Raw genomic sequence first — 57,671 nt, 5'->3', positions numbered from 1 at the left:
CCTTATCCAAGTTTTTCAAGGAAAACCAATTGACTCAGGTAGCAGCACTTTTGTTATTGCTACTGCTGCTAGCAATGGCAGGGGTTCCCGGATACCTGACAGGACATTGGCAATGGAAACAGCCGCCCGCTGTTACTACCCTCCACGAATTAAAACAGATCCGCAAAACTGGGTTAATTCTTCCTGGTTGGCAAACCATTGAACAAGCAGAACAGCAAATTGGCGAACATAATTGGTCTTTGCAGGTAATCAAAAAAGAAGGTTCCGAATCTCAAGCAATCCTGCTTTTGTTACCGCAAAATGGGCCTATGGATCAACCAGAGGTAGAGTGGACAGACGTTAACGGCTGGGGAAGGTCACGCTGGGGAAAGTGGGATGTAGCTCAATCTCGTTCTGCGGAATTTACTGTGAAACCATCTGCAAAGTTGGCTTCTAATGTCGAAACTAAAGTAGAAGCTAGGTTCTTTCGCGCCTCCACACCACAGCAAACCTTCGCTGTTTTGCAATGGTATGCGATGCCAGACGGCGGAAATCCATCACCTTTTCACTGGTTCTTGGCGGATCAACTGGCACAGTGGCGCAAGCAACGTATTCCTTGGGTTGGCGTGAGCATTCTGATTCCAATGGAACCTTTGGGGCAGGTAGAAACATCTTGGTCTTTAGCTCAGTCTATTGGAGAAACAGTACAAGCTGCATTAATAGCAGGCCCTTTGTAGAGTCTGTTATCGATGCCCTTGTGCAGAGATTCATCAAAAGTATCTCTATAAATTGTGTTCAGGCTGAAACTCACCTAAAAGAAAGATGTTGACAATATGAAATTGGAAATTAAATTTAGCAAAGTTATTCTCTTTCTCTTGGTAAATACTTGTAGATAAAAGAGATATCTAAGACATTTTTAGAGTAAAATAACCACTCGGCGCTACTAATTTTCTATATAAATATTTTCTGCACCGATGTTCATAGATCCCAGTTATTATTATATGCGTGGATTCAGCGCCTTGTGTTTTGTCAGTCTTCAAGTAGGAGTTTTCTTAACAACACCTATCCAACTTGTTGTTGCCCAGCCTTTTCCATCTCAAGGACAATCACCAGGGCAATTCCCCTCCCCTGTGCCAGGTACTGAGGTTGTACCTCCAGGTGCAAATGAAGAAATTTCTCCGCAACTCAGCCGCTACCTCTTGGGGCCAGGAGATGCAATTGGTGTTGTGCTTCAGCGTCCTCCTGGCCCATACCGCTTAGGCATAGGAGATGGAATTAGCGTTTCGGTTCAGCGCTTTCCAGATTTGAGCTTTCAAGCTTTAATCAACCCAGAAGGTAATATTGCAGTGCCGTTATTGGGAACAGTTTCTTTACAAGGTTTAACTTTGGAAGAAGCTCAAGAAAAAATTCGCTTGGGTTTAAATCGTTATGTAGTCGATCCAATAATAGTTTTAGCCTTAGCAACGCAGCGTCAAGACCTCAGTTTTCAAGCTGTAATTAGTCCAGAAGGCAACATCATCGTGCCGCAAGTGGGAACGGTGTCATTAAAAGGTTTAACCTTGGAAGAAGCTCAAGAAAAAATTCGCCTGGGCTTGAGTCGCTTTTTCCCAGATTCAATTGTGGTAGTATCCTTGGCAGGAACGCGACCAGTTCAAGTTACTATTAGCGGGGAAATATTTCGACCAGGAATTTATCCAGTTAATTCACCAACACCCCGTGTTACCGATGCTTTGCTAATATCTGGTGGTTCAACGTTGAATGCAGACCTGCGACAGGTGCAAGTACGCCGGAAGTTAATCGATGGTTCTGTGATTTCACAAACTATTGACTTATATGCAGCACTGCAAAATGGCGGTTCAATCCCGAATTTCCGCTTACAAGACGGAGATGCGGTACTCGTGCCCCGTCGTGAAGTCGGTAATGAGGATGGTTATGACCGCAATTTAGTAGCACGTTCATCCTTGGCCACTCCACAGATTAGAGTCCGAGTTTTAAACTACGCTGCGGGTGGTCTTTCTATTCAAGCACTGCCTAACGGCAGTACATTTGTAGATGCTTTGGGAGGAGTAAATCTAGACACTGCTAATTTGAGAGATATCGCTCTGGTTCGTTTTGATTCGGAACGAGGCAGAGCTATTACCCAAAAACTTGATGCTAAAAAAGCTTTAGGCGGTGATGCGTCTCAAAATGTGGCACTTCAAGATAACGATGTTATTGTTGTTGGTCGAAACCTAATTGGTAGAATTACTAATTTCCTGACCACTATTACCCAACCTTTCTTCAATGTTCAATCCTTTCTCCGGTTTTTTGATAATGTCGGTGGTAGATGAAATTAGTAACATTAAAAGAAGGATACAAGCTGAAAATAGTTTGGAGTCTAGAAAGCCACACCTTTAACTTATCTTTGAATTCATTAATGGAAAAATCTTAAAGATATCAACCGATATATACAGTAGGAAGTTGATAGCGTCCTTGTATCAAAGCCACTATCTTTAGTTTGGTGCTTCCTAAATTTTGAATTTTGCATTTTAAATTTTGAATTGGAGCGAAGCGACCATGACCCCACCAATTGTTAAACGCTATCTTATTGCTTTTGATAAATATAAGTGGATTGGACTAGCTAGTTTTGGTTTAGTTGTTGCCGGGTCAACTGTAGTAGCTATGCAACCAGAGCCACCTACTAGCTATATAGCATCTGGGGCACTTAGTTATAGTGGCCCGCCAGTTTCTTTCTCTACAACTGGTAATGAAATCCAACAGCAAGGAAAGGAACTGAATGAGGATGTTTTACTATCAAACCAGATAATTGCAGGCGTCGCAGAGAAAGTTGGTGTCAAACCGAAACAACTCGGTGCAAGTGTTGCCCTTTCTCTACCTAAAAAAAATGCTAAAAGTGGAGAATTAGAATCTCCTTTCTTTGAACTGAAATATGTAGATACTGACGCTAAACGAGCCATACAGGTATTGACAGAATTGATGCAAGCAATGGTCAAGGTGAGTAGTGACATCAATACTGGGCGATTACAAGCAATTATTCAAAAGATTAACGATCGCACACCACAAGCTAAACGGGAATTGCAAATTGCTGAAAAGAAGCTGGAACAGTACGATCGCGTAGAGCGAACAGCAATATTAGCAGCTGAGAATGGTAGCTTGTTAAGTGGCATTACTTCTAGCCAAAATCTACAACGGCAAATTCAATTAACTATTTCTGGGGTTGATGGTCAAGTTCGCAGTTTACAAAATAAGTTAGGCTTAACAGTCGGACAAGCTTATGTTTCTTCTGCTTTGAGTGCCGATCCAATTATTGGTAACTTACGAGCGCAAATTTATCAAAGTGAATCGCAAATCGCTGTACTCAGAAAAGATTTGCGGCCGGAACACCCAACGATGGTGCAGTTAATGCGTCAGAAACAAGCTGCTGAGGAATTACTACAACAACGTGCTGCTGAGGTGTTAGGTGGTGATGGGACGGCGGCTCCGCTTCAGGGTAGCGTTGCAGGTATTCGCACTCAAAGCAGCTTAGATCCAACACGCCAGCAATTGGCAAACCAAATGGTGGCTTTACAAACCCAACGAGAGACACTGCAACAACAACTAGCTCAAGAAATCCAACAAGAAGCGCGACTACGACGAGAGTATTCTCTGATACCCAATAAGCAATTAGAGCGATCGCGTTTAGAACAGGAGGTTGGACTCAAAAAAGCCATCTATGACCAAATGCAGGCGAAGCTAACCGATGCGAAAACCGCAGAGGCAGAAACTACTAGCAGCCTCAGCATTGCCAGACGCCCCGCAGTCACTCTCGATCCCAAACCACCAAAGAGTGTGCCTATTACCCTTGCTGTGGGCGGTTTCTTAGGTGTGTTGGTTGGTGGCGGGGTGATATTTTTGTTAGGAGCGCTGGAAGGGACTTTCAAAACCAGGGAGGATATCCGCGAGAGCCTCAAGCAACGAGAAGTGGTACTGTTGGGAGAATTGCCTTTAATGCCAGTTGATGATTTGGAGCCAGATGCTGTGCCGGTGGTATTTTCCCAAGATTCTCCTTATTTAGAATTTTATGAGAAATTCCGTAGTAATATGCGCCGGATTGGTGGTAAAAACTTAAAGGTAGTATTGATTACTAGCACCAGTAGCCTAGAGGGTAAAACGGCAAGTGCTTATAATTTGGGTATCGCTTCCGCCCGTGCTGGTAAAAGAACCTTAATTATCGAAACAGATTTGCGATCGCCTTCCCGTTGTACATCGTTGAAAGTAATTCCTGACCCTGAAGCCACTATTGAACCCCTACGTTATTACGCTAATTTGAGTGAATGTATTCGTTTAGTTCCTGATGTAGCAAATTTATACATTCTTCCCAGTCCTGGGCCAGTACGGCAATCCGCTGCTATTCTTGAATCCAGCGAAATGCGGCGGCTCATAGAAGATGTCCGCGAACGTTTTGATTTAGTTATTTTAGATACTAGTCCTCTCAGCATATCAAACGATCCTTTGTTAATTCAACCTTACAGCGATGGGATCGTATTAGTGGCGCGACCACATTATACACAAGAGAATATGCTAGCTGAAGCTATCGATCAATTGGTTGAATCTGAACTGGGGTTATTGGGAGCAATTATCAATGGTGCTGATATCATCGTTTCTGTACCTGAAGAAGTTGCAAAATCATCAACATTTACATCCGAAGTAGAAGAATCTGAAGAAGTTTCAGCGAGTGCTAACAAAAACTAATAGTTTTCAAATGTGGAAATTCTAACCCAGAGGATACGCAGAAGATTAATATCATGTCCAGTCAAAGACTTATCATTTATACCGCAGTTATTGCTGGGGGCAGGGGGAAAGAGGCTTTTGCGATTTTTGCACAGATCCGGTAATTATAAGTGATTAACCGGACTTGATATAAGAGGTAACAATTTTTTCGCTACGAGTTTTAGGAAATGCTGTATTTAGTCGCGCCGAAACAAGCCAAATATAGGAGCGAGAATTACCCCAAACACAAAACCACCGATGTGGGCCCAGTAGGCAACTCCACCAGTTTGCACGGTCATATTAGCGGCTGTTTGTAGAGTAGCAAGACCGGATATCACATTTTGCACAACGAAAAGTCCAATTATGACTAGTGCTGGAACTCTGATTGTGGTGATGAAAATCCCCAAAAATATTAAAGTCATGACTTGAGCGTGGGGAAAGCGGATAATGTACGCACCCAAAACTCCAGAAATTGCACCACTTGCTCCCAAGGAAGGAATCTCAGAATTCATCCCAATAAACCATTGGCACAAGGCAGCTAAAGCACCACACGCTAAATAAAAAATCAGATATTTGGCATGACCTAATCGATCTTCAATATTGTTGCCAAAAACCCAGAGAAACACCATATTCGAGATTAAGTGCCACCAACCGCCGTGTAAGAATTGTGACGTAAATAATGTTATCGACTCTCCACTTAAATTGGTGGTTAACTGTTGAGGCACTACCGCATACTCACCTAAAAACTGACTCAATTGTGCATGTGACAGGCTCACCTCGTGAATAAAAACTAAAATATTCATGCCAATTAACCCGTAGGTGAAATACGGGGTGATTCGCGTCGGATTTTCATCGTAGAGGGGAAACACAGGTGTTTTTCCTAAATTATTGACTAACTGCAATATAGCTTGTAAGGCTAGCGAAGGTTAAACAATTTCACCTATGAAATTAATCAGTATAATTGAGGGTAACAAAGATACTATGAAAAATTACTTGTACCAAGATTCTTCCTGAGATTTATCGCTAAATAAACCCAACAGTGGGCCGAGAATTGCCCCAAAGATAAACCCGCCTGCATGGGCCCAGTAGGCAATACCGCCATTTTCCATACCGATGTTGGTACGTGTTTCGAGGCTGGCAAGCCCGTAGAAGGCTTGTTCGAGAAACCAGAATCCTAAAAAGAAATATGCCGGGACACGGAAAGTTGGGAAGAAAAATCCTAAAGGTACTACGCCAAGAACTTCGGCGTTGGGAAAGCGGAGAATGTATGCACCCAGAATGCCTGCGATCGCACCACTCGCACCCAAAGAAGGAATGCTAGAATCTTGAGCGAAGAACCACTGGGTCAAGGATGCCAAAACACCGCAAGATAAATAAAACAGTAAATATTTAGCGTGACCTAACTTATCTTCAACGTTGTTACCAAAAATCCAAAGAAACAACATATTCCCAGCTAAGTGCAAGAAACCACCGTGCAAAAATTGGGAAGTAATCAAAGTTGCCCACTCTGGAACTGGTTGATGTACAGAGATGCCGCCAAAGCTTAAAGTCAGTTCTCGTGGAACTACAGCAGCAAGGTGTAAAAATCCATTTAATGCTTGTGGAGGAAGACTTGCTTCATAAAGAAAAGCGAGAACGTTAGCAGCAATCAATCCATAAGTTACATAAGGCGTGATTTTGGTCGGATTGTTATCTCTAATGGGAACCACAAGCGTTTTTTCCTGATTTTAAGACATCAATTCTACAGTACGGAATTTTATAAGTAGTTTCTTCTACCTCGTGGATGGATTTCAATTTGATATTTGAGATTTATTGTAGGATTTACCCGAAAGCAATAATTGTCATGCCATAATTTTCCAGTTAGGAAGAAAGCAGCTTGACTACAGTGCTGATTTTGTTCATCTAAGATGTTCCATAGGATGGTATATTCTAGGCTTGGCTACTCATGTTTTTTTCAAATTCTCTAGAAAATCAACTCCAGCGTTGGAACGAAACTATCCGCAATCAGCCGAAAAATCCTAATGCTTACATTCGCCGAGGCATGGTTAACTTTCAACTAGCCAAGATTGATGAATCTATTCAAGATTTTGACATGGCAGAGCAATTGGATGCCCGTATCAAACCCTACCTCTGGCAACGGGGATTATCGTATTATTATGCAGAAAGATTTGCTGAGGGCGCTGAACAATTTGAAATAGATTTGACAGTGAATGCTCAAGATGTAGAAGAAACGGTATGGCGATATCTCTGCATAGCTCGTTCGTTAGGTGTTGAAGAGGCGCGTAATTCTTTATTAAGTGTGAAAAATGACCCTCGGCGTATTATGGAGCGCGTATATGATTTGTATGCGGGAAATTGTACACCAGATGATGTGTTAACTGTTGGTCAATCAGAAGGGATAAAGGGAAATTTTTACAGTCATCTTTACTTGGGATTATATTACGAAGTTGAGAATAATGTTGATGTGGCTCAGGAATATATAGTTAAAGCTGTTGATAATTACAAAATTGATGATTATATGTGGTATCTAGCGCAGGTACACAAAAAATTGCGAGGCTGGATATAGTCGAGTATTAATGTCCTAAAGGATGCCTTTTTGAGCTTGGGGTATTATTGATATAAATTATTCACAATTATAGAAAATAAAAACCATTTGGAGTTGTCTTGCTGTTACTTGCCAAAACTCAGCCCCCAATTCTCTATGTACGCACAATCTACGACCATCCTCGTTATGTTGATAGACTTTTTAGAGACTGGTATGATATTACGCAACTTCCTAAAGACGGCTTAAAAGTTACAGTCAATTTTAACTATTGCAAATTTCTGGCACACATTGGTGTTGCGTTTTCGGGGACGCTAGTTAATATTGCCTTTCGATGTGATGAGTCCTACTACTGTCTAGCTTCTGAAGTTCCTCAACTCAGGAAGCGAATATTCTAGAGAGCGGGAGATGGAGAAATGGTATACAAAATTTACGATATTGTTGGAGAATATGCCATCACTGCTGATGGCGGACAGAAACTATATGACCAGATTCATCCACTTTTGCTAGCTGGCGAACCTGTAGAGTTGGATTTCACAGGCGTGAAAGTTTTTGCGTCTCCATTTGTGAACTTCGCCCTTGGTCAATTGTTGAAGGACATTCCAGCAGAGAAACTGAACCAGCTAGTTGAATTCACTTCTCTCAACGCTGATGGGTATGATGTTCTCGAACATGTAATGGCTAATGCCAAACGATATTACTCTGATGAAAAATATCGGACTGCTGTGGATACAGCGATCGCAAATATAGCTGTAACTCCTTGAGATATGGCGATTAACCTCAAGATCCAAGCTGATGTCATCAACATCAAAACTGATACTTCACAGCAAGGTTCAAACTGCACTTGGCGGTACAAATAGGCATTTTCAATAATTATGCTGCATAGTTGTACACAGGAACTTCAGTGAAGCGATCCGGCTCTTGCCCACTGAGGATAATTTGCTGCAAATGCTCTACAGTTGATGGAGAAAAAAATTGTTCTCCTGTTTCTTCATTCACGCGAGCAGGTACGTTCTCAATCATGAAGACCTTTCCATTTAGCTCTAACGTGTAAGTTACCTTTTTTTCAACTAGCGTTTCTTGCTCATGAGTCATTGTCACGATTTCTCCTTTGTGTAAAGTCTTCATCCCATCTCTGCGGGTCAGGTTCATACAGAGTAATAATTCTAACCAATGAACGAGAGGGATAACTACATTGAACGTGAATGGGTCTTCGAGCTTGAGTCAAACCACTAATGAGACAGCTTGGACCGTACTTATCATTTGGATAGTCTTCAATAACCTGTCCATTGGCAATCACCTTTCTGATTTCTTGAACCTGAACTTGCCGCAAGATCGATTGATCAACGGTGTGCTTGGAAAACTCAAATTGTTCCTCAGCAACTTTTTGACGGATTTCTTCGATAAGTGAGGTCATATAACTATTTTTTCATATCCGTCTGGCTCAGTATTGATGTTCTCCTCAGTGTATTTTATATTGCTACACATCTGTTACTTCGGTTTCAAACTGCACTTGGCGGTACAAATGGGCGATCGCTATTTCTACATTCACCGATTCCAGTCGCAATATATCGCCCAAACCATACTCCGACAACACCCATTTTCCCTGTTCGTTGCGCCGAAACACTTCCACACCCGGTTGAGCTACTTGTACTAAGACATATTCTTGCAAGGTTGCAGATTGGCGATATTTAGCAAACTTTTTTCCCCTATCGGCTGCTTCTGTTGAAGGTGATAACACTTCGATAATTAAACAGGGAAATTGTACCAATTGTGGATCGGTATCTCGCTCATCGCAAGTTACCACCACATCTGGATAAAAATACTTTTGCCCCGGTTCTACCTGCACCTTCACATCTACAATGTATACTTCACAGGAGCGCTCGGCTAGGGCATCATCTAAGAGCTTAAAGAAATTTGCAGAAATCCGATTATGGTTGCGTGTAGCACCACTCATCATCACAACTTCGCCATCCCAATACTCGTAGCGTTCCTCTTGGGTGGGTTCCCAAATCAGATATTCTTCTGCACTCATCAAAATGCGATCCGGTAAAGCAACCATCGGCGCGATCTGTTAATGATTCACTTTATTTAGGATAGCGAAAAAAGGGCATTCTCTTTATTGCTACCTTGACCAAGCACTAACGTGCTAGCATTTTATCTTGCAGATGATTAATGCGATCGCAATGAACGAATAGTTAACCACATTACGGGATGAAGATTCGCCTTGCACCTCGATAACTATCAATATTAAGCACAATTTCAATCAGACTTTCAACACACTGACCTCGATATTCAGAGTCGTTTAGCAGTCGATCGGCATTGCAAATCATGATTACGGGTAACGATGCTAAGGTATTTTCTTCACGTATGACTTGTTCGAGCGAATCTTTCCCTTTCATGCTGCGATTAGCTCTAAGCAAAATCATCTGATTTTCCTGAGCTAATCGCCAAACAACCCTGTCATCACTGTTGATCGATAAATCCATTTCTGCAAATGTGATAAGCTGACTTTTTCCCTGAACATCAATTAAGAAAGTTAGGAAAAAACAAAAATGGCAACTATCTACGGCACCACAGGTTCTGACACAAGAAATGGAACTTCGGGAAATGACACATTATATGGATGGGCTAGGGGTGGCAATGCTAATAGCCCGTCTTGGTAATGACACCCTGAATGGCAGCTTTGGTGACGATATCTTAAATGGTGGTACTGGTGATGACAGCCTTTTAGGTGGTGCTGGCAATGATAGACTGATTGGCAATAATGGCAACGACGTGCTGACTGGCGGCACCCGTAATGACACCTTAGAAGGTGGGGCAGGTGCTGACAGCCTTTTGGGTGGCGCTGGCAATGATAGCCTGATTGGCAATGATGGCGATGACGTGTTACAAGGTAATGTCAGTGATGACATTCTAGTTGGAGGCTTGGGCAGGGACATACTTGCAGGCGAAGACGGTAATGACGCCCTAGTTGGAGGCTTGGGCAAGGACATACTTACAGGCGGAGACGGTGCCGATAGATTTTACTTTAATTCCCCAGATGAAGGAATTGATACCATCACTGACTTCAATAACGTAACTGATAATGATCAGATTTGGATTTCCGCCGAAGGTTTCGGAATAGATATAGACTCTCTCGATGCGGTTACGACCAACTACAGAACAGGCGCACTGTTCGTTGAAGACACTCAGATTGCGACAGTTTCCTCTATTTTCAGCACATTCTCGATTTTTAGTCGTACCATCAACATTTTCTAGAAACCGTGTGTTAAGTCAACCACAACCGAGAGATTGAACATGTTGAGGCAAACTTCGTCGGATTGCCCCAACATACTGTGATGTACGCCTTCTATGAGCATAAGATTCACGTTAACTCCCAGCATTTTATCCCGCAGATGTTTAATGCGATCAAGCTAACGGTTGGCTGCTGGCGCTACAACCTCTGAAGCAACTCGTCATACTCTGCATGTGCGCCAATCCAGAACCAGTAAATGTGATCATCCTGCAACAAACCAAGAACGCGGTAGTCTAAACTAACACGAGCCGAATAGATTGGTTGGCGCTGGCTAACTCGTTTGAACTGAAGACTATTGTGGTAAGGATCTGAACGCCAAAGGGCATAGGCTTTGGCAGCTTGTTCTTGAACTGATGCAGGAAGTTCATCAAGTTTCTTACGAAATACCTTCGTAACACTTGACTTCATTGCTCAGAGGGAAAAACGTCAGCTAGAGGAGTGATGTCGTCAGCAGCAATTTCTTGCCGTACCATATCAGCTAGCCGATCCCACTGAGCATCTGTTGTAGATTCAAACTGAGCTTTCCATCTTTGCTCATCCTCTATCTCAGCAAGGAGACGAGCAGCGATCGCATCCTGTTCAGCAACAGGTAGACTTTTTAGTTGGGCGATCGCACGCTCAAGTAACTCAGTCATGGCTACCACACTCTAAAAATGTAAATGGCATCTTATCCATTATCACTTCTTCGTAGCAAGTTGAGCGCTTTGTCATCCAAGGGATAACTTTTCTGCGTGGGTTATTGCTAATTCGTGAGTATAAGATTCACGTTAACGTCCTAGCATTTTATCTCGCAGATGTTTAATGCAATGTGCAAGCGGTTTGTTATGCCGCCGCGATCGCCGCAATATGCCACAATAGCAGGTAAAACAGTAAGAGTAGTTCTCACTAGCCATCATCCCCTATGCAAGTCAAAGATATGACCATCGAAGAACTCAAGCTTCTGATTCAAGAAACTGTTGCCGAAACGATTCAATCTCTAATGGTTGATCCTGATGAAGGCAAACAAATAAAGCTACAAGTGAAACAGCAACTACTCGACTCTCTACAACGTACTCAATCTGGAGAACGTGGAATCCCTGCTGAGGAAGTAGCACAAAACCTGGGATTGTCCTGGTAATGAGCTACAAGATCGAATTTAAATCAGAGGCGATTATCGGGTTTGAAGCTCTCACCTCAACTATTCAAGAGCGCATCCTGCGTAAAATTCGCTGGTTGTCTGAGAACTTTGAGGACTTAACCCCTCAACCTTTGAGTGCTGATTTAAGCGGTTTGTTCAAACTCAGAATTGGGGACTACCGGATTATTTATTCCTTTGATACTGAAGCACAACTTATCACAATTCATAAAGTTGGGCATCGTCGTGATATTTACAATTAACAATCGGTCATCAGTGTCTTTTCAATCACACTCCAATTGAGGACTCAGTAGATTCACGTTAATGTCCTAGCATTTTATCTCGCAGATGTTTAATGCGATCGCGCAATTTTGCTGCCTCTTCAAATTCTAGTTTCTTTGCCGCCTCTTTCATCTGTGTTTCTAACAGAGTAATCAACCCTGGAATCTGTTCTAATGGCAGTTCATCTATATGTTCATCTACAACTTTCAAGTCAGTTGCATTTAACCGCCGAGATACATCTAAAAAAGCCAAAATCGCATTACTTGATTTTTTTACAATTGGTTGTGGTGTAATCCCATGCAGTCGATTATGTGCTGTTTGAATACCACGCCGTCTATCTGTTTCATCAATAGCTTTAATCATGCTACCTGTCAGATTATCGGCATACAAAATCGCCTGTCCCTGGATGTGACGCGCGGCTCTACCAATAGTTTGAATTAAGGAACGCTCGGTTCGCAAAAAACCTTCTTTATCTGCATCCATAATCGCCACTAGGGAAACTTCAGGTAAATCCAAACCTTCCCGCAGCAAGTTCACACCTACTAATACATCAAATTTCCCCTCGCGCAAGTTCTGCAAAATTTCAATGCGCTCAATAGAAGTAATCTCGGAATGTAAATACCGTACCCTTATACTGTGGTCTTGCAAATATTCGGTTAAATCTTCCGCCATCCGCTTAGTTAATGTGGTAATTAACACTCGTTCATGGCGATCGGCTCTATCTTTAATTTCTCCCAACAAATCATCAATTTGTCCTTCTGTGGGACGCACAGAAATTTCTGGATCAACCACCCCAGTTGGTCGAATCACTTGCTCAACTATATGGTCTTCAGAAACTTCTAATTCCCAATTTCCCGGAGTTGCTGAAACAAAAATACACTGATTCACCTTTTGCCAGAATTCTTCTGCTTTCAAAGGCCGATTATCAGCAGCGCTAGGAAGACGAAATCCATGTTCAATTAAAACTTTTTTTCTAGCTTGGTCGCCGTTATACATGCCGCGAATTTGTGGCACTGTAACGTGAGATTCGTCTATAACTAGTAGCCAATCTTTGGGAAAATAATCAATTAAACATTCTGGTGCTTCTCCAGCTTGTCTTCCTGCTAAGTGACGGGAATAATTCTCAACGCCGTTGCAATAACCTACTTCGCGCAGCATTTCTAGGTCATAACGTGTACGTTGATCTATGCGTTGCGCTTCTAATAGTTTCCCAGCTTGTTCTAAGTCTAGTTTTTGTTGTTTTAATTCGGCTGCGATGTCATCACAAGCTACTTCTAACCGTTCTTCTGGGGTGACAAAGTGACGTGCGGGGTAAACATTCACCGCTTCCAAACTCTTGAGAATTTCACCTGTCACCGGGTCAATGTAGCGAATCGCGTCAATTTCATCACCAAAGAATTCGACACGAATAATTCGGTCTTCATAAGCTGGGCCAATTTCTAAGACATCACCACGGACGCGAAATTTTCCCCGACCCATTTCTATGTCGTTGCGGCTATATTGAACATTTGCCAAATCCCGTAAAATTTGGCGTTGATTTACTTCCATACCTATCTGAAGGGGGATGGCAGCTTTCAAATATTCTGCTGGCATTCCCAAACCGTAGATGCAACTGATGGAAGCAACGACAATCACATCACGGCGTTCAAAAAGCGATCGCGTCGCTGAATGCCGCAACATATCAATTTCATCATTAATCGCCGCCGTTTTTTCAATATAAGTATCGGTGACGGGAATATACGCTTCTGGCTGATAATAATCGTAGTAGCTGACGAAATACTCGACTGCGTTATTGGGGAAGAAATCCCGCAACTCGTTACAAAGCTGTGCAGCCAGGGTTTTGTTATGCGCCAATACTAAAGTAGGCTTGCCAATTTTTTCAATAACTGCTGCTACCGAAAATGTCTTACCAGTTCCAGTGGCTCCTAGTAAAGTTTGGTAACGATTGCCTGATTGGATGCTAGCAGTTAGTTGTGCGATCGCTTGTGGTTGATCGCCTGTGGGACTAAAGGGAGCTTGAAGACAAAATTCTGTCATACAGTTTTGCTGTAAATACCCTATTTCATGGTGACGATTCCGCCTTGTATCTATTGTAGCTAACTTCTTAAATCAAATAAATAGTAATAATTATTTACAAAAATTATTGCTTTATATTTACTTATGTATTAGTTTTAAAGATTCTTATATCTATATGAGGTTTTTTAAGGTTAAACTCTAAGGTATATGGGAAAAAATTTCATCTTTCCTTAATTATTGTAAAATTCAGTTAACAAACTAGAGGTGTTCGTTTATGACTATTAGCAACGCTGGCAAAGCAACCAGTTCTCGGCAGAAGTATGCCAAGTCTACAGAGGAAGTTGAAAATCAACAAGACCAGAGCTTGAATGCAGATAAAGTCGAAGAAGTTACTGAACTGCCAGTGGGAGCTACCGGAACACTTGCCATTTCTGGAATTCGTCCCATAGGCGCTAGCGACTTAGAAGTTGCTGAACACCTCTCAATTGCTGGGGTGCGTCCCGTTAGCACCAGTACGTTAGAAGTAGTTGAAACCTATAATGCAATGGGTATTCGTCCAATTGGCGCTAATACATTCCAAGTCGTTGAAAGTATCAATCTCTCTGGAATTCGTCCAGTTGCCTCAAGTTCATTGGCAATTACAGAAAGTTATTCCACCTTCGGGAATCGTCCGATAGCACCAAATGAGATTGACAATTCTGAAAGCCTGATGGGTTTTTTAGATTAAACAAAAAACATCCCCATAACTTTATTAACCCATTTTCTATACGAAACTGGGTTTTTTTATTTAAAAAGTAAAAATTACCATCTGTGACATTTGTTCTATGTCTTTTAGCATAGGTAACTAAACTATTCTCACTTTATTTTATATTCAACCAACAGCCAGAACGCTTACTACAACTAACTTTCTTAATTACGAATTACCAATTACGAATTACGAATTATTGAATCTGCCTTGTGGTGGAAGGCTTTAGCAAAAACTTTAAGTTACTATGTAAAGGTAATAACAAAGAGTTTCAAAGTTAGTTTATAGCTTTGAAATTAATTTTTAATTGAATCAGGAGTATCAAAATGAGCATAGAAGATCGCGCAAAGGCTGCTGCTAAAAATGTTGAAGGTAAAGCCCAAGAAGCATTAGGAAACGTCACTGGAGATCCAGAAGATAAAGCCGAAGGTAAAGCAAAGCAAGCCGAAAGCGAAGTACGTCACGGCATTGAAGACGTGAAAGATAATGTAAAGAAAAGCATTGACTAATAATTTATAGTTTTTTTTGCAGAAACTTTAGGGATATAAATGGGGTGGATTCCATTTTTGCAAGAAAAAATTACGAAACGTTAAATATTCAATGCTATGTACCTTTATTCTTTTCTTAGCAAGTTTTGAAAGTAAAGCACTAGCTTGATTGACAGAAATTTTATAGAGACGTAATTAATTACGTCTCTATGTTTGTTTATGCTTAATTTATTCTTAATTTATTTTTATAATTATTATAACTATAAAGCAATAGAATTCAGAATGAGCAACAAAAACCTGATGTAGAGATGCGTATCGCTTCTTGAAAGACCAATCACTTTTAACTAAACTGGATCAATATTCTAAAGTTAGAACTTACACACTCAGATACCCCAACCTCCTTTAAAGTAATTTTCCGTTGCAAATCTGTCTACGACGAGCGTAGCTATAACAACTTTGCTTTATCTGAAAATCATTTCAAATATCAAAAATTGTAGTAATATACCACAGGCATTAACTATCTTCAGCTACATCTGATTGTTAGCGCTCTTAAATTCACAATCGATGAGAACGTACCGTGAACCTAACTCTTTATTTCCTCCGTCACGGACAGACAGAATGCAGCCGCAATAATTCCTTTTGCGGTTCTATAAACTCAGAACTCACTCCAGAAGGCTTGGAGATGGCAAAGACTTTTGCAGACACATATAGTTCTATGGATTGGACAGCAATATTTTGTAGCCCAATGCAGCGAACTGTATTGACAGCAAAACCTTTGTATCAAGCAATAGGGATAGAACCACAACTTAGGGATGGTTTGAAGGAAATCAACTATGGCTTGTGGGAAGGAAAAACCCCAGAAGCAATTAGCCGTGAATATCACGATGATTATATTCGCTGGTCAGCAGATCCCGCGTGGAATGCGCCAAATGGTGGAGAAATGGCGGTTACAATTGCTTATCGTGCCTTGCAGGTAATTGAAGAAATCAAGCAAAATTACAGTAGTGGCAATGTTTTAGTGGTTTCACACAAGGCAACTATCAGAATTCTTCTGTGTAGTTTACTAGGGATTGATGTCGGACGCTTCCGTTTTCGTTTGGGATGTCCTGTTGCTTCGGTCAGTATTGTAGAATTTACCTCACATGGGCCGCTGTTAAAGGTTTTGGCAGACCGTACTCATTTGGATGAGCGGTTGCGAAATTTACCAGGGACATGAGGAAGTTGGGAGTTAGGAGTTATTATTTTTCCCTTGCTTTCTTTCACTCTCTGGCTCAGTATATTTGCATAAAACGTTTATCCCAATTTTAAAAATATATAACACGACAATTGTTGCGATCGCACCATCAATCGGTATTCCATGTGCAGCAGCAACAATCACCAGTGAACCAATAACACTATTAAACAAAGAAGCACTACCAGGGTTTTTGGTATATTCCGTGATTTTGCCCCGTAAACCATCATTTCCACAAATTTAAGTGCGGATTTCATCGAGAGTTAGCTGTAATAGCGATTTACCCTTGCCATAATCTGTTTTGCCGAACTTGTCTTGCCAAAGTGCATCAAAACTCGCTTCCAAATCACCGTTGTGTTGTTGCAGAGTAGTCAGTGCTGGTTGCATTGAAGTATCGCCTTGAAGAAGTTGCTGAACTTCTTGAATTTCGGCTGGGGTTAATTGGGGATTCATGCTATTTACGATAATCGATATCTCCTAGAAAATTACCTAGAGAGAGTTTATTAGTTCTTGAATCAACGATCGCAGTTATAAGTGAATGTCTTGTCGTCACCAACATTACAACCTTAAGCCTTAAGGTTACGACATTAAGCCTTAAGGTTACGACATTAAGCCTTAACATTACAACATTAATCACCAGCATTATAAGATTAAGGCTTAACGTTACGACATTAAGCCTTAATATTACAACTTTTTGACAAAAACTTATGCGATCGCTCTTTAGGGTAGTGCGCTGTATGCGATCGCTAGCAATGCTTAAACAAAACTTATAAATGATTCGATGTTGGCAAAAAATCTTGCACCTAGCGACCTGGAAATTGCATTTTCGCAAAACAGGCCAACACAAAGAAAACCCTTTCTTCAATTAAGTAGAACGGCGTAAATATTTGTAGTTGGCATGAGGCAGGAGGCAGAAGGCAGGAGGGAAAAGATTTTAGCCTCATTTATCTTTCTTAACATATTTGTGTTTTTTCCCACCGACTTACTTACAAATTATAAATTATTCTTTCGTGGTGTCCAAATTGCCTCGCCCACCTCTCCAGCGCACTCCTCACCCGTCACCTCGTGCTAAAGTGCCAATTGTACAGCATTACAACTTGGAAAAATAAGACTAGTCACACGGTGGAGTTACTGATTTCTTGGGGGTGCTATGTCAGGGATAACTCAAAATTGGCGGTGTTGCTGTAGTAGGTTTGTAATATCAGTTAGTTGCTTGGTGGGAAGTGTGTTAATTGCTTCCTTGCAAGAGCGTGTTTTTGCCCAAATTACCCCGGATGGAACCTTGCCTAATAACTCTAGCGTTACAAGGGATGGGAACATCTTCAATATTACTGGAGGAACTAAAGCAGGAAGTAATTTGTTTCACAGCTTTGACGATTTTTCTGTTCTTCCTGGTGACACTGCTTCTTTTAATAATGCTGTAGATATTCAAAATATAATTAGCCGAGTTACGGGTGGGTCAGTTTCTAAGATTGATGGGTTAATTCGCACGTTGGGTACAGCTAATCTGTTTCTGATTAATCCAAATGGGATTATTTTTGGCCAGGGTGCGAGGCTGGATGTTAAAGGTTCTTTTGTAGCGAGTACAGCGAATGCACTGCAATTTGGAAATATCGGATTTTTTAGCGCTACTGCGAAAAATATCCCTTCACCGTTGTTGACTATTAATCCTTCAGCATTGCTGTTTAATCAGATTAATCAAAACGCAGCGATTCAAAATAACTCAGTTGCATTCGCAGGAAAAGATCCAGCAGGCTTTGATGCATTTGGTTTACGAGTGCCAGAGGGTAAGAGCTTACTGCTGGTGGGTGGTAATGTCAGCATGGATGGGGGGCAATTAAATGCTTATGGTGGGCAAGTTGAGTTAGGAGGATTGGGCGAACCTGGTACTGTCTTGCTGGGTGTAGATGGCGATAATCTCAGCTTTAAATTTCCTGATAATGTTGCGCGAACTTTGGTATCCCTTACTAACCAAGCTGCAATATACGTAGAAGGCGCTGGTGGCGGTAATATTGCAGTCAATGCCTCTAATCTAGAGATATTGGGAGGAACTGTCCTAAGTGCTGGTATTGGGCAAGGTTTGGGGACATCTGAAACTCTTGCAGGAGATATTACGCTTAATGCTACCGGGGAAATCAAAGTTGCTGGCACTGGGAGCAGAGTTGGCAATCTTGTGCGTTTGGGGTCACTTGGCAATGGGGGCAACATTACTATCGATTCTGGTTCCTTCTCGTTACAAGATCAGGCTCAACTTGCAGCCTTAACCTTTGGACAAGGGAATGCAGGGAATGTGACAGTGCGGGCAGGAAATGCTGTTTCTCTTACAGATAATGCTTACATCTTCAGCACAGTGTCAGCAGGGGGTGTAGGTAAGGGAGGTAATATCGACATCAATGCTGTAACACTATCACTAATTGATGGCGCTCAACTGCAAACCTCTACTCGTGGTGCATCTGCAACAGCGCCAGCAGGACGGGGCGATGCGGGGAATGTGAGAGTGCGGGTAACAGATGCTGTTTCTCTTGCAGATAATGCTTCCATCCTCAGCACGGTGGAAGCAGGGGGTGTAGGTAAAGGTGGCAATATCGACATCAATGCTGCAACACTATCACTAATTGATGGCGCTAGCCTGCAAACCTCTACTCGTCGTGCATCTGCAACAGCGCCAGCAGGACGGGGCGATGCGGGGAATGTCAATGTTAATGTTACAGGTATTGTTAATATTGCTGGGGATTTTAGTGGGATTTCCAGCCGTGTGGAAACGGGGACAGTTGGCAATGGGGGTAACATTACTATCGATTCTGGTTCTTTCTCTCTAAGTGATGGCGCTCAACTTGCTGCCTCAACTGAGGGACTTGGGAATGCGGGGAATGTGAGAGTGCGGGCAACAGATGCTATTTCTCTTGCAGATAATGCTTACATCTTCAGCACAGTTGAATCAGGGGGTGTAGGTAAAGGTGGCAATATCGACATCAATGCTGCAACACTATCACTAATTGATGGCGCTCAACTTGCTGCCTCAACTGAGGGACTTGGGAATGCGGGGAATGTGACAGTGCGGGCAACAGATGCTGCTCTTGCAGATAATGCTTACATCTTCAGCACAGTTGAATCAGGGGGTGTAGGTAAGGGAGGTAATATCGACATCAATGCTGCAACACTATCACTAATTGATGGCGCTCAACTGCAAACCTCTACTTCGGGACTTGGGAATGCGGGGAATGTGACAGTGCGGGCACGAGATGCTGTTTCCTTTGCAAACAGTGACATCCTCAGCACGGTGGAATCAGGGGGTGTAGGTAAGGGAGGTAATATCGACATCAATGCTGCAACACTATCATTAATTGATGGCGCTCAACTGCAAACCTCTATTAATAAAGCATCTCCAACAGCGCCAGCAGGACGGGGCGATGCGGGGAATGTCAATGTTAATGTTACAGGTATTGTTAATATTGCTGGGGAGAAAAACAATTTTTTTAGTGCGATTTTCAGCAGTGTGTCAACGGGGACAGTTGGCAATGGGGGTAACATTACTATCGATTCTGGTTCTTTCTCTCTAAGTGATGGCGCTCAACTTATTGCCTCAACTGAGGGACTTGGGAATGCGGGGAATGTGAGAGTGCGGGCAACAGATGCTGTTTCTCTTGCAGATAATGCTTACATCTTCAGCACGGTGGAAGCAGGGGGTGTAGGTAAAGGTGGCAATATCGACATCAATGCTGCAACACTATCACTAATTGATGGCGCTCAATTGGTAACCATTACTCGTGGTGCATTTGATACCCAGCCAGCAGGACGGGGCGATGCGGGGAATGTCAATGTTAATGTTACAGGTATTGTTAATATTGCTGGGGAGAAAAACAGTCTTTTTAGTGCGATTGGCAGTTTGGTGGAAACGGGGACAGTTGGCAATGGGGGTAACATTACTATCGATTCTGGTTCTTTCTCTCTAAGTGATGGCGCTCTACTTACTGCCTCAACTTTTGGACAAGGAAATGCAGGCACAATTAAAGTTAATGCTGCTGCTAATGTCACCATTTCTGGTAGCAGTTCAAACTTTAACACTGGCTTGCTCGTTAACTCCCAAAGTCCGACGGGTACTGCTGGTGATATAATCGTCGCCTCACCTAGAGTTACCTTAGACAACAGTGGCAGACTCAACGCTGAATCTGCATCGGGTAACGGTGGCAACATCAACTTAAAAACTGATTTACTGCTTCTGCGTCGTGGCGCTTCCATTTCCACCACCGCAGGCACAGCAGAAGCTGGGGGTAATGGTGGCAATATTAATATTGATGCCCGGTCAGGCTTCATCCTCGCTGTGCCTAGTGAAAATAGTGACATCACTGCCAATGCTTTTACAGGCAGTGGTGGAAGAGTGGATATCAAAACCTTTGGCATTTATGGTATTGAGTTCCGTGAAAGTCCAACTCCCTTAAGTGACATCACTGCTAGTTCAGAATTTGGTATACAGGGCACTGTAGAACTAAACACACCTGAGATAAACCCCAACAGTGGCTTAGTTGAATTGCCAACAATACCAGTTGACACCAAGTTAGCTCAAGGTTGCTACAGTCCAGGTTACGCCCAAAACCGATTTGTGATCACTGGACGCGGCGGTTTACCACCCAATCCCAAAGACATTCTCACTCCTGATACGCCACAAATAGATTGGGTGTCTCTTAAACCCCGCAACAACAACCGTTCCTTACCACCTGTTACCAGTAAAACAACTACCTCTATCCCCAAACGCATTGTTGAAGCAACAGGTGCGACGCTAAACGCTTTTGGACAAATCGTCCTCAGTGCTAATTCATCCACCGCTACTCTTAATACTTCCAGACAGAACCCAATTCAATGTCATGGTAGCTAAAGTTACTCAGACTTTTGCTGCATCCTGCCTGCTTATGTTGTTCAACAGCTTGACAACTACATCCAGCAGGGCGCAGACAGTAGTCAGCGTACAACTACCCCAAAACAATTCTCCTTCGCTTCTGCAACTCCCGCCAGCGCTATCCAACCACCTTCACCCAAAATACCACCAACACCTTCTCTACCACCGCAATTTCCGCCTCTATCCAAACTATTCCAACCTGATCAACGACTACCGACACCAGATGAACCACTCCCCGATACATCAAAAATCTTTACTGTTAAACAGTTTGAAGTCATTGCTAGTAAAGTATTCAGCCGATAAAAGTTGACTGAGGTAGTAATCAATAGCCACATCTACAGTCATAATTTACTTAAATCATTACCGAATTATTTCATGCTGCCAGTTATTGAAACTATTGTCTTACGTCAAATGGCTTCGGGCGATCGCCTATCCTTACAAGTATACAAATTCATCGGCGCTCAACCTGGTAAAAAGGTTTACATTCAATCTAATCTGCACGGTGCAGAAATCGCTGGCAATGCCGTTATTCACCAGCTAATTGAGTTTTTATTAACAATAAATAATACAGATTTAACCGGAGAGATTTGGCTGCTTCCCGTTTGTAATCCAATGGGTACGAATGAACGCGCTCATCATTTTTCCCCTGGACGTTACTGCATTTACGAAGCCAAAGACTGGAATCGCATATTTTGGGACTACGAGAAAGAAGCTGATGATTTAGTAGCTTTTACGAAATCTCAACTACATATTGATCTAGAGGTCGTTCGACAAAATTATCTAACTATAATTAAGCAGCAATTTGCGAAAATTTTAGAAAAAATTAATTCTCCTAGTGCAGTGCCATACACTGAGCTTTTTGGCTATAAGCTACAAAATTTGAGTTTAGATGCAGACTACTTAATTGATTTACATAGTTCTACCAATCAAGCGTTAGACTACGTTTATTACTTCCAAAATCGAGAAGACAGTGCAAAATACTTCCTACTTGATTTTGGAATCTTACTTGATAAATATGATGGTGATGCTTTTGATGAAGCTTTTATCAAACCTTGGTTAGCACTGGAAGCTTGTTTTAAAGAGTTTGGTAGAGAAATCAAGTTTGATGTGGAAGCTTGGACACTGGAATTAGGAACAGGAATGCAAATGAACCCTGATTCAGTCGCTAAAGGTGTACGGGGTGTGAAAAACTATTTAGCGCAAAAAGGTGTACTGCAAATTCCTAATTTATCGAATGACACGAAAACCCATGAAATGACCTTTGCATCTAGCAGCAACCGGAAAAAATATTATGCGATCGGAGGTGGGATGATTCAATCCAGAATAGCATTAGGTAGTTTTGTAAAAGCTGGGGAAAAATTGTATCAAATTCTCAGTTTTAATAAAGAAGGTCAATTACCTAATGTAATTGATGTCTGCGCTCAACAAGATGGATTGGTTTATGATGTCGCAACCAATCAGGCTGTAAATGAAGGCGAATTTGTACTAGGAATTGTAAGTTAGGGCATAGCAAATATACTTAGCGATTAGAAGGTTATTGTAGGGGCTAAGATTGAGTTGTATCGGTATATAAGAGAGAATAATTATGCTAAATGCGGTAGAGTTTCAAGCAAAAATCCAAAATGGTTTAATTCAGATTCCCGATGAGTACAAACAAGAACTCGGTGAAGGAGATGATATTAAAGTAATTGTTTTATTAAAGAAAAAATCATCGTTAAAAAAAGACATAATTGATGAATTGACTGAGAATCCTGTTCAAGTTAGAGCACGTTTTGCCCTCATCCCCTAACCCCTTCTCCCAACTTGGGATTCGGGGAACTAGAGAATTTGCTCCCCTCTCCCAAAATTGGCAGAGGGGTTGGGGGTGAGGGTCAAACCTGGAAAGTTCGCCAAATCTAGCTTATTACGTTAAGTTGACACCAATGAGCATTGCTGTGTTCCTACTTTGTATGTTTAGTCTCCTAAATAAATACCCATACCACGGGCGGTTTTAACCAAAGTACCATTCGGATCGACAGCGCTATATTGAGCGATCGCTTCTGTAATTGGTACACTTAATACTTGGCGATTTTGCCATGTTACCATGCGATCGTATTTACCCTCTGCAATCAGATTAACCGCGGCTACGCCAAAGGCTGTTGCAACTAATCTATCCAGTGGTGAAGCAGTCCCACCCCGTTGAATGTGTCCTAAAACTGTGACTCGCGTTTCTACATCAATATGCTGAATAATTTCATCGGCTAAGTATTCGCCAATTCCCCCGTATCGAGATTGACCTAAGCGATTTGTAATCGTCACATTTTCGCCGCCTTGGGTACGAACTGCTTCGGAAACAATAATCAAACAATAGTTTTTGCCTTTTTCTTGGCGTTCTTTGATTTTGTGGCAAATGTGTTCAACTGTATAAGGGATTTCGGGAATTAAAATTACATTTGCTCCCCCCGCAATTCCCGCAGCTATTGCTATGTGTCCGGCATCACGCCCCATTACTTCCAAAATCATAACTCGGCTATGACTTGCAGCGGTAAAATGTAACCGATCTAGTGCTTCTGTGGCAATATTTACTGCTGTATCAAAACCAATGGCGTGTTCGGTAACGCCAATATCGTTATCAATGGTTTTGGGAATACCTACTAGATTAATACCACCTTGTTGAGCGAGGCGACGCAAAATTGCCAAACTACCATCGCCACCGATACCAATCAAAGCGTCTAAACCTAGTTGATGATAACCTGCAATGATTTCTTCGGAGCGATCGCATAAACTTCCATCCGCCATCGGAAAGGCAAAAGGGTCGCCTTTATTGGTTGTCCCCAACATTGTGCCACCCGCAGTTAACAACGAGTCAACTCGATCGACTTCCAGCTTGGTGAATTGTGGCGGCCGCGCCATTAATCCTAGAGTCGCTTGACGAATTCCCAAAACCTCCCAGCCATAGGTATTTACAGCACAATTTACTACAGCCCTAATCACAGCATTTAAGCCAGAACAATCACCTCCACTCGTAAGAATTCCTATGCGTTTGGGTTCTCCCACATTTTTTATTGACATTTTGATCCAAATGTATATATTAAGCAGTCGATGAAAATTAAGCCAAAGTTAGCAGCAGATTAAACTTAAGCAAAAGTCCTCCCTATTAATGCCAAAGTAATTTTATGTTTCTTTTGTATCTAAAAACAAAACAAAGTCTAAAAATTCAGCAACTCTTAAGCCAGAAGTCAGAATTTATATGGGTTTGGTATGATTACTGATGAAATGAGGTAAACTTGGAGTTTAATTTTTTTAATATTCTGACTACTGAATTCTGACTCCTGAACACTACAACTAAGGTTATCTCAGGTGTAAAATATAAGTGTAGAGCCAGTAGTAGATTAAACCTCGGCAAAAGCAAGCAATCCCTAAAAATGCCAGGGTAATTTTATGCCTATTTTGTGTCTAAGAAAAAACCAAGTTATCCCAGCTATAAAATATGAGGGTGGAGCCAAAGGTGACTAGTATTGAAAATTACACTTTTTCTTTTTCAGGAGAAGTAACAATTCCCCAGGCTCCTCCTGAATTCAAATCAGGTTTTATCGGTATTGTTGGTCGTCCAAATGTCGGTAAATCTACTTTAATGAATCAGTTAGTAGGACAAAAAATTGCCATTACATCACCAGTAGCACAAACTACACGTAACCGTTTGCGCGGTGTATTAACTACATCAGAAGCGCAGTTAATATTTGTAGATACGCCAGGAATTCATAAGCCCCATCATCAATTGGGCGAAGTATTGGTGCAAAATGCCAAAATTGCCATTGAATCGGTAGATGTAGTGTTATTTGTGGTAGATGGATCTGTAGCTTGTGGAACAGGCGATCGCTATATTGCCGATTTGCTCAGTCGTAGCAAAACACCAGTAATTCTGGGCGCGAACAAAACTGACCAACAACCCACTGATTCGCAGTTTATAGATGATAGTTACGCCCAAATGGCCCAGTCCCATCAATGGGAAATCGTGAAATTTTCTGCCAAGACTAGTACCGGATTACCGCAACTTCAAGAATTATTAATTAAACATTTAGAAATTGGACCATTATATTATCCTCCAGACTTAGTAACTGACCAGCCAGAACGCTTTATTATGGGTGAATTAATCCGAGAACAAATTTTATTGTTGACTCGTGAAGAAGTACCCCATTCAGTAGCGATCGCCATTGATTTAGTAGAAGAAACTCCCAGCATTACCCGCGTACTTGCTACCATCAACGTCGAGCGTGATTCCCAAAAAGGCATACTCATTGGCAAAGGTGGAGCAATGCTCAAAGCAATAGGTAGTGAAGCCCGCGAACAAATTCAAAAGTTAATCGCTGGCAAAGTTTACCTAGAATTGTTTGTGAAAGTCCAGCCAAAATGGCGACAGTCGCGGATTAGTTTAGCAGAGTTAGGCTATCGCGTGGAAGAATAATAATTGGTCATTTGTCATTAGTCATTAGTCATTGGCAAGCAAAAAAGCAAAGGACAAAGGACAAATGACAAATGACTGATAACTTTTAATTAATAAAAATGTCTTTAGATACTCGCTATCCCTTAAATTTACCCGTCAATGCTCCGCCATTGCGCGTGTTAATTGTCGAAGACGATCCGATGATGCAATTGGGATTAGAGCAATCGTTGATGGCTCATCCTCAGTTGGAAATTGTTGGACAAGCTGAAGATGGTTATTTGGGAGTTCAAGCCGCACTGCAACTGAAACCTGATTTGGTGGTTATGGATATTGGATTGCCGCGATTGGATGGCATTGCCGCAACACAGCAAATTAAGGCGGCGCTGCCAGCAACTCATGTAGTGATGCTGACATCTCATCAAACGGAGACAGAAATTATTGCGGCACTATCTAGTGGTGCAGATGCATATTGTATCAAAGGTGCAAGTGTGGAACGATTGTTAAGTGCGATCGCAGCCGCAGTCGATGGTGCAGCCTATCTCGATCCTCAAATTGCACGGCGAGTAATTGATAATCTCAAACCGCCTTCACCCACCACCAACACCGCCAATTTATCTGGGCGCGAGTTAGAAGTTTTAAAGTTGATGGTAGACGGGTTGAGTAACCCAGAGATTGCCGAAAAACTCTATCTCAGTCCCAACACCATCAAAACTCACGTCCGAGGGATTATGAATAAATTAGCAGTGGACGATCGCGTGCAAGCAGCAGTTGTAGCACTGCGTTCTGGGTTGGTTTAGAACACAAATGCAACCCAATCCCTAATCCCCAGTCCCTTTTACTCCCATTTACAAGTAGAGGCGTACATATATTATATGTACGCCTCTATGGCTGACTAATTTGTTGCCAAGATTTTTGAAAGATAGTCTAATTCAATGTATTCTAGTTAAAAGAGTTTGAGAATTGATTAGGATCTGTATTAATAGGAAATAACAAAATTTCCTTGCCTTCTAAATTTGCTTTCTGGTGAAGCAAAATTGCCTTTACCAAAGAACAATATTTAATTGGAACCCATCTGTCGCTATAAAAGTAGACAGTTACTCGGCTCATTGCATACTCTTTCAACGGCAGTGGAAGAGACCAGGACAAGTCCACAGTTTGAACCTTACCTGTTGAGTCCATGCTTTGAACCTCAGTTGTTAAGTATATTTACTTTCACTCATTGGAATGAGAAAAAGGAACTATCATAAGTAATAACAATTTGCCTTAAAACTGCATCTTTAGATAAAAGTTAGAATAATTAAAATTGATCTCACAGCCTTGGCACTAAATGCGATCGGTACTTATTGTGTCTTTGCAGCTTAAGTTATATCCACAATACGACTCTCTCCAATAGTCATTACTGAAATCACCATTGCAAAAATATAAATAGTACAGCTTGGCGTAAATAAACATACCATTTCAAATGGTGCAAGAGCTTGGAATACAATTATTTTGACTTTTGACTTTTGACTTCCGCCTTGCGGTAGTAGGGATTTAATAGAAGAGTGCGATCGCATAACCTAGTTTCTTACAGCTATTTTCAGCTAAATAGCTGTAAGCTTTATGCATCTAAGTAAGTCGGTGCAATAAAACCAAACTGTGTGAAGAAAAGTAAATAAGGCTCAAACTCTTTCTCCCCCTGCTCCCTGCCCTCTGCCCCCTGCCCCCTGCCTTATCCCAACAATAATTATTTACGCCGACCTACCTAACTTTTAATGAATGTCCACTCTAGTACCTTGATGGGGGCTTCTTGTAGTGCTTGAGTTAATTCAGCGCTGCTCTCAAATTTCACCTGGGAGAGGTCGCAGGCTTCAATGTTGACCGTGAATTTATCGTCTTGGAAGGGCCAGGGTTTGACAACAACTAAGTTATCACTACGCTGCATGATGTCATAGCGCTCACCTTCAGGGCCCTTGCTAATTTCTAAAAATCTTTCATCGTCAGGTAGTTCTTGCTGACAGAGAATAAGCGAAAGGCGATCGCACCATTGCATAAATGCATAGGCCGCGTCAACTTCCTCCTTTTTGATGCCCAGTTCTTTACGCCAACGTTGCTGGTTTTGAAGTTGCTCGTCTAAAAGTTTATCTAATTTTGAAGACTTACCCCGGCTTGGCTCATTTAAACGGCTGATGTGCATGGAAATTAATAGAGCCACCCATCGTCCACGGTAAAGGGCATTCTTTGCCAAATTAGCCAATTTCTCGACACCTGCATCTAGATCGGCATTTGTGGATAGGGTGAAGTCCTTCGGCGCACCCGCTTCAGTCAGAATATCTTCTTCCCACTCTTTTTCTAGGTCATCGTGATGGGAAATTGCAGCTATTGTTTCATATAACCTTTCTGGAGCATCTTTGCGTCGCCATTGTCCCGCTAGTTCAGCTGCTAATAAAGCATGGGCACGATGATAAATGACTTCCCAACCATTTGGCGTAGCGTTGACAATCACAAGTGAATCTCCTGATTCTGGGTTTTGATTTTGAGTTGAATTAATTTCTGAAGTCAGAAATATTAGATTAGAAATTGAAACAGCGATCGCTCTAACTTTTTCAGTGTAGCTGAATATTTATAGCTATAGCTATTTTCAATTGAGTGTAATAGCCAAATACTCAGCGAGAATTCCCGACTTCTTAGAAAAGTCGGGAATATTTTTGCTTGCTAGATGTAGGTAAACATCCCAAAAATTGTTAAATAACGTAGGTAAAGAATCCACTTGAGGATTGGGATTTTTTCAGAATCTCCTAATCATCTGTTTACTCAAAATAAACCTATACTCTCACTGCAACCTATGCAATTAAGAATGGCTTTCTAGTGGATTAGCAATGTATTTGAACGTTGGTTCAGAATTCCAAGGACCACGCTCATCTTTACCGTTTCCGTCTGTAGATAGGTTGTAGTAGAGAGCAACAGTTTCATCTGGCTTAATATTACCAAAGAATGGATCTGTCAACTTACCTAGCGAATCTAGAGCTTTCATAAACATCTGAGTATGAGAAATTTCTCGTGTTAACAGATGGACTAAAGTCTCTTGGGTTCCTTTGTCTGTTGCCAGCTTGATCAATGATTCGTAAGTCTGACGAGCACCAGCTTCCGCTGCAAGGTTAGCTCTTAAATCACGTACTACATCTCCACCCTCATTCAAGTAACTTGCAGTCCAAGTATTACCTTGACTATCTAGAAAGTGAGGCCCAATCCCTCGTACTGCAAAGAGAGTACTCTTATAAGCCTCTGTTTGATCCACATTTTTGGTATGAGCTTCGATTAGTTTACCAACCATTTCTAAATGGCCAAATTCCTCGAGCGCAATGTCTTGCAGCATGTCTTTAATGCCAGCATTTTCGACATGGAATGATTGAACCCAATATTGAAGTGCTGCACTAAGTTCTCCAGTAGCTCCACCAAACTGCTCTAAAAGTAACTGAGCAAAACGAGGGTTTGGTTCACTAATGTTAACTGCATGAATCGGCTCTTTCTTGTGAAAAAACATAGATTTACACTTCCCAAAATTATAATGTTACAGAAAGGATCGGCTATTTTATTGTCTCTTAGTTTTTTCCAAAAAGAGCTAATCTCATCTTTAATAGCTTCTTTAAATTGGTGAACTAAAAGACTGATAAAATATAGTAGTCATGTCAGTGTTGATAACTGCCAATCAGCGATTATGCATTCCTGCTGCTTCTGATTAATCTCCATAGATAAATAGCAACAATTGTACCAAGCACAGCTACTAAAATACCAGGGATTAAACCAGCGCCAGCCGAAGTAATTTGCAGAGTTTTTGTTCGTAGCAAGGTAAACAGACTTCCACCGACGAAAGCACCAGTGATACCCAAAATCATAGTGGAGAGAATTTCACCACCTTGATAGCCAGGATAAATAGCTTTAGGGTAGGCGTAAGCCCGTCGTAGGCATCGCACCTGCCAAAAGTCCTAAAACTACCCAAGCAATAATACTCATAACCGCCTCAACAATCTCGCTTATATCTAAGCTATCAACTCTAATTCCAAATTCTTTCTACCAGATGGGGTAAATGCTAAATCCAAAAGTTATACAAAATGATTTACATCCAAATTAAATGAGAATTGCTCTTTTGACATTTTCATATTAAGCGCAATTATTTTGCATATTTAAGTTAGAAGTTATTAAAAATATATCATCAGAGATGTAATTACTTTCTGCAAAAAGAAATATTGATTAATCAATTTATTCTCTTTTATCTCTATCTTGAGACATAAAGTTTATATCTAACTTTGTGGGGATATATTAAAAATGTTATTCATAAAAATTTTGAATAATTTCGTTATAATTCATCATTAATTATCTATATCAATAATTAACCAAGCTTTTTGGACATTTTTTATTTAACAAGTTTATTGAAATCGCTTTTTGACTGCCTATCACATTTGCGCTGCAATTAATGCACCACGCAAATAAGTTCAAAAATAAAATCGGATTACTATAATCTTAATAATATCCCCTCAAATTTTATTTTTAAGGTAGATTGAAGGGATAATATGTGGTAAAGATTTGCAGAAGCGATATCAAATAGCGCGGGAAAACTTTGTCTGTCGCGTTTTTGTGTGAGTATCAAATATGACGGCAATGTTTCTTACTAGTAATCTACCGATGTCTGTAATCTGAATTTGATTTTTTGATAAACTGACTAGACCATCGGCTTCTAGTGGTTTTAACACCTCTAGTTCTTCAGAGAAATATTCATCAAAACTGATATGATATTTGTTTTCAATATCTTGTTTATGAAGTTGAAAGTGCGACATAATACCCATAATGACATCACGTCTGATGATGTCATTATGAGTGAGTTTGATACCTTTACTAACAGGTAAACTACCTGCTGCCAGTGTCTGATAATAATCCTTTAACTCCTTGTGATTTTGAGCATAAGCATCTTCTAACATACTGATGGATGTGGCACCAAAACCAAATAATTCTGTTTCGGCGTGTGTAGTATAGCCCTGAAAATTGCGTTTGAGGGTGCCATTACGTTGAGCGATCGCTAATTCGTCATTAGTTTTAGCAAAATGATCCATCCCGATAAAGAGATATTGGTTATTTGTCAATTCTTCAATAGTCATTTTCAGAATCTCTAACTTTTCCTCTGCTGGAGGTAGCGCCTCTTGAGGAATATTTTTTTGCGTCGGCTTTAGCCACGGGACATAAGCAAAGTTAAAGACAACAATTCGGTCAGGATCTAATTCAATCGTCTTTTTCAGCGTCTCTTGAAATGTCTCACGTGTTTGATAAGGTAAACCATAAATTAGGTCTACATTCACACTTTCAAACTTAGCTTCTTTGATCCAACTCATGACATCAAAGAGCATTTCTTCTGGCTGGATACGATTGACAGCTACTTGAACTTGGCGATTAAAATCTTGAATGCCAAAACTAATGCGGTTAAATCCAATCTGTCTCAGAAAGAAAATGTAGTTTTTATCGATATAGCGGGGATTAATCTCAATTGAGATTTCTGCTTGGGGATCGATGTTGAAATAGCGATTGATGTTTTTCCATAAAAATTCTACTTGGTGACGATCCAAGTAATTAGGAGTACCGCCTCCCCAGTGGATTTGCAGCACTTTTCTATCTCGATCGATTAAAGCTGCAGTGTTTTTAATGTCTTGAACCAAAAACTCCACGTAAGGTTTAGCAATATTCTTGTTGTTGGAAATTACTGTATTACAGCCGCAGAAGTAGCAAGCACTTTGGCAAAAAGGGATATGGAAATATAAAGAAAGAGGAGTTTTGCGTTGATTCGAGGCGGCGATCGCGGCCTTAAAATCAGTTTCAGTGAATGTTTCGCTTAACTCTGTAGCGGGCGGGTAACTGGTATATCTAGGTGCGCGAGTATCGTACTTTTGAATCAGATCCAGATCAAACTTGACACCAGGTAATAGAAAAACCATTGAGTTCCTTTCCAATGACTGGGGGGAGTGGGGAGTAGCGAGTAGGGAGCAAGAGGGAAATAAGGGACTTCCAATTTAAAAAATATCCCATCGCTTTGAGGGCAGGGGGCAGGGGGCAGGGGGCAGGGAGCAGGGAGCAGGGGGCAGGGGGAGGGAAAGTCGTTTTGATGGGCGTGAAATTGGATAATTTATTTTCTGGAGTTCCCTAAGCTATGACAAATGACTTAGGCTATTAAAAAGAATTTGACCGAGTGCTTTAATTAAACTTCCTTCTAACTCTTGAGCCATCTTTAAATTGAACCCAAAGGCATTATTGGCTTCTGCAACAATCCGTTCTGCTGTTATATCATCAACAGGCAATGCATTTAATGCCTGACGATACTTATCCTTAAATGCCTTTTTGTCAGGAATTTGCTCAAAGTTGTAAAAGGATGTGCCTTCATAGCCAGAAAGCTTCAGGGTTGACTGAGCAACTTTTTGTAGCATTTGACCCCCAGATAGATCGCCCATGTAGCGAGTGTAGGCAGCCAATTCCCATCTAGCGGGCTTTTTGGGCTTTTCTATCCGTCGAACTCACGTTAATCCAGAGTCCATTTACAACCATTTCAACGGTCAGCCGATTTCTTTTGATGTTTAATTGCTGATTGAGTAAAAAGCTAAGTCGCTAAGGATCATACCTGCAAACACAAGGGTGGGCTGCAATCATAAGTGTAGCGACCTACAATACTAATGTGGACTTCCCCGTGCAAAAGTACTATAAAACTATAAACGCCTTTTGATATATGGCTTTGAGCAATTGTTAAGAAAATCATGTTTCCATGTTTGGTTCTTCTGCCAATTTACGATCACCTGACATTAAGACCCAGAGCGCGTTTTGAATTGTGCCATGCGGATGTGCGCCTTATACATGACTATCTATATAAAGCTACAATTGTCGTCGATTTCATGTCTACTTATACCGAGTTGCATTCAAAAATATTAGTTTTGGCAGGCAAGGGGAGCAGGGGGGAAATACTACATCTGATTGCAACTTGGTATTACCTACACGTTTGAGCCATTACCTTTTTTTCAAGTAGAGATGGCGCGTTCTCTTACCCATTGCTCGAACAGAGGGATTTCGATGCCATCGCCTTGATCGGTATGCTCAATGACGTGGTAGCGCAGTAGGCGTTTGCGAGCTGCTTGGGTTTTCTCGTTCATAACTACTGAATGACCCTGTGCTAGAGCAACAAGTAACGCCTGACCTGCGGCAATTTCTTCTGAGGTGATGCCTGTAAATTCTGTCCAGATGTTAGTGAAATAAGGTTCTCCTGACGTAAAACCATCTTGAATTGCCGCTTGGAGTAAGTCAATAGTAGCGAGTTGAGTTTGCTGAAGGTTTGCTTGGGTGACAAGGGTGGAGCCAAGGAGTTGGAGAAGATAGGGTTGGCAGCGGGTGATCTGGAGAATTTTTTCGATCATGCTTGTATCGTAGCGGAGGGCAAATTCTGGATCAGGATTTCTGAGTAGGTCTTCGGCTTCGGCTGGTTGCAAATAGAGCATTTCAATCGGAACAACGCTGATGAAATAGCTGCTCCAGTTGGGGCCGAGTTCGTTGAGAGTTTGCACGCCGGAGAAGAGGAAGCCGAGTTTGTCGTTGTGCTGAATTAGACTCCGCAGTTCGTCAAATAGGCGTAGGCTGATGCGTCCTTGCTCAATAGCAGTGCCGATTTTTTCAAACTCATCTAGGTTGAGGAGCAGGCGGCGATCGCCTATGTCGGACAATGCTTCATCTAACCAGTCTTCTAGGGTGGGGTAAGGATTCTGATAGAAATCTAAGCGTTTGGGAATAGCAGGAAGCCTCAGTCCTTGGCTACGAGTATCTCGGTGAATTGCCTGAACTAGACCGTAGCAAAAATCGCCATCGCTGTTGCTAATGCCTGCTCGTTGCAAGTCGAGGTAGACGGGTAGTAAGTCACTGGGTAGCAGACGAGGCAAGTTGAGTAGGAAAGAGGTTTTGCCACAACGACGGGGGCCATGTAGTACTAGCGTGGGACGGTTGCGATCTAACACGAGGCGATATACATGGTCTACAAACGCTCTTCGTCCTTTGAAGAGATGCGATCGTTCTGTCCGTAACGGATTGCCGAACTGAAAGGGATTGAGTAATTCTCCTTGAGATAGTCTTTGTTGTTGTTCGATTTCGAGTTGCAGAATACACTGCCAGCGTTCAATTACAGGCTGCCAGCGCTTAATTGTTCCTAGTTTAAAACCTAATCCTGGTAACTGAACTTGCAGCCTAGTTAATTCATTGAGAATCCGTTCCAAACCTCGTTCTCGAAGTGCTGCACTTCCAGCAGTGGAGGCAGCCTGCACATCGTTAGCCGTTTGTTGCAGGCGAGGAAACAGGACAGAAAGTTCAGGAATCAGTGACGAGTTTTGTTGTGGCAGTTGATCTACATCAGGTTCAGGTTGATAAAACGAGGGGATGAGTAGGGGAAGTAAGGGATGCTCTAGGTTAGCTGTCGCAACTAGTTCTGGAATGTCATTAACTACTGCTAATTGATCTGCCACGATTTTGGGCAGAGCTTTTTGAACAGTGAGTTTAGCTCCTGGTATAGACAAGGCTTGCAACTGTTGAAAAATATCCAAACCTACAGCTGCATGAACACGAAAAGCATTAGCTAGAAGATAAGCATGGTTAGGAAGAGGTAGCCAGAGTAGTTCAGTAGTGTATGGAGGTAAAGATTTTAACCAGTTCAGCAGATTGAGTCTCAAGAGTTTGAAGAATCGATTTGAACAAATCAAACTAATTAGAGCTAAAACAAAATAATCAGGCAAGAGACGATAGTAGGTTCCTAACGTCACAGGAATGACGAGAAATGCCTGAATACCAAAACTCTGAAAACCGAAAATAACCAACACTCCTGCAACGATCACACCTAACCACTTGTATCTTATAGAAGCGAGGCAAAATGCAATCAAACCGCAGGCAATCAGAAAAATAGGTAAAGGTAAGCTAATGATACTTGCCATAACACCTCCCACAATGCCTGCTATGGTACTCGTCCCTAAGCCTGCTGCAATGCCACTCCCGATCATTCTCCCTGTTAAAAAACTGACTGGCCAGCCACTTCCTTGATTACTACTTTCTTTTGCACTATTGCTTTGATCGTCATTGTTACTACCGTTGTTTAAGACAAGTATGAGCGCACCACCCGCTACAACTCCGACAATGCCACCTAATACCGTACCACCTACAATACCACCTGTCATTTTGTCTATTGCACCGCCGATCACGCCACCTACTATCCCAGTTGGTAGGCTAACCACTATTGCATAGAATACAGAGAGTAATCCACCGAATATTGCCCCTAGCCCTACGCCTAGCCCTACACCAATTACAATTCTGAATACAACACCAAACAAGTTAAATAAAAATAGCAGGTAAATAAAGTAAATAATTAGAGGTAAATTTATCGCAAGTGTTCTGCCAAATACTTTTTGTATTGCAAATCCAAAATGGATTTTAAACAACAAGGAACCCCAAGTGATGAGTGGGGTGAGAATTGAAGAAGTGAAAGTAGATACAATGGCTACAGTGCGCTCGACTGTCTCAGCATAAATTGTAGGCTGATACCAGTAAATCAAGGCAATTAATATAGGTAAACACCAGCCAATTCCAGCGGGTAGCAACCAAAAGCTTAATCCAAAACTACCTGCTATGGATAAAGGTAATAACAGCCAATTGTTTAAAGTTTGATTGTTATTTATAAGTAGTGGCAGAAGAGACAAGCTCAGACAAGTAGCAAATAAAAAATATTGGGCAATAAACCGACTATTAGACATCAGAATACTCATTGCAGAGGTATCTAATAGTCCCTGTCCGTCTTTTTTCGTTTCTCTATAAGTTGTCCACTTATTCATTCGTTGCTGAAGCTTAGAAGGACAGTACAGCGACCAGTAGAACAGTTCCCAAGTTTCTCGTAAAAACCGTATCATTACTGCCTCCGTACAAAATCAGCAAAAGCGGTACTAAATAATTTACCATCAGACCGCAATAACCCATATCGTTGCAAGCGATCACTCATCGCCGCAGTGGGTTTCATAAATCCCGCCATTTCTGCTGCAAATCGCAAGGCTTGGCGTTCTGGTTCTTCTAAATTCTGCCAGAGTTCTTGAAAGCGGTCTGTTGCTTGAAAAATAAATTCAGTTTTTGCCTGCTCAGGATTTTCATACTGCCATAATAGCGAAGCCGCCATCTGGACATAGTGAGGAAACCCACCTGTTAAATCATCAAGCCAGTCAAGGTTTTCTGGAGGCACTTTCTTAGGTGCAAACCCATCACAAACTAATTGCTGCCAAGCGTCTTTTTCTAGAACACCGAGAACTGTTTTGCTGAAAATATTACTAAATGGTGAAGTGAGATTGAATTGGTTGTAAACTTCACTTAGCGATCGCTTACTAGCAATCACTAGTGCAAACAAATCGTCTGACGCTTTTGCTCGCCAGTCTTCCCCCCAATCCTGAAACTGCTCCAATCGTTGTCCAATTCTCTCCAGTTCATCCAGCATCACAATTAAACGATATCCCTTTTTACGGAGAGCCGTTAGTCCATTATCAACCTCGTAGGGATTGGTATTGTCTGTATTTGACCAAGGTACTGTTCCGGTAAGTTTAGCAATTTCGTGCCGGAGTCCTTCGATTATTCCTTCTGGACTGTGATATCGATGGTTTTGCAAATCCAGTGAAACAATGAGTGGATTTTGTCCGGTTAAGCAAAACTCCTCTGGACGTTCTTTGATATAGCGCAACAAAGAACTTTTGCCACTGCGACGGAACCCCACAATATTGATGCTCTGGCCACTTAAGGCTCCAATGCGGTTCTTCACATCTGCGATCACCCGTTTCCGTCCATAGAAGCGATTAGGAGGGACAGGCGTACCGTAAACAAAGGGATTGCTTTGTGGCTGTCCGGTTTTGTCCGTTAATGGATATGGTGAATTAAACTCTATAATTTCTCTAAACTCTACTCCTAACGCTTGGCAGATCGCTCTTGCTGTGTTTTCATCAACAGGTTGCTCTCGGTTGAGAAACCGCCTAACAGTCCGCTCATCCACACCAGACTCAATAGCTAGGTCAAGCTTTCTCCAGGATCTAGCCTCACAATTGCGCTTGGATGCCAACGCTTGCCTTAGCCTCTCAACACCTTCTTCCGTTGCTAGAACACCGCGATCGCGTCTTTCACTCATTTACTATGCACATAGCAAAAGCTACTAACATCTTACTAAAGTACTTCGCGGTTTCTACAAACTTCAGACAAAATCGGGAACTTTTTATCTACCCCAAACTGTCCCAAAACTTCCTGAGTGAATCATCTAAGGTAACTTCATCGGCAAATTGATATCACTCAAAGGAGAAACCCGATGCCAAATACCTCAATCACTACTCAAAGTGCGAATCCTATCCATCAATCTATTCAGGGCGTTGTTGCAACCCCGAATCCTGTTGAGTCACCTTCTGCTTGGATGCAATACGGTACTAGCCCCACTGAGATCATTTTGGCAACTGCGATCGTCATTGGAGCTGTTGCTACTGTGATTGGGGCGATCGCAGTTTTGCTGCAAGTGTTAGTGCCTGTGATGCAGTCTAGATCTCAGCATCAGCAGAAGTAACCATTACAACCCTCTCTTTCAAGGGGAGCCAGTGCTACGCAATGGTTTCCCTGAAACTCTCCTTTGATCAAATGAGATACTTCTGGCTGGGTAAATTTTAGCGGCTACCACTTTAGCTTTTGGGTGATTCTCCCCATTGTGGCTCGACTTATTTTGACTCCAGCCTTTTGTTGTAAGCGATCGCACTTCACCTCCCCAGTTAAGCCAATTCCCATCTAGCGGGCTTTTTGGGCTTTTCTATCCGTCGAACTCACGTTAATTTATTTTCTGGAAGTCCCTAGTTCAGGGTAACTGTAAGATAATTTAATGCTCAACGAACAGCTTTCAAGGTATCGTAAAGCAGCTTGTAGCGGTTAAACCCTGCTTCATACAAAGTATTTGTCTGCGCCTGTACTACATTACTATCCTGCGGTAAAATCTTGAGTGCAGTTTCTAAATTGGGGTAAACACCAATCCCCACCATTGCTAAAATAGCTGCTCCGTAAGCGGCTCCTTCTTCGGCTTTGGGAGCAATGAGTTTTGTTTGCAAAACATCTGCCAAAATTTGTAACCAGATGTGAGAACGTGCGCCTCCACCGGTTGCTAAGAGTTGATCGATGGGAGTGATCGCACTGATGACTTCCAACGCTGAACGCAAGCTAAATGCAACCCCCTCCAGAACAGCACGAATGATATCTGCCTGGGTATGAGCTAATGACAGATTCACGAAAGCACCGCGAGTATCTGGATCGAGGTGAGGACTGCGTTCTCCTGTGAGGTGGGGTAGAAATAGAACACCACGCGCACCAGGCTGCGATCGCTCTGCCATATCCATCAAATCGGTGTAGGATATATGCGGTGCAAATGTATCTCGATACCAACGCAGAGAACCACCAGCCGCCAGCGTCACTCCCAGTAGATGATAGCCGCCATCAACATGACAGAACAAATGCACCCGACCTTCGGGATCGGGAATTGGGCGATCGCACGGTGCAAAAATAACTCCCGATGTGCCAATACTCAAGCTACCCCGATTGAGGTTGCTCGATGAGATGCCCAAACCGATGGCTGCTGCTGCATTGTCACCTCCACCTGCAATTACAGGTAATCCCACAGGTAGTCCCACGCGGGTAGCTATTTCTGGTTTGAGTCGTCCGGCGATCGCGGTAGATTCGATGACTGGGGGGAATAACGCGGGGTTGATATCGAGAGCATGGAGAATATCTGTATCCCATTGCCGATTTGCTAAGTTCAAACAGCCTACACCAGAAGCATCTGATGGTTCTGTAAATGGTTCGCCAGTTAGCACATATCCGAGATAATCTTTTGGTAAAAGAATCCGCCACAACCGAGTGTATGCTTGTGGTTCTTCAGTCCGCAACCAGAGAAGCTTCGGCAGTTGAAAACCAGTAATTGCCGGATTTCCAGTGCGTTGGATTAATTCCTGCCGGGGAATAGCGGCTTCAATCTCAACAACAGCTTTACCTGTGCGCTGGTCATTCCACAAAATTGCCGGTCTAATCGCTTTGCCCTTTGCGTCGAGAGCAACCATACCATGCATTTGTCCAGACAAACCGAGGGCAATCGCTCGGTATCCGTCTAGCTGTTGAGTAACATCGAACAGAGCATCCAAACTGGCTTCCACCCAATCCGATGAGTTCTGTTCCGTCCAACCGGGTTGTGGAGTTAACAGGGGATAGCTTCTGGTTGCTTGAGCGATAATTTGCCCTTGCAGATCGACTGCGATCGCCCTCACTCCTCCTGTACCCAAGTCTAAGCCAACTACAATGTCAGTCAATTGCCCCTCCCAAGTTATACGCTCTATATATTTTCTCTCTGCGACCTCTGCGCCTCTGTGGTTTAATTTATCGAACCGCAGAGGCACAGAGAACACAGAGACAAGAAGTTAGAAAGGAATTTTATGACAGGTTGCGATTTTCATCTCTAATTAAGTTTTCTCTAAGAATCGGATTAATGTTTCTTTAGCTCCAAACTCATACAATTTGCGTAAATGGTTCGCAACTGCATCGGCAAAAGGCGACTGCGATAAATCGCCAAAAATCTCAGTCAGGTTGAGCAATGGTTTGGCATCGGAACCACTAGAATGAGCTAGTTGAGTCAAAGTACCTGCTATTGGGTCATCAATTGGGATGGAGTTACCTTGGTCATCGTATCCATTCAGGTAACGGAACCAAGCAGCAACCGTTAAGCTCATGTAATCAATCGCCACATTTTTGCGTAGTGCGTCACGAACTGAGCCTAAAACAAATTTTGGCATTTTGGCAGAGCTATTGAGGCACAGACGCGGCAGTTGGTCGCGAATCTTAGGATTGGCAAAGCGTTCAATTAAGGTCTTTTTATAATCGTCCAAATCAATCCCCGATACAGGTTGGAGTGTGGGCGTAACTTCTGCCATCAAATTATCGACGGCTTGCCGAATTAACGGATCTGCCATCACCTCATGAACGTAGGTGTAGCCTGCCAAAGTGCCGAGATAGCCAATCAACAAGTGACTGGCGTTCAATAGCCGAATTTTCATCATTTCGTAGGGATGAACATCATTAGTCATCTGCACGCCAACAGATTCCCAATCAGGTCTACCTGCGCTGAAATTGTCTTCGACTACCCACTGAAGAAACGGTTCGGCAACAACTGGAAAGGCATCATCGATGTTAAACTGTTCCGCCACCATTTTGATATCGGCTGGGGTTGTGGCGGGGGTAATGCGATCGACCATGCAGTTAGGAAAAGCAACCCTTTCGGCTACCCAACTTCCCAACTCTGGGTTCTGCATTTGGGCAAATGCAGTTAACATTTTGCGGGCAATGTTACCGTTACCTTGGAGATTGTCGCAGGACAACACAGTAAATGGTGCTATTCCCAGTTGACGGCGACGATCGAGGGCTGCTGTCAAAAAGCCATATACTCCAATTGGCTCGTTAGGATGCTGCAAATCGTACTGGATAGTCTGGTGATTCGCATCAAATTCACCACTACCTTCAATATAGTAGTAGCCTCCTTCGGTAATGGTGAGGGTAACGATGCGGCATTTAGGATCTGCTAAGGTGTTGATCGCTGCTTGGCGGTTATCTGGGGCAAACAAATATTCTGTAATTGCTCCAATTACACGAGCGCGATCGCCTTCTGGGGATCTTTCAACTAAGGTATATAAACAATCTTGTGAATTCAGTGCATCCCGCATTCGTTTGTCGAATTCCAGTAGCCCAACCCCGCAGATTCCCCATTCACTACCGGGATTTTGATGAAAGTAATTATCCAGGTATAATGCCTGATGTGCGCGATGGAACCCGCCCACACCGATATGGACAATGCCGTTAGTAATTTCATGGCGATCGTAATTGGGTACGCGAACGTTATTTCCTAAACGAGACAGAGATGCTTCATTCAGCTTGATTGCTGAGTCTGTGCTGATATTGCTGTTCATGGGATTCATTCTGGGTTAAGTGGTGACGATGAACTTTGGGAATGGCTTCACCGTCGCGATCGAACAAATGGCAAAGCTCACCATTAATGTAAATCGGAACATAATCGTGCATAATGGCTGGATTATCTCCATCTGTTTGCACAACTATAGTTTCGCCACCCGCAATTTTGATGTAGAGAAAGGTTTCTCCGCCTAATCGTTCTACGACTAATACTTCGCCATTCACGCTTGGGTTACTTTGATCGAGACGCAGATGTTCGGGACGAATCCCTAATGTTGCTCTATCCCCAACTGACAGGGTTTTAGGTTTCACCGGAATCATCACGGTTGCGTCACCAGGGAGTCTGACTGTTGCCCCAGAGTCATTGACAGCTGAAACTGTCACCGAGATAAAGTTCATTTTTGGTGAACCAATAAATCCGGCGACGAATAGATTGCAAGGATGATGGTACAGTTCCAGAGGAGAACCTACTTGTTCGATGATGCCGCCCTGCAATACCACAATTTTGTCGGCAAGGGTCATTGCCTCAACTTGATCGTGGGTAACATAAATCATCGTGGCTTGCAGGCTGTCATGTAAACTAGCAAGTTCGATCCGCATCTGCACCCGCAAAGAAGCATCCAGGTTAGACAGTGGCTCATCAAACAAAAATACTTTGGGATTACGCACCAAAGCACGACCGATCGCTACCCGTTGGCGTTGTCCTCCTGATAGTTCTTTGGGCTTGCGGTTCAAAAGCGGCTCTAGTTGCAGGATACGAGCGACTTCACGTGCCCTTTCGTAGCGCTGGGCTTTTTGCATACCCGCAAGCCGGAGGCTAAATGCCATATTCTCTGCCACAGTCATGTGAGGATATAAGGCGTAGGTTTGAAACACCATTGCCAAACCGCGTTTATCGGGTGGCACATCGTTGACTTTTTGTCCATCAATAAGTAGATCGCCGGAGGAAATTTCTTCTAATCCAGCAATCATGCGGAGTAAGGTTGATTTTCCACAACCGGAGGGGCCGACGAAGACGACAAACTCGCGATCGCTCACGTCAAGATCGATGCCTTTGATGATCTCTGTGTCGGCGTAGGTTTTATGGATATTTCTTAAAGCAACTGTTGACATAAAATTGTTTCGATTAAGGGGTTTAAGTTGTTTTATCAAGCAGAGAAGATGTAAGAGTGTGGCCTAATGCCTTCTGCGTTCATTTAGGATTTCCACAGAAATAAATTACGAACCACAGAGACGCAGAGAACACGGAGAGAGGAGTAATAGAGAGGATTTTTGCGTCAGTTTGGAAAGATTTTTTATATTTGGAAGTTCTTTATTTCACTGCGCCAAAGGTCAGACCTCGGACTAATTGCCGTTGACTCAGCCAACCAAAGATGAGGATGGGTGCGATCGCTAGTGTTGATGCTGCCGAAAGTTTTGCCCAGAATAATCCTTGAGGGCTGGAAAAGGAAGCAATAAAGGCTGTGAGTGGGGCGGCATCTGCCGTTGTCAAGTTCAAGCTCCAAAATGCTTCGTTCCATGACAAAATAATCGAAAGCAAAGCTGTGGATGCAATTCCGGGGACTGCCAATGGTAGCAAGACATGAACAAGTTCTTGCTGAGTAGTTGCTCCATCCATGCGATCGGCTTCGAGAATTTCTTTAGGAACTTCTTTAAAAAAGCTATAAATCATCCAAACGACGATTGGCAAATTAATCAGGGTATAAATGATAATCAAACCGATGTGAGTATCCAATAACCCCGCGTTGCGACACAAAATGTAGATTGGTACTAGCACACCCACAGGTGGCAGCATTTTAGTGGACAGCATCCAGAGTAAAGTGCCTTTGGTTCGTTTCGTTGGGAAGAATGCCATTGCGTATGCAGCAGGTACAGCAAGCAGTAGCGCGACTATAGTCGAGCCCAGGGAAATCACTACGCTGTTAAACGCATAATTGAAATAATTTGCCCGATCTTGGATGGCAATATAGTTCTCGAATGTCGGGCGGAAAAACAACTGAGGGGGAGTTGAAACTGCTGCTACTTCCGTCTTGAAACTGGTGAGAAACATCCAGAAAATCGGGAAAAACAAGATGCAAGCGGCAAGCCAGCCGAGGAATGTCCATAGCCAAATTTTCGAGGTTTTACGTGCCATTGTTAGGTATCCAAATTACGAGCAACACTACGCATCAAAAAGATTGCCACAATGTTGGCAAGGATTACAGCAATTAATCCACCAGCAGAAGCACCGCCGACATCGAATTCCAGCAAGGCTTTTAAGAAGATGTAATAGGCCAGGTTAGTGGTTGCAAGTCCCGGCCCGCCGCCTGTGGTGACAAAGATTTCGGCAAAGATGGTGAGGAAGAAAATTGTCTCGATCATCGCAACCACAGAAATGGCGCGGCTCAGATGGGGTAGCATAACGAAACGAAATAGAGCGATCGCATTTGCACCATCCATCCGCGCTGCTTCTAACTGATCGCGATCGAGTGACTGAATAGCTGTCAATAAAATCAGCAAAGCAAAGGGCAGCCATTCCCAAGAAACAATAATAATAATGGCAAGTAGGGGAACGCTGGCAAACCAATCAATTGCCCCTAAACCCAAGCCTCTGGTAATTTGAGCAAACAGCCCATTTACTGGATGCATCAGCATATTTTTCCAGATTAGGGCGCTAACTGTGGGCATAACGAAAAATGGGGAGATTGCCAGCACCCGCGCCACTCCACGACCATAAAAGTCTTGGTCAAATAGTACTGCCAGGAGTGTGCCCAGACCAATTGTGATTGCTAAAACAGAAACAACCAGAATGATTGTGATGGCGATCGATGTCCATAAAGCTGAGTCACCGAGGATGAACGTGAAATTTTCAATCCCGATGAATTTGCGTGCATCTGGATTCAACAAGTTATACCGTTGAAAGGAAAACCATACAGTCATCACCAGAGGTACAATCATCCACAGCAATAGGACAACGACCGAAGGCGCAACCAGAGGTAAGGTTGACACTTGCCGCGTAGTCCGTTGCTTAGTGGGTGGTGGCGTTTCGGATTGAGGTTTTACCGCTAATGAAGAAGACATAACCTAATAGAATTTTAGATTTTAGATTGTGAAAGTTTTAGTTTTGTGGGTGAGCATTTACTCTGTGTTCTCTGCGCCTCTGCGGTTAAATTAATTAATGACTTTTTAACCACAGAGACACAGAAGGAATTCTTTTCATTCGATATAACCCGTATGTTTCATAAAGCGTTCAGTTGATTTCTGCGATCGCTGCAACGCTTGGTCTACCGAAGTCCGATTGGTTAACGCCGCCGCCAAGGTTTGCCCGACTGAAGTACCGATCGCCTGAAATTCTGGAATGTCAACGTATTGAACTCCCTTATAAGGAGTTGGTTGTGCAGATGGACGGGTAACATCGGCAGATTGGATTGCTCCCAGCACGATTTCAGCAAAGGGTGCAGCTTTTTGATAATTGGGATTTTGATATGTGGAATTCCGAGTCCCTGGTGGTACAGCAACCCAGCCATTTTCCTTAGCAACTAGTTGAATGTATTCCTTTGATGTTGCCCAAGCAACAAACTTTTGCGCGGCTTCTGGTGATTTTGATGTTTTTGGAACCGATGGTCATGACATCAAACTGCCCACCAAGGCTTGCAACATCTGTAGTTGTGCGTTGGCGCAACACATTTTCTTCCAGCACAACCCATCGGAGTTGAATATCAGGATTAGCTGACTCAAATTTGCGAGAAAGCCCTTGCATCACCACCATGTCACCATTATTAACTGTGGCGATCGTTAGTCTAGTTTTCTGGGCGGCTTGCGTTCGCGGTGAACAAGCATATAGCAGTTGCACCAGCATCACTCCAGCGAGAAATGCAACCAGCACTTTAGCGAAGCGGCGAATACGCATCGCATAACTCCTTTAAAGTAAAAAACCGAACAAAATAAATTTTTGATTTTATGCTCTAATTTTGGGCAAAAGCTCAATAATAGAAATCATACCAATCTGATTTCTATCACGACCATTTGCAACAATTCTTCAATAAGAGGTTAAATCTATGACGGCAAAAGCAACTTATCAGTTTGCAGGTAAGACGATCTTAATTACTGGTGGTGCAGGAGATATTGGCAAGGCAACTGCACACCGTTTTGCTGCTAATGGCGCAGGAATAGCCCTGCTAGATTTGAATGAACCGAAGATGGCAGATGTGGCTGGGGAACTAAAAGAGTACAACGTTCCAATTGGCACGTTTCGCTGTGATGTTACAGCTAGTGATGATGTTGCCAAAGCTTTTACTAGCGCTGTAAAGCAGCTTGGGCGGATCGACTATGTATTTAATAATGCGGGTTATCAAGGAGTGTTTGCTAAGACTGACGAATATCCTGAAGACGACTTTCAAAAGGTGATCCACATTAACGTTGTCGGCGTTTTTCACGTTCTCAAGGCGGCTGCACAGCAACTACGCGATGCAGGTGGAGGCGCAATCGTTAACATGGCGAGTTATGCAGGGGTGGTTGGACCACCAAATATGTTGGCTTATGCCGCTTCTAAGTTTGCTGTCATTGGTATTACTCAAACGGCAGCGAAAGACTTGGCTCCTTACGGCATCCGAGTAAATGCACTCTCCCCTGCGTTGATTGGCCCTGGTTTTATGTGGACGCGGCAAACCGAATTACAAGCAGCAGTAGGGTCACAATACTTTGATGCCGATCCCAAGGTGGTTGAACAACAGATGATTGATTCAGTGCCAATGCGGCGTTTAGGAAGTCTGGAAGAGGTAGCAAATGGAGTAGCGTTTTTGATGAGCGATGAGGCAAGCTACATTACTGGGTTTAACTTGGAGGTGACTGGGGGAGAATAGAATTTTAAAAAGAATTGAGCAAAACTTATATCTTTGGGCATATACTCGAAATAATCTAGCTATGCCTTTGATAGATACATAATTTTTGCAGGTAGTATATGGGACAACCTTTTTTGGAGCGGCGCGATGCCAGCAAAGCTGGCTTGCCCTTTCGGTCTCGCAAATTAGACCTGGCTGCTCATGCTGCTTGGCTCTATTACATCGCCGGCAATACGCAAGAAGAAATTGCCGCCAAGCTCAATGTGTCCCGGCAAGCTGCACAACGCTTAGTAGCACTGGCAGTCAGTGAAAAATTGATTAAATTTCGACTCGATCATCCCCTGAGTGAATGCATTGCTCTGGCTGAGTCGTTACGCGATCGCTTTGCTCTGTCACTTTGTGAAGTAGTACCAACTGACGCAGGTAGTGGTGATACATTATACGGAATTGGTGTATGTGCTGTCACTCACCTAGAGGCTTACCTGATGGCTAAAACCCCAACCATACTGGCGTTGTCATCAGGTCGCACATTGCGAACAATGGTAGAGCAGATACCCTCAATGAACCAACCCCAGCATAAAATTGTGTCAATTATTGGCAATATGTCCCACTCTGGGCGTGCAGGTCGTCACGAAGTAGTCATGCATTTATCCGATCGCGTCGGTTCCCAAGCCTACCCAGTGCCGACTCCCGTTGTTGCAACTAGCATTGAAGAACGAGAACTCTTGCAGACTCAGCGATCGTTTATCGCCGTCAAAACTCTTGCAGAGCAAGCCAAAGCAACCTTTGTCGGAATTAGTCACATTGCCTGGAATGCTCCGTTACATCAAGACGGCTTCATCAATGACGATGAGGTGGCTGAATTGATTGAACTGGGAGCAGTAGGAGAAATTGCAGCTTGGGCTTACAGCGATCGTGGAGTATTACTACAACAAGGGACAAACAGCCGGGTTGCCAGTGTAGCACTTGAACAACCGGCTCATCGACTCATTATTGGTGTAGCGGGCGGTGTGAGAAAGGCAGAGGCGATTTTGGCTGCTCTGCATGGCAAGTTAATTACAGGACTAATTACCGATGAAGCTGCGGCCCAAGCGATTCTTTCTAAGATTTAGTAAATACTAAGTGAGATAATTATGCTAAATGTTAAATGGGGAATTATCTTTGATTTTTGAAAAGCAAAAGTAATTGAAAGCTTTCCATATATAGGTTTATTTTTTAGTATACTTAGCAAGATTCAAGTAAGAGCTAACTTTCTCAGTCGAATAATTGCTGTAAGCTGTAAAAATTCACATCTGAGTAAGCACTCAAAATTAGATCTGCGCTTGATAAATTCTGCTTATTATGTTTCAATTCAGCAAAGCTAACGCATTTCACACCTGCTTTTTTAGCAGCTTTTATCCCATTTTCTGAGTCTTCAATAACAACGCATTTATTAGGATTAACATTCATCATTTCCGATGCTAATAAAAAGATATCTGGTTTAGGTTTACCTCATTCAACATCTTGACCAGACATTTTTACACTGAATTTATTTTGCATATTAAAGCACTCTAAAACTGTGTTATATCAAGTCCGGTTAATCACTTATGATTACCGCATCTGTGCAAAAATCCCAAAAGCCTCTTTCCCCCTGCCCCCTGCGGTCTAAATGATAAGTCTTTACCCGAACATGATATTAACTCTGATTCTAGAAGCTGAAAATGCCAGAGCTAAAGGCACTCCAAAATAAAAAAGTTCATCAATCAGTTCTTTCACTCCCTCAACTCAATAGGTGCAAGATTGGAGTTATTTTTTAACTCTTCAACAAAATCCGATGTTGCTCTCAATACATACTCTTCTATTGACTGAGATAAATTAAATTCTCTGCTGAGATACGTCCAGAATGTCCGACCATCAGAACCCCTAAATTTGTCTATAGGAATCCGATTTGATTTATGAAAAAATCTAAGTATGTGTAGGGGAGCCAGCCGCGTGGGCGGGTTTCCCGACTTGAGCGGACTGGCGTTGTGTTATCGCGTAGCGTAACGCACCCTACGTATATTTCAAAAATTAAATATGAGTCCTATAGGATATTTTCTGTTAACTCGAAGCCAATTTCCCTACAAAACTTGATTAGAAAAATATTACTTAGCGGTTCGCTATCCAGCAAAGTACCATCCATATCAAATAATACAGTATCCATAGTTTTGAAGATTCATCACTTATGTTGGAATTGGGTTAAATGATTTTACACTACTTATCTAAAAAAGGGCACGCCCGTTAAGCCTGCCCTTTAGCTTTAGTGTTCTTGTCCCGTTGGTCGGATGAGGATTTCGTTGACATTAACGCGCGGCGGTTGCGTAAGGGCGTAAACGATCGCAGCTGCAATATCTTCGCTTTGCAGAGGTTGAATTGAATTGCGTCGTTCTTGAATGCGTTGTTTGGCAACGGGATCGGTAATTTGGTTGTCAATTTCCGTATCCACCAAACCAGGTTCGATTATCGTGACGCGGATGTTGTCTTTGTGGACTTCTTGGCGCAATGCTTCCGAGAGGGCATTAACACCCCATTTGGTAGCATTGTAAACACCGATGCCTGCCCGCGCTGTCCGGCCTGCCACTGAGGAAATATTGACTATATGCCCCGATTTTTGTGCTTTCAACAGAGGTAAAACAGCATGAGTAGCATATAAAAGTCCCAATACGTTGAGGTCAAACGATCGCCGCCAGTCTGAGCTATTTCCAGCTTCGATAGTTCCTAGCAAGGCAATCCCGGCATTATTCACAAGGATATCGACTCTTCCCAATTCTGCATTGGCCTTTGCCACCAAGTTATTTACCTGAGTTTCATCAGTTACATCGGTGACAATAGGCAATGCCTTGCCACCACTAGCTTCAATGCGTTCTGCTAATGCCTGAATGCGATCGCCACGCCTAGCAGCGAGTACTACTGTTGCTCCAACTGAAGCCAAAGCGATCGCAGTTGCTTCTCCAATTCCGGCTGATGCGCCAGTGATAATTGCTACTTTTCCTTCTAATTTACCTGTCATTTATTTAACTTCTTGGTAATTGATAATTGGGCATTTGTCATTTGTCATTTGTCAAAAGTTAGGAATTCTCTCTCTGCTCCTCTGCCCCCCTGTTCCCCCACCTCTTACCGATCCTCAAAACAGATGCAACAGCTGCCCCACTCAGTATTAGGGCTGCAAAGCGAAAAGTTCCTTGAAACCCGGCAACGATCGCATCAGGAGGGGCAACAGATACATCTGCACCCGCAGACATACTAGCGATTAAGGCTCCAAATACTGCCCCAATTAGAGAAACTCCTACGGTGTTTCCTGAGGTACGTGACAAAGACAACAGCCCAGAAGCAATCCCTAGCCGTTCTCTCGGTACCGATCCCATAACAGTGCTGTTGTTGGGCGATTGAAATAAACCCAGACCAATGCCGTAAATAAAATAACGCGATACATAGCCTAGTTCAGTAATTTGAACATCAAAGGTGCTAATCCCCAAACAGCCGCCAATCATCAACCCCAGCCCAATTGAACTAATCAGTCGAGCGCCAAAGCGGTCTGAAAGTATTCCAGCCAGTGGGGCAATTAACCCACTTAGTACAGGCGATACGGCTAGTAACAGTCCTACTTTTACTGTCGGATAATGCTTGACGCTCTCTAGAAAGAAAGGGACGATGAGTAGCGAACCGCCAATAACAATGAATGCTAACCAGCCACTTAGCAAACCCATACTCAACTGAAGATTGCGAAACAGCTTTAGCTCTAGTAGTGGCTGCTTTAGAATCGCTTCAACTACCAAAAAAGTCGTGAAACTTACGGCGGCGATCGCTAATAATACTAATGCATTGGTACTGCCAAAGCCCTGGCTTTGCCCTAGCGTCATACCTAAACCAAAACTACCCAGAGTCAATAAAGCTAATATGGCTCCCAAAAAGTCAAATTTCTGTTTGCCCTGAATGCGTGCAGAAGGTGGCACCACGCGAGCTATTAAAAAACTAGCGATAATCCCCAAGGGTACATTGATGAAGAATATACTATGCCAGCCTGACCAGCTTAAGAGCAATCCACCAGCAGAAGGGCCAAAAGCAATTCCCAGTGACACTACACTACCGATGATGCCAACAGCCCGACCTCGTTCGGAAGAGGGAAAAACTTCTGTGATGATTGCCAAACTAAGCCCAGAGATAAACACAGCACCTAGTCCTTGAAGTGCCCGAAAGGCGATCAACCACTCGATACCGGGTGCAAAGCCACACAACAGCGAACTGAAAGTAAACAGAACAAGTCCCCCCTGGTATAAGGACTTCTTGCCCCACATATCCCCCAAGCGGGTTGCTCCCAAAACTAAACCGGAACTGACCAACTGGTAACTCAATACAGCCCATTGAGTGGTAGGAAAACTGGTGTTAAAGGCTTTCACCAATGTGGGCAAAGCAACATTAATGATCCCCACATCCAGGGTAGACATGAATACCCCAAGTCCGACACCGAGTAAGACCCAATTTTTTTGAGAGCCTGATAAAGCCAGAGGTTCTGCTTGGAATTGTGCCAACGTTTAGCCTCCACCTTTAACTTTACGGTTGTGAATAGTTTGCATACGTATATTCATTGTAGGGTGCTATCCTCGTTACCAAGTTCAGGAAACTAAGTTGGAGATTTTATTGAGTGCGATCGCAGCAGGCGCTTGGTCGAGCAAAAATTCTCTGGATGAATGAAAAAGTCAGGTTTATATCAGGTATCTACTTTTCAATCGGCAAGAGTGGCTTTTTTACTTGTCATACATTTGGTAAAGTACTTAAGTACTCTTAACTCTGCACTCCTTCAGCTATATTAACGATAGCGTTCACCAAAGTACGGTAGTTTGATAAATTTACTGTACTTTAGACTAGTTAGCAAACTATCATAGACAACTCTCAGAAGCAAGCTCTAGAGACAATGGAGAATAGGGAATGGGAAATGTCAATTATTAAAATCACATCTGCAACTGCAAATAAGTACCTTTTTGTATAAGCAATGACTAAAAAAGCTGCCTTATCTTGATATTTTCAGCATAAAGTTGAAAATGTGTATATTATTATTTGAGAATAATCGGTCAAAAAATAGCGATCGGATTATTCGCGTTAGACCAATTCTGTATAAAGATGTGTAGAAATAACCCCACTACCTGCGGCACTTTCCGCGAGTTCGGGAAGGTTGGGAGCGGTGGAAATGATGTGCAGCTTCACAGAGAATTGGCTTTAGTCAGTAAATCAAAGATCAAAAGAATTTATGACAATGGATAATTTTGGGATTTACACACTTGCTAATGACGTGGTATTTGACCAACTAGTAGCTTTGCTAAATAGTATTGAGGTGAATGTTAGTCCAGATATTCCGATTTGTATTATTCCCTATGATGACCGCTTAAAACGAGTTAAGCAGGAAATACGTTCTCGACCTAATGTCACCCTGTTTGACGATAAAAGCTCGATCAAAAAATGGGAGGATTTTGCCATTCAAGTTTGGAACGCTTACCCAAGAAATAGCCGAAAAAATAAAAATTCTATCGAATGGAACAAAAAAAATAATTTAATCAGAAAAATGTCTGCTTTTGACGGTGAGTTTGAAAGATTTGTATTTTATGATGCTGATAGTTTGGCAATGAATAAGCTGGACAAGGTTTTAGAAAAACTAGACCAATACGACTTTGTGTTTGATGACTGGGAACACACAAAACAAACTTCAGTTGCAGCTTTCGACTTGCCGAAGTTAGAACAAAAAATGTCTTTGCCTGAATCTGAAATTAGACGAGAAATACACTGTTCTAGTTTTTTTGGTTCAAAAAAGGGTATTTTAGGCGTTAAAGAATTAAAAATACTCAAAAAGCGATTGATAGAAGATAAGGAAGTTGAATGGATTAACGAAATCGCTTGGTGGTGTGACGCAGATTTATTTAGTTACATGACTTTCAGAATTGCTCGACCACTATTTAATTTTACACTCAGTCCCGATGGGGAAGATAGAACTGGCAACTGTGCTAATGCAAATCCATTTGTGAATATTGATAATGTTCTTTATAACCAACAGGGATTAAAACCAATTCATCGCCTTCACTATATGGGCTATTCTGCTATTGGATTTACCCGCTTGTGTAAAGGTGAAGATGTTGATATTCGTTACAAAAATGAATTTTTACACTATCGCTTTCTGAAGCAACCAGAGCAAAAACCGAAGCAATTAAAGCCACCCACTATAGCGGCTAGAAGCAATCGATTTATCAAAAAACTTTGGAATAAAATTAATCAAACTATTTCTTACACTTAGCTTTTGCCCAGCCTTGCTCATTATGCTAGCTTGTGAGCAATCTCCACTCTCATTTTGCAAAAATGCCTAAAGTTAGTGTTTCCATTCCCACGTTTAATCGAGTTAATTTACTGCCTTTCGCAATTGACAGTGTACTCAATCAGTCTGAGCAAGACTTTGAGCTAATTATTTGTGATGACGGTTCTAGCGATGGTACGCCTGAGTTGATGTCACAGTACACAGACAACCGGATTAAATATATCCGTCATCAGCAAAATATTGGTAAAAGTAATAATATGCGCTCTGGCTTTGATGCTGCCAGTGGTGAATATTTTATTAAATTTGATGATGACGACCGCCTAACACCCGATTTTCTCGCAAGTACAGCAACTATTCTTACTCAAGACTATAGCATTGATTTTGTTGGCACAGACCATTGGATAATTGATATTAACAATATGCGGGATGAAACAAAAACTCAAGAAAATTCTCATCGCTGGGGTAGGAAGAATTTACCTGTAGGTGTTGTAAATAATTTGTTGGAAGTTGTATTTATTCAGCAAAGTTTTCAAGTGGGGGCGACATTATTTCGCCGAAAAACATTGCAAGAATTAGGATATATGCAGCCAAATCTCCAAAATTGTGAGGATAATGATTTATTTGTGCGTCTGGCTTTGGCTGGAAAAAAGGGCTATTACTTACCAGAATTATTGATGGAATATCGCTCTCATGCAGAGCAGCAAGGTATTAATCGAGCTATTCCTTATTTATTTGATAAAATTCAGTATTTAGAAAGTTATAAGTTTGAGTCTGATAAATTAGAGAAAGTTAGGAAAAATCGTTTAACTGAAACGCAACTATTATTAGGATTGCGTTTAATTGAAAAGGGTGAAACACAACAAGGCAGAGAACTAGTTTTAGCGGGACAGTCTTTTTCAACTGCTAAAGCTTGGACTGGTTTAGGATTATCGCTGTTACCAGTTGGGTTGCGAGGTAAGGCGTTTAATGCATTGCGACAGATGCGGGTTTAGACATTGACATATTGTGCAACTTACTTTTCGGCGTTGCAGAATAGAAATATGAATTAGTGCGATCGCCCTTGAGCAAAACTTTGCGATTTGTGATAGCTGTGGCGCTAATGCTAATAGACAGAATTACCACAATTGATAACAATAGGAAGTATCGCTATCGCTATTTCAATGAGTAGTAATTTTTGTTGGTTATGGCATACCGTAGAGGGTTGAGTTTTAACCAGCTTTTGCATAATTTAAGTATTATTGTCACTTTATTCCCAACTAAAATTTAAATAGCGAAAATGAAAAGTGCTGATTAATTGATACTTAACTCAGCACTCAGCACTCAGCACTCAGCACTTATTATTGTTGTTGAGTAGAGATTTGAATGACAAACTCTGTGCCTTTTCCAAATTCGGAAATACAAGAGAGCGAACCGCCATGTGCTTCTACCACAATTTGACGAGCGATCGCTAATCCTAATCCAGTGCCTTTTCCGACAGGCTTGGTGGTGAACAAATGGTCAAATACTTTTTGTTTAACCTCCGGTGACATTCCTACTCCGTTATCAGCAATCTTAATCAAAACATCCTGGCCAGAGTTTGCTACACGAGTTTGAATGGTGATGCAATTGGGGTTGGCAAGAATTGCTTCCAAACTGCGTTCTGTATTGTATTGTTCAAGCGCATCAATGGCATTTGCTAACAAGTTCATAAACACCTGATTAAGTTGTCCAGCAAAGCATTCCACTAGGGGTAGTTTGCCATAATTCTTCACTACCTCAATTGCTGGACGGTTTTCATTAGCTTTTAAACGGTGTCTGAGAATCAGAATAGTGCTATCAATGCCTTCGTGAATATCAAAGGGAACTTTATAATCCTTATCTGCTCTGGAGAAGGTTCGCAAACTGGTACTGATACTACGAATACGGTGAACACCCAATTTCATCGAGTCCAGCAATTTAGGTAAATCTTCGCGTAAATAATTCAGGTCGATGGCATCAATTTCATCTTGAATATCTGAGCCGGGATTGGGAAACTTTTCCTGATAAAGATTAATTAGTCCAAACAAGTCTTTAACATAATCTTTGGCTGGTTCAATGTTACCGGCAATGAAGCCGACAGGATTGTTTATTTCATGGGCAACACCTGCTACCAAGTTACCAAGGGCAGACATTTTTTCGCCTTGCACTAATTGCAATTGCATTGTTTGGAGTTCTTGTAATGCTTGTTCTAATTGTTGTTTTTGTTGTTGCAGCAATTGTTGTGCTTCCTGGCGTTCGGTGATATCTTCAGAGGTATTAAGGATACCAAAAACCTTTTCTTCTCTATCTTTTAAGGGAATTTTATTTGTATTCGACCACTTTTGTTTTCCATCTACTTGCTGCACAGTTTCGATAATGTTGAGTTCCGGTTCCCCAGACTCCATGATGCGGCGATCGCGCGCTACAAAAAAATCTGATTGCTCCCTAGTCCAGGGAAGGTCGTAGTCTGTTTTACCAATAACATTTTCTGGTACTCCTAGACCCCAAGTTTGAGTAAAGTTATGGTTACAACCTAAATAAACACTATTGCAGTCTTTCCAGAAAACAGACTGGGGAATATTCTCGATAATTAACCGCAAGAATTGTTCCGTCTTTCCCAAGTTTTCTAGAGTATTTTGTGCTTGCTGATAAAGTCTGGCGTTTTCTAAGGAAATTGCAGCTTGAGTGCATAATAGATTGAGAATTTCGACGCGATCGCTAGTAAACGCTCCAGTCATCAGATTGTTTTCTAAATACAAAATCCCTAACAGTTTCCCTTGATACAAAATTGGCGTACATAGCAAACTTTTGGGTTGCTGACGAATAATGTAGGGATCGGCTATCAGCACCGGATGCAATGTTGTATCAAGAATTACGGTAGGTTGCAGGCTGCGTTTGACGGCGTAAATTAGGTTATGGGGAACGTCTGCACTATCTTCCACAAAAATAGACTGTAACACCGTTGATTGCTGGCCAACTTGAGCAGTCGCCTCAACGACCAATCTCTCTTCTTTGAGCAGTAGTAACGCACACTTATCTGCTCCAGCATTTTCAATCACTACTTGCAGCAGCTTCGTAAGTAATTTTTCCAGTTCAATTTCACTCGAAAGAGTCTGAGAGGCTTTTAAAACTGTTGCCAAATCTAGCATTACTGATGTATTGCTGCTAGATGTTACTGATTTATTAATGCTTGGGTGGAAGGTAGTAATGCTATCAATATTTGCGATCGTCTCATTGGGTGTAAGTAGCGAACGCTTCTGTTGTAAGATAGGAGCTAACAGTTGTGGATAACGTTGTTCTAAATCATCGACTTTGGCTTTAGCACCCCAGCGTGTGTAGCAATAGTAAGCATTAATCAAATACTCTTGAGCAATACGTTCTTTGCCCCATTCTAAATAAAACTTGGCTGCAAGCTCATTGGCGAGAGCTTCTTCGTTGAGGTATTCATTTTCTTTAGCTTTCGCAATGGCGCGATCGTAATATTCAATTGCCTCTGCTTTCACCCCCAAGACTCGACATTTTTCTGCGACAACTAAAGCATGGCGGTGAGCCTGATTGCTTGGTGCATGAGCCGCCCAGATGCTGAGTTTTTCTTGATGGGCTGTCACCCTCTGTATAATGCTGATTTGGTCTGTCTCACTGGCATCTGGATAAACCGCTAATCGAACTAGTGCATCGTAGAAATAGAAGATAGGAACTAGCACTAGTCCGGTGACTGCACCCAAATATGGTTCTGCCAGTTTGGCGTTTTGTAGAGCTTGTTCATAGTGCTGGAACAGATAGGAGAGGAACAGTTTCTCGAAATAAACCTGATATAGTCCTGCTCCGTGATTCGTTTTGAGGTAAAGCTGAATTATTTCATCCTCATAGCAGTATTCGCCAAGCAACCGCTCAGGTTCAGCCGCAACCTCCAACAGATTGACTACAATCTGATGATAAATACTTTGTGTGTAGAGACAACTATCCTGGCACAATTGCTGAATGACCTGGCGATGAGCTTCTATCGTTTGTCTTAAGGCAGATAGTTCCTGACCACTCCAGTAAGCTGTGTAGCAATAACACATCAGGCTGAGAGCGACATACTCAATGTCACCTGTTTCTAGCCCACTGAAGTAGGCTTGTAAATATCCTTCCAGGGTATATTTTGCAGGTTCTTGCCAATGTCTGAGGAAGCAGTTAAAGGCAAAAATGGTTTTAGCGGTTAACTTGGGGGCATGGATGCGTTGCAGGAGATTCACCCCCAATTGCCCAAACCGATAGCCTGCGTCAATATCTCCCAATATGGCAACCAAAGTCAACCCATACATTACATAGCCATGAGTCGATTCGGGAGCATTGCCGTATTCTACTGATAAATCGAACTCGGCAAAGATCACCAGGGGCAAAAGCTCAGGGGCAGCTTGATAGGCAGCAGAAATAATGCTGGATAAAATAACCATTGCCGCTTTTTTCTCCGGTGCGGTCATTTGGGGTAATTCCAGTAAAGATTCGATTGACCTGCCATTGAGCAAGGTTTGGGTGTGCCGCAGTGCCTGTTCGATGTCTGCTGGGGTGGGTCGTTCCGGCAAATACACTCCCAGATGCTTGAGTATTTTTCGCGCTAATTGCAAGGCTTCTAGCTGCTGATGTTGTGCCATGCAAGCCTGGATTTTAATACTGTAGATATTTACCCGTTCCAGCCAGGATTGGGCATGATTCAGTACTATCTCAGCTAACTGTTCCATCTGTTCAAAATCGGTGCAGAGGTAAGCTGATTCTGTTGCTCCTTCATACAAGATAAGGGCGAGATTGTATTGGCTATGCCAGCAATTACTCGTTAGCATGGCAATACCTGTGTTGAAATAGTCTAAAGCTGCTGCGTAAGCTGTTGCACCCTTGGCTTTATGCCCAGCCGCCAAGTTTAACTGCGCGAGTTCCTGTTGCTCCTGCTCATCGCTAATCAAAGCGGCCCCCTGATTGAGGTGGTTGACGATCGCAAAAATTTTCTCATCACGTTCATTTGCAGTCGTGGCTTGTTGCAGCAAACGCCCAATGCGCAGGTGAGTAACTTGCTTGTGGTTATCAGGAATTAGTGAATAGGCAGCTTGCTGAATGCGATCGTGAAGAAATTTGTAGCTGATGGTTATTTGTCCATAGTCATTCTGGCTATTTACCAATGAATGCTGTTGATAAAACTTGTAAACATCACTGGTAGGAATGATAAATCCTTCTTGGAGTGCTTTCCATAATTCATCTGCCGTTGTTGCCTCAGACTGTTCATAGACAATCGCTAATGTGGCTAAATCAAAAGAGTTTCCTACACAAGCCGCTAATTTCAAAACTTCTTGAGTTTCTGCTGACAACTTTTCCAGCTGAATTGCCATGAACTCTACTACATCATTGGTAAGAGCTAGCGATCGCACCTGAGCAATATCGCATTCCCAATAACCACCGTCAAAATTAAATGTAATTAGTCGATCTTGATGTAGCGCTTTTAGAAACTGGGTGCTGAAAAAAGGATTTCCTTTAGTTTTGCTCAATACCAACTCTGCTAACGGTGCAGCTAATGCTAGTGTGCAACTCAATGTATCTGCAACCAAATGATTGACAGATGTTTGATTGAGGGGAGCTAAGGTAATTGTATTGACTGTAGCGCCTAACTTCCGAATCTCTTCTAAAGTTAGCATCAGGGGGTGTACTGGGTTGACTTCGTTATCTCGATAAGCACCAATTAACAGTAGATAGCCAATGTCAACTTC

49 protein-coding genes and 3 pseudogenes (2 of these 52 cut by a window edge) are annotated in these 57,671 nt (G+C 42.4%); 21 read left to right on the top strand and 31 right to left on the bottom strand.

Annotation, left to right across the window (positions count from 1 at the left end; translation table 11 throughout):
* The 3 genes from V7K41_RS15100 to V7K41_RS15090 all read left to right on the top strand — a co-directional run.
* Positions 1-716, top strand: partial view of a cyanoexosortase B system-associated protein gene (locus V7K41_RS15100; protein WP_334849348.1) — the 3' portion only. Its footprint begins 7 nt before the window's first position; the window shows 716 of its 723 coding nt (coding positions 8-723); the start codon falls outside the window, past its left edge; its stop codon occupies positions 714-716.
* Positions 717-980: 264 nt separating this feature from the next.
* Entirely contained in the window at positions 981-2,309 is a 1,329-nt protein-coding gene (locus V7K41_RS15095) for a polysaccharide biosynthesis/export family protein (RefSeq protein ID WP_442943196.1), read from the top strand.
* 226 nt (positions 2,310-2,535) lie between these two features.
* The gene (locus V7K41_RS15090) at positions 2,536-4,710 is read left to right on the top strand and encodes a GumC family protein (RefSeq protein ID WP_334849345.1); all 2,175 of its coding nucleotides are present in this window, start codon (positions 2,536-2,538) and stop codon (positions 4,708-4,710) included.
* A gap of 215 nt (positions 4,711-4,925) precedes the next feature.
* Here the strand turns inward: V7K41_RS15090 and V7K41_RS15085 are convergent, their stop codons facing one another.
* Together V7K41_RS15085 and V7K41_RS15080 are read right to left on the bottom strand one after the other, a co-directional pair.
* Positions 4,926-5,597: a rhomboid family intramembrane serine protease gene (locus tag V7K41_RS15085; protein ID WP_334849344.1), complete on the bottom strand. Its 672-nt coding sequence runs from the start codon at positions 5,595-5,597 to the stop codon at positions 4,926-4,928.
* A 120-nt stretch (positions 5,598-5,717) separates the two neighbouring features.
* Positions 5,718-6,437: a rhomboid family intramembrane serine protease gene (locus tag V7K41_RS15080; RefSeq protein WP_334849342.1), complete on the bottom strand. Its 720-nt coding sequence runs from the start codon at positions 6,435-6,437 to the stop codon at positions 5,718-5,720.
* 236 nt (positions 6,438-6,673) lie between these two features.
* On the opposite strand from V7K41_RS15080, the gene V7K41_RS15075 reads away from it, so the two are divergent.
* Both V7K41_RS15075 and V7K41_RS15070 read left to right on the top strand, forming a co-directional pair.
* Positions 6,674-7,294 (top strand): tetratricopeptide repeat protein, encoded by a 621-nt coding sequence (locus V7K41_RS15075; RefSeq protein ID WP_334849340.1) that lies wholly within the window; start codon positions 6,674-6,676, stop codon positions 7,292-7,294.
* A gap of 392 nt (positions 7,295-7,686) precedes the next feature.
* Positions 7,687-8,034 carry an STAS-like domain-containing protein gene (locus V7K41_RS15070; RefSeq protein ID WP_334849338.1) on the top strand — a complete coding sequence of 116 codons (348 nt, stop codon included), beginning with the start codon at positions 7,687-7,689 and terminating at the stop codon, positions 8,032-8,034.
* A 109-nt stretch (positions 8,035-8,143) separates the two neighbouring features.
* Here the strand turns inward: V7K41_RS15070 and V7K41_RS15065 are convergent, their stop codons facing one another.
* From V7K41_RS15065 to V7K41_RS15050, 4 genes are all read right to left on the bottom strand, one after another.
* The gene (locus V7K41_RS15065; protein WP_334849390.1) at positions 8,144-8,365 is read right to left on the bottom strand and encodes a YgiT-type zinc finger protein; all 222 of its coding nucleotides are present in this window, start codon (positions 8,363-8,365) and stop codon (positions 8,144-8,146) included.
* Positions 8,355-8,687 (bottom strand): DUF4258 domain-containing protein, encoded by a 333-nt coding sequence (locus V7K41_RS15060; protein ID WP_334849336.1) that lies wholly within the window; start codon positions 8,685-8,687, stop codon positions 8,355-8,357. Before V7K41_RS15060 ends, V7K41_RS15065 begins: the two co-directional genes overlap by 11 nt.
* 63 nt (positions 8,688-8,750) lie before the next feature.
* Complete coding sequence (locus V7K41_RS15055) at positions 8,751-9,332, bottom strand: Uma2 family endonuclease (RefSeq protein WP_334849334.1); 582 nt, start codon at positions 9,330-9,332, stop codon at positions 8,751-8,753.
* Positions 9,333-9,477: 145 nt separating this feature from the next.
* Complete coding sequence (locus V7K41_RS15050; RefSeq protein WP_334849332.1) at positions 9,478-9,759, bottom strand: ACP S-malonyltransferase; 282 nt, start codon at positions 9,757-9,759, stop codon at positions 9,478-9,480.
* A 106-nt stretch (positions 9,760-9,865) separates the two neighbouring features.
* Here V7K41_RS15050 and V7K41_RS15045 point away from each other — a divergent pair, with 106 nt between their 5' ends.
* On the top strand, positions 9,866-10,531 hold the full coding sequence (locus V7K41_RS15045) for a calcium-binding protein (RefSeq protein ID WP_334849330.1): 666 nt from the start codon (positions 9,866-9,868) through the stop codon (positions 10,529-10,531).
* Positions 10,532-10,706: 175 nt separating this feature from the next.
* Here V7K41_RS15045 and V7K41_RS15040 read toward each other — a convergent pair whose 3' ends face one another.
* Both V7K41_RS15040 and V7K41_RS15035 read right to left on the bottom strand, forming a co-directional pair.
* Positions 10,707-10,976, bottom strand: coding sequence for a ParE family toxin-like protein (locus V7K41_RS15040; protein WP_229468384.1), 270 nt, complete (start codon positions 10,974-10,976; stop codon positions 10,707-10,709).
* Positions 10,973-11,203, bottom strand: coding sequence for a hypothetical protein (locus V7K41_RS15035; protein WP_334849326.1), 231 nt, complete (start codon positions 11,201-11,203; stop codon positions 10,973-10,975). The genes V7K41_RS15040 and V7K41_RS15035 overlap by 4 nt, the downstream gene beginning before the upstream one ends.
* Before the next feature lie 281 nt (positions 11,204-11,484).
* On the opposite strand from V7K41_RS15035, the gene V7K41_RS15030 reads away from it, so the two are divergent.
* Together V7K41_RS15030 and V7K41_RS15025 are read left to right on the top strand one after the other, a co-directional pair.
* Positions 11,485-11,685, top strand: coding sequence for a hypothetical protein (locus V7K41_RS15030; RefSeq protein ID WP_334849324.1), 201 nt, complete (start codon positions 11,485-11,487; stop codon positions 11,683-11,685).
* Complete coding sequence (locus V7K41_RS15025) at positions 11,685-11,945, top strand: type II toxin-antitoxin system RelE family toxin (RefSeq protein WP_334849322.1); 261 nt, start codon at positions 11,685-11,687, stop codon at positions 11,943-11,945. Before V7K41_RS15030 ends, V7K41_RS15025 begins: the two co-directional genes overlap by 1 nt.
* Positions 11,946-12,003: 58 nt before the next feature.
* Here V7K41_RS15025 and uvrB read toward each other — a convergent pair whose 3' ends face one another.
* On the bottom strand, positions 12,004-14,001 hold the full coding sequence (gene uvrB, locus V7K41_RS15020) for an excinuclease ABC subunit UvrB (RefSeq protein WP_334849320.1): 1,998 nt from the start codon (positions 13,999-14,001) through the stop codon (positions 12,004-12,006).
* 253 nt (positions 14,002-14,254) lie between these two features.
* Between uvrB and V7K41_RS15015 the strand changes: the two genes are divergently transcribed.
* The 3 genes from V7K41_RS15015 to V7K41_RS15005 all read left to right on the top strand — a co-directional run bounded on the left by V7K41_RS15015 (position 14,255) and on the right by V7K41_RS15005 (position 16,429).
* Complete coding sequence (locus V7K41_RS15015) at positions 14,255-14,707, top strand: hypothetical protein (RefSeq protein WP_334849318.1); 453 nt, start codon at positions 14,255-14,257, stop codon at positions 14,705-14,707.
* 344 nt (positions 14,708-15,051) lie between these two features.
* Positions 15,052-15,234: a CsbD family protein gene (locus V7K41_RS15010; RefSeq protein WP_334849316.1), complete on the top strand. Its 183-nt coding sequence runs from the start codon at positions 15,052-15,054 to the stop codon at positions 15,232-15,234.
* Positions 15,235-15,790: 556 nt separating this feature from the next.
* Positions 15,791-16,429, top strand: coding sequence for a histidine phosphatase family protein (locus tag V7K41_RS15005; RefSeq protein ID WP_334849314.1), 639 nt, complete (start codon positions 15,791-15,793; stop codon positions 16,427-16,429).
* 12 nt (positions 16,430-16,441) lie between these two features.
* Here the strand turns inward: V7K41_RS15005 and V7K41_RS15000 are convergent, their stop codons facing one another.
* The gene (locus V7K41_RS15000; RefSeq protein ID WP_334849312.1) at positions 16,442-16,618 is read right to left on the bottom strand and encodes a hypothetical protein; all 177 of its coding nucleotides are present in this window, start codon (positions 16,616-16,618) and stop codon (positions 16,442-16,444) included.
* A 66-nt stretch (positions 16,619-16,684) separates the two neighbouring features.
* Positions 16,685-16,897 carry a hypothetical protein gene (locus V7K41_RS14995; protein ID WP_334849310.1) on the bottom strand — a complete coding sequence of 71 codons (213 nt, stop codon included), beginning with the start codon at positions 16,895-16,897 and terminating at the stop codon, positions 16,685-16,687.
* A 697-nt stretch (positions 16,898-17,594) separates the two neighbouring features.
* Here V7K41_RS14995 and V7K41_RS14990 point away from each other — a divergent pair.
* On the top strand, positions 17,595-21,317 hold the full coding sequence (locus V7K41_RS14990; protein ID WP_442943194.1) for a two-partner secretion domain-containing protein: 3,723 nt from the start codon (positions 17,595-17,597) through the stop codon (positions 21,315-21,317).
* A gap of 83 nt (positions 21,318-21,400) precedes the next feature.
* Here V7K41_RS14990 and V7K41_RS14985 read toward each other — a convergent pair whose 3' ends face one another.
* The gene (locus V7K41_RS14985) at positions 21,401-21,526 is read right to left on the bottom strand and encodes a hypothetical protein (RefSeq protein ID WP_334849307.1); all 126 of its coding nucleotides are present in this window, start codon (positions 21,524-21,526) and stop codon (positions 21,401-21,403) included.
* A gap of 187 nt (positions 21,527-21,713) precedes the next feature.
* On the opposite strand from V7K41_RS14985, the gene V7K41_RS14980 reads away from it, so the two are divergent.
* Together V7K41_RS14980 and V7K41_RS14975 are read left to right on the top strand one after the other, a co-directional pair.
* Complete coding sequence (locus V7K41_RS14980) at positions 21,714-22,841, top strand: succinylglutamate desuccinylase/aspartoacylase family protein (protein WP_334849305.1); 1,128 nt, start codon at positions 21,714-21,716, stop codon at positions 22,839-22,841.
* An 82-nt stretch (positions 22,842-22,923) separates the two neighbouring features.
* Positions 22,924-23,127 (top strand): hypothetical protein, encoded by a 204-nt coding sequence (locus tag V7K41_RS14975; protein WP_334849303.1) that lies wholly within the window; start codon positions 22,924-22,926, stop codon positions 23,125-23,127.
* Between the two features lie 164 nt (positions 23,128-23,291).
* On the opposite strand, the gene V7K41_RS14970 is transcribed toward V7K41_RS14975, so the two are convergent.
* Positions 23,292-24,374, bottom strand: coding sequence for an ATP-dependent 6-phosphofructokinase (locus V7K41_RS14970; RefSeq protein ID WP_334849388.1), 1,083 nt, complete (start codon positions 24,372-24,374; stop codon positions 23,292-23,294).
* Between the two features lie 433 nt (positions 24,375-24,807).
* On the opposite strand from V7K41_RS14970, the gene era reads away from it, so the two are divergent.
* Together era and V7K41_RS14960 are read left to right on the top strand one after the other, a co-directional pair.
* Positions 24,808-25,782, top strand: a complete 975-nt coding sequence (era, locus tag V7K41_RS14965; RefSeq protein ID WP_334849301.1) for a GTPase Era — start codon at positions 24,808-24,810, stop codon at positions 25,780-25,782.
* 98 nt (positions 25,783-25,880) lie between these two features.
* Positions 25,881-26,558 carry a response regulator gene (locus tag V7K41_RS14960; protein ID WP_104908984.1) on the top strand — a complete coding sequence of 226 codons (678 nt, stop codon included), beginning with the start codon at positions 25,881-25,883 and terminating at the stop codon, positions 26,556-26,558.
* Between the two features lie 947 nt (positions 26,559-27,505).
* Here V7K41_RS14960 and V7K41_RS14955 read toward each other — a convergent pair.
* The 7 genes and pseudogenes from V7K41_RS14955 to V7K41_RS14925 all read right to left on the bottom strand — a co-directional run bounded on the left by V7K41_RS14955 (position 27,506) and on the right by V7K41_RS14925 (position 36,952).
* On the bottom strand, positions 27,506-28,246 hold the full coding sequence (locus V7K41_RS14955; RefSeq protein WP_334849299.1) for a DUF3891 family protein: 741 nt from the start codon (positions 28,244-28,246) through the stop codon (positions 27,506-27,508).
* Positions 28,247-28,591: 345 nt separating this feature from the next.
* Positions 28,592-29,284: a manganese catalase family protein gene (locus tag V7K41_RS14950; protein ID WP_334849297.1), complete on the bottom strand. Its 693-nt coding sequence runs from the start codon at positions 29,282-29,284 to the stop codon at positions 28,592-28,594.
* Positions 29,285-29,456: 172 nt separating this feature from the next.
* Positions 29,457-29,754, bottom strand: a pseudogene (locus V7K41_RS14945) (GlsB/YeaQ/YmgE family stress response membrane protein).
* Between the two features lie 584 nt (positions 29,755-30,338).
* Positions 30,339-31,721 carry an oxygen-independent coproporphyrinogen III oxidase gene (hemN, locus tag V7K41_RS14940; protein ID WP_334849295.1) on the bottom strand — a complete coding sequence of 461 codons (1,383 nt, stop codon included), beginning with the start codon at positions 31,719-31,721 and terminating at the stop codon, positions 30,339-30,341.
* Between the two features lie 210 nt (positions 31,722-31,931).
* Positions 31,932-32,246, bottom strand: a pseudogene (locus V7K41_RS14935) (biliverdin-producing heme oxygenase); the annotation flags it as partial.
* A 543-nt stretch (positions 32,247-32,789) separates the two neighbouring features.
* Positions 32,790-35,702 (bottom strand): AAA family ATPase, encoded by a 2,913-nt coding sequence (locus tag V7K41_RS14930; RefSeq protein ID WP_334849293.1) that lies wholly within the window; start codon positions 35,700-35,702, stop codon positions 32,790-32,792.
* Positions 35,702-36,952 carry a helix-turn-helix domain-containing protein gene (locus V7K41_RS14925; RefSeq protein ID WP_334849291.1) on the bottom strand — a complete coding sequence of 417 codons (1,251 nt, stop codon included), beginning with the start codon at positions 36,950-36,952 and terminating at the stop codon, positions 35,702-35,704. Before V7K41_RS14925 ends, V7K41_RS14930 begins: the two co-directional genes overlap by 1 nt.
* Positions 36,953-37,126: 174 nt before the next feature.
* Between V7K41_RS14925 and V7K41_RS14920 the strand changes: the two genes are divergently transcribed.
* Entirely contained in the window at positions 37,127-37,375 is a 249-nt protein-coding gene (locus tag V7K41_RS14920; protein ID WP_334849289.1) for a hypothetical protein, read from the top strand.
* Positions 37,376-37,685: 310 nt separating this feature from the next.
* On the opposite strand, the gene xylB is transcribed toward V7K41_RS14920, so the two are convergent.
* From xylB to V7K41_RS14885, 7 genes are all read right to left on the bottom strand, one after another.
* On the bottom strand, positions 37,686-39,152 hold the full coding sequence (gene xylB / locus V7K41_RS14915) for a xylulokinase (protein ID WP_334849288.1): 1,467 nt from the start codon (positions 39,150-39,152) through the stop codon (positions 37,686-37,688).
* A gap of 150 nt (positions 39,153-39,302) precedes the next feature.
* Positions 39,303-40,799: a mannitol dehydrogenase family protein gene (locus tag V7K41_RS14910; RefSeq protein WP_334849287.1), complete on the bottom strand. Its 1,497-nt coding sequence runs from the start codon at positions 40,797-40,799 to the stop codon at positions 39,303-39,305.
* Positions 40,756-41,913 carry an ABC transporter ATP-binding protein gene (locus V7K41_RS14905; protein ID WP_334849285.1) on the bottom strand — a complete coding sequence of 386 codons (1,158 nt, stop codon included), beginning with the start codon at positions 41,911-41,913 and terminating at the stop codon, positions 40,756-40,758. The genes V7K41_RS14910 and V7K41_RS14905 overlap by 44 nt, the downstream gene beginning before the upstream one ends.
* Positions 41,914-42,112: 199 nt before the next feature.
* Positions 42,113-42,934: a carbohydrate ABC transporter permease gene (locus V7K41_RS14900; protein WP_334849283.1), complete on the bottom strand. Its 822-nt coding sequence runs from the start codon at positions 42,932-42,934 to the stop codon at positions 42,113-42,115.
* Between the two features lie 2 nt (positions 42,935-42,936).
* Complete coding sequence (locus tag V7K41_RS14895; protein ID WP_334849281.1) at positions 42,937-43,860, bottom strand: carbohydrate ABC transporter permease; 924 nt, start codon at positions 43,858-43,860, stop codon at positions 42,937-42,939.
* A gap of 135 nt (positions 43,861-43,995) precedes the next feature.
* Positions 43,996-44,220 carry a hypothetical protein gene (locus tag V7K41_RS14890; protein ID WP_334849279.1) on the bottom strand — a complete coding sequence of 75 codons (225 nt, stop codon included), beginning with the start codon at positions 44,218-44,220 and terminating at the stop codon, positions 43,996-43,998.
* A gap of 91 nt (positions 44,221-44,311) precedes the next feature.
* Positions 44,312-44,689 (bottom strand): hypothetical protein, encoded by a 378-nt coding sequence (locus V7K41_RS14885; protein ID WP_334849277.1) that lies wholly within the window; start codon positions 44,687-44,689, stop codon positions 44,312-44,314.
* Positions 44,690-44,837: 148 nt separating this feature from the next.
* On the opposite strand from V7K41_RS14885, the gene V7K41_RS14880 reads away from it, so the two are divergent.
* Together V7K41_RS14880 and V7K41_RS14875 are read left to right on the top strand one after the other, a co-directional pair.
* Positions 44,838-45,641: an SDR family NAD(P)-dependent oxidoreductase gene (locus tag V7K41_RS14880; RefSeq protein ID WP_334849276.1), complete on the top strand. Its 804-nt coding sequence runs from the start codon at positions 44,838-44,840 to the stop codon at positions 45,639-45,641.
* A 98-nt stretch (positions 45,642-45,739) separates the two neighbouring features.
* Positions 45,740-46,732: a sugar-binding transcriptional regulator gene (locus tag V7K41_RS14875; RefSeq protein WP_334849274.1), complete on the top strand. Its 993-nt coding sequence runs from the start codon at positions 45,740-45,742 to the stop codon at positions 46,730-46,732.
* Between the two features lie 142 nt (positions 46,733-46,874).
* Here the strand turns inward: V7K41_RS14875 and V7K41_RS14870 are convergent.
* The 3 genes and pseudogenes from V7K41_RS14870 to V7K41_RS14860 form a co-directional block, all read right to left on the bottom strand.
* Positions 46,875-47,099, bottom strand: a pseudogene (locus V7K41_RS14870) (HAD family hydrolase); the annotation flags it as partial.
* 799 nt (positions 47,100-47,898) lie between these two features.
* Positions 47,899-48,648 (bottom strand): SDR family NAD(P)-dependent oxidoreductase, encoded by a 750-nt coding sequence (locus V7K41_RS14865; protein WP_334849272.1) that lies wholly within the window; start codon positions 48,646-48,648, stop codon positions 47,899-47,901.
* A 58-nt stretch (positions 48,649-48,706) separates the two neighbouring features.
* Positions 48,707-50,167 (bottom strand): DHA2 family efflux MFS transporter permease subunit, encoded by a 1,461-nt coding sequence (locus V7K41_RS14860; RefSeq protein ID WP_334849270.1) that lies wholly within the window; start codon positions 50,165-50,167, stop codon positions 48,707-48,709.
* 716 nt (positions 50,168-50,883) lie between these two features.
* Here V7K41_RS14860 and V7K41_RS14855 point away from each other — a divergent pair.
* Positions 50,884-51,918, top strand: a complete 1,035-nt coding sequence (locus V7K41_RS14855) for an Npun_R2821/Npun_R2822 family protein (protein ID WP_334849268.1) — start codon at positions 50,884-50,886, stop codon at positions 51,916-51,918.
* 62 nt (positions 51,919-51,980) lie between these two features.
* Positions 51,981-52,928, top strand: coding sequence for a glycosyltransferase family 2 protein (locus V7K41_RS14850; RefSeq protein WP_334849266.1), 948 nt, complete (start codon positions 51,981-51,983; stop codon positions 52,926-52,928).
* Between the two features lie 345 nt (positions 52,929-53,273).
* Here the strand turns inward: V7K41_RS14850 and V7K41_RS14845 are convergent, their stop codons facing one another.
* Positions 53,274-57,671, bottom strand: the 3' portion of a protein-coding gene (locus tag V7K41_RS14845) for a trifunctional serine/threonine-protein kinase/ATP-binding protein/sensor histidine kinase (RefSeq protein ID WP_334849265.1). The gene runs 1,632 nt beyond the window's last position; only the last 4,398 of its 6,030 coding nucleotides appear in the window; its start codon lies beyond the right edge, outside the window; it ends in the stop codon at positions 53,274-53,276.

It is taken from the genome of Nostoc sp., assembly GCF_036917415.1.
Taxonomy (GTDB): Bacteria; Cyanobacteriota; Cyanobacteriia; order Cyanobacteriales; family Nostocaceae; genus Nostoc.
This window is presented reverse-complemented; position numbering and strand designations above follow the sequence as displayed.

Coding starts and splice junctions, on each gene's coding strand:
- V7K41_RS14980 (WP_334849305.1), top strand. CDS start 21,714: ATGCTGCCAGTTATTGAAACTATTGTCTTACGTCAAATGGCTTCGGGC.
- V7K41_RS15010 (WP_334849316.1), top strand. CDS start 15,052: ATGAGCATAGAAGATCGCGCAAAGGCTGCTGCTAAAAATGTTGAAGGT.
- V7K41_RS14920 (WP_334849289.1), top strand. CDS start 37,127: ATGCCAAATACCTCAATCACTACTCAAAGTGCGAATCCTATCCATCAA.
- V7K41_RS14925 (WP_334849291.1), bottom strand. CDS start 36,952: ATGAGTGAAAGACGCGATCGCGGTGTTCTAGCAACGGAAGAAGGTGTT.
- V7K41_RS14900 (WP_334849283.1), bottom strand. CDS start 42,934: ATGGCACGTAAAACCTCGAAAATTTGGCTATGGACATTCCTCGGCTGG.
- V7K41_RS14855 (WP_334849268.1), top strand. CDS start 50,884: ATGACAATGGATAATTTTGGGATTTACACACTTGCTAATGACGTGGTA.
- V7K41_RS14875 (WP_334849274.1), top strand. CDS start 45,740: ATGGGACAACCTTTTTTGGAGCGGCGCGATGCCAGCAAAGCTGGCTTG.
- V7K41_RS14865 (WP_334849272.1), bottom strand. CDS start 48,648: ATGACAGGTAAATTAGAAGGAAAAGTAGCAATTATCACTGGCGCATCA.
- V7K41_RS14880 (WP_334849276.1), top strand. CDS start 44,838: ATGACGGCAAAAGCAACTTATCAGTTTGCAGGTAAGACGATCTTAATT.
- hemN (WP_334849295.1), bottom strand. CDS start 31,721: ATGGTTTTTCTATTACCTGGTGTCAAGTTTGATCTGGATCTGATTCAA.
- uvrB (WP_334849320.1), bottom strand. CDS start 14,001: ATGACAGAATTTTGTCTTCAAGCTCCCTTTAGTCCCACAGGCGATCAA.
- V7K41_RS14990 (WP_442943194.1), top strand. CDS start 17,595: ATGTCAGGGATAACTCAAAATTGGCGGTGTTGCTGTAGTAGGTTTGTA.
- V7K41_RS15065 (WP_334849390.1), bottom strand. CDS start 8,365: ATGACTCATGAGCAAGAAACGCTAGTTGAAAAAAAGGTAACTTACACG.
- V7K41_RS15055 (WP_334849334.1), bottom strand. CDS start 9,332: ATGGTTGCTTTACCGGATCGCATTTTGATGAGTGCAGAAGAATATCTG.
- V7K41_RS14960 (WP_104908984.1), top strand. CDS start 25,881: ATGTCTTTAGATACTCGCTATCCCTTAAATTTACCCGTCAATGCTCCG.
- V7K41_RS14905 (WP_334849285.1), bottom strand. CDS start 41,913: ATGTCAACAGTTGCTTTAAGAAATATCCATAAAACCTACGCCGACACA.
- V7K41_RS15070 (WP_334849338.1), top strand. CDS start 7,687: ATGGTATACAAAATTTACGATATTGTTGGAGAATATGCCATCACTGCT.
- V7K41_RS15045 (WP_334849330.1), top strand. CDS start 9,866: ATGGAACTTCGGGAAATGACACATTATATGGATGGGCTAGGGGTGGCA.
- V7K41_RS14910 (WP_334849287.1), bottom strand. CDS start 40,799: ATGAACAGCAATATCAGCACAGACTCAGCAATCAAGCTGAATGAAGCA.
- V7K41_RS14930 (WP_334849293.1), bottom strand. CDS start 35,702: ATGATACGGTTTTTACGAGAAACTTGGGAACTGTTCTACTGGTCGCTG.
- V7K41_RS14850 (WP_334849266.1), top strand. CDS start 51,981: ATGCCTAAAGTTAGTGTTTCCATTCCCACGTTTAATCGAGTTAATTTA.
- V7K41_RS15030 (WP_334849324.1), top strand. CDS start 11,485: ATGACCATCGAAGAACTCAAGCTTCTGATTCAAGAAACTGTTGCCGAA.
- era (WP_334849301.1), top strand. CDS start 24,808: ATGAGGGTGGAGCCAAAGGTGACTAGTATTGAAAATTACACTTTTTCT.
- V7K41_RS15035 (WP_334849326.1), bottom strand. CDS start 11,203: ATGACTGAGTTACTTGAGCGTGCGATCGCCCAACTAAAAAGTCTACCT.
- V7K41_RS15090 (WP_334849345.1), top strand. CDS start 2,536: ATGACCCCACCAATTGTTAAACGCTATCTTATTGCTTTTGATAAATAT.
- V7K41_RS15060 (WP_334849336.1), bottom strand. CDS start 8,687: ATGACCTCACTTATCGAAGAAATCCGTCAAAAAGTTGCTGAGGAACAA.
- V7K41_RS14950 (WP_334849297.1), bottom strand. CDS start 29,284: ATGTTTTTTCACAAGAAAGAGCCGATTCATGCAGTTAACATTAGTGAA.
- V7K41_RS15015 (WP_334849318.1), top strand. CDS start 14,255: ATGACTATTAGCAACGCTGGCAAAGCAACCAGTTCTCGGCAGAAGTAT.
- V7K41_RS15050 (WP_334849332.1), bottom strand. CDS start 9,759: ATGGATTTATCGATCAACAGTGATGACAGGGTTGTTTGGCGATTAGCT.
- V7K41_RS15075 (WP_334849340.1), top strand. CDS start 6,674: ATGTTTTTTTCAAATTCTCTAGAAAATCAACTCCAGCGTTGGAACGAA.
- V7K41_RS15040 (WP_229468384.1), bottom strand. CDS start 10,976: ATGAAGTCAAGTGTTACGAAGGTATTTCGTAAGAAACTTGATGAACTT.
- V7K41_RS15095 (WP_442943196.1), top strand. CDS start 981: ATGCGTGGATTCAGCGCCTTGTGTTTTGTCAGTCTTCAAGTAGGAGTT.
- V7K41_RS14885 (WP_334849277.1), bottom strand. CDS start 44,689: ATGCGTATTCGCCGCTTCGCTAAAGTGCTGGTTGCATTTCTCGCTGGA.
- V7K41_RS15025 (WP_334849322.1), top strand. CDS start 11,685: ATGAGCTACAAGATCGAATTTAAATCAGAGGCGATTATCGGGTTTGAA.
- V7K41_RS14975 (WP_334849303.1), top strand. CDS start 22,924: ATGCTAAATGCGGTAGAGTTTCAAGCAAAAATCCAAAATGGTTTAATT.
- V7K41_RS14995 (WP_334849310.1), bottom strand. CDS start 16,897: ATGAATCCCCAATTAACCCCAGCCGAAATTCAAGAAGTTCAGCAACTT.
- V7K41_RS14895 (WP_334849281.1), bottom strand. CDS start 43,860: ATGTCTTCTTCATTAGCGGTAAAACCTCAATCCGAAACGCCACCACCC.